Genomic DNA, 57,671 nt, shown 5'->3' with positions numbered 1-57,671 from the left:
AGGTGAACTCGAACCCAAAAACCTTGAAGGGGCCGTCAAGCTTGGCCCAAGCCTACTGGTGTTTTTGGATTCAATGAAGCGGCTCGACTTCGTGAGCGGTTGGGTTAATTCAATGAGAATAAACTGAGGAATGCGGTGATGCCTGCAGGCTCTGTTCAATCAGGCAACAAGCTCATTTCCGCCAATTGAGACCATCGTTATTACTAAGTGTCAGCGTCATTCAATTCAAAGGCCAAACCGTTTTCCGGCTTCCCGGCGCTCCGGCCTTCGCTTTTTTCCAATTTCCGTTTACGCCCGTCACTACGCAAAAGCCCCCTGCTCTCTTACTGTTCTGATGATGATCTCGATCATTTCGAACTGAGATTCGGCAGCAACGTCTTCAAAATAGATATGGCTTGGCCACGGTTGATGCCGGAAGCGATCCAACGGCATGGTGACCTTTGACGCCACTTCCTTTTGTGCGGCGACGAACGTCTCGGCGACTTTCCGGATTTCAGCCTTGGCCTCTTCAAGATCGCCAATACTGTTGGCATCGATCTGCCGCGAACCAATCCCTGTCGTCAGAGGTACGCCACGTTGAATCGCCTGATCGACATAGAAGGGTACTTCGACCTTGTCCGCTTCCAGCCGCATAACAAACTTCGGACAAACGGCGTGTTTATGATCCATCAGCTCCAACAATCCCACGCCAGAGCCGTTGCTTACTCCGGCTGCACCACGGCGGCGCGATCCCCGATTCCGCTTTGTTGCCGTCGCAACATGGTCGCCACGATAGTTGCAATCGAACAGGCGATCGGCCCAAGGCTTCCCTTTGGTCATCCGCCGCATTGAGCGGATCGCCATGCTCTTGCAGTTCTCCGGTCCAATGAAGAAAGGCGATCCCGACGCATCCGAAAGCTCGATCCAGCCATTCGGAAACTCGTTGATGAAATGCTCGATCCATGGTGTCAGCACAGTGTCAGCGAGAAAGTCCAACAGTTCGTTCACGAAATCCGGATCGTGCACCACATCCGCCAGCAGCGGTTCCTGCCCGTAGATGTCCGCCGCGAAACTGTAAGGTGCCGAGATCTGCAGGAGCGGTTCCATCCCTGTCAAACGCTCGGTCTCACGCAGCATATCGGTGATGACCTTGGCCACTCCGCTGTTGAAATCCGGAGTCTTCAAGTCCTGCCAATTATCCTTGTTGATCAGTGGCTCATCCGGATCCGAGCCCGGTGGGAACCGATCGGGATACATCATCTTCTGACCCACCTGCTCGCAGGTAAAGCCGTACAGGGCCCAGACTGTATAAACTTTGTCCACACCCAGAAGGCGACTGGTTATCAGGTTCGTACGTGCGTAACGAACCGGGTCGCCCTTGTAGTACGCCGCCGAGTCGATGCCATAAAGATCATGCAGAATGGCCAGTGCCAGCATATGGACGGACGCCGAAACATGAACACGGTCTGTCGTAGAAGGGCGTGCAAAATCCGCATCCATTTTACCAGCTATTGTATCGTCAAAGATCTGGCGCAATTCCTCTCGGGCGGCAAGATCGCCGGCCTTCCACCGGGAAATCAGGCTTAAGCCTTCCGGGAATTTCGGATAATCCGACATTTCTCGATCCTTGTATCTTTCGACCCGATTATTGCGAGGTTTTGCGTGCAACCACGTTCGCCACAAGCTCTGCGGTCGAACGTGGTTACTTTGCACGGATAAATGGGTATGCTAAAATACCCATTCAGGAAAAACTACTATATCCACTTTTGAAACAGGTCGCCAAAAAATGAAGAAAACCGGTGGTGCCCTTCTTTCGATGATCAGTTTGGACCGCCAGAGTAAAACGTCGCTCATGCGCCAGCTTGAGAACAAGATTCGCAAAGCCGTGCTTGATGGAACCCTGGTGCAGGCGGCCCGAATGCCTTCCACCCGACAGCTTGCGTCAGATCTGAGGGTTTCGCGCCTGACAGTAAAAAACGCGTACGAGCAACTTACCAGCGAAGGCTTTCTGGAAACCCGCCACGGATCAGGGACCTATGTGGCGCAACTGTCATCAGGCGACTTTCCGATCACACCGGTACGCAGGCGGCGGCGCATACACAAGACTGGAACCGGGCCTGTTTCGCCTCGTGTAAGCCAAATAGAAAGCTCATTGGCAACAACGCGGCTTTCACACGTGCGGGCCTTCCGCCCCGGCATTCCGGCGCTTGACCTTTTTCCGCGAAAAGCCTGGGCCGAGGCCCAGTCTCGTGCGATCCGGATCAGCGACAACTCACTTTTTGGGTACGGTCCATCCAGTGGTCTGGACGAGCTTAAGTTGGCAATTGCCGCTCACGTCCGTGACAGCCGCGGCATAGAATGCGCGCCCGACCAGATCATTGTGACATCAGGGGCCCAACAGGCGTTTTCGATTGTGCTACTGACGCTATCCAGTCCGGGCGCAACGATCTGGATGGAAGATCCCGGACATATCGCCTTTCGCGATGCAGCTAGGCTTCACGGGATGGATATTAGGTCCGTTCTTCTGGATACTGAAGGTTTTTCAATGTCTTATGCGCTGAAAAACTATGATCGCTGCGATCTTGTTTTTGTCACGCCCTCTCATCAACACCCACTTGGGATTACAATGAGCCTGACCCGCCGGCTTGAACTTTTGGACGTTGCCAACGCTCAAGGTGCCTGGATCATTGAAGACGACTACGACAGCGAGTTTCATTACGAGGAACGTCCACAACCCGCCCTGAAGGCTTTGGACAAACATGGGCGGGTCCTTTATGTCGGCAGTTTTTCCAAGACCATGTTCCCGGCCATTCGGCTTGGCTATTTGATTTGTCCGCCGGGCCTGAATTCGGCTTTCTCCGCCGCAGAAACATTGTTGAGTCAGAATGTCTCGCTGCTGCAGCAAAAGGCGATGGCCTGTTTCATGGAAGACGGAAGCTTCAACGCCCATGTTCGCAAGATGAAACAAGCCTATCAGTCCCGGCGCGACGTTCTTGTTACAGCCTTGCAAAACCACGCTTCTTCAAAGCTTGTTGCCGAGCCCTGTCGCGCTGGAATGCATCTGGTGACCCGTTTTGTTGATTCTGAAGTTTCGGATCAGGTGGCGGCTCGGCGGCTATGGGACGCCGGCGTCGACTGTCTGCCGCTCTCGATCTTTCGGGATCAGGCCAGTGTCAGGCCCGGCCTGCTTCTTGGATTTGCGTGTGCCCCAGAAGCACAGATCAATGGAACAGTGCTTCAGGTTGTTCAGTGTCTCGATGACGACGCGTCTTGAGAGGCATTTGCCAATAGATGTCGGATGGTGGGTGTCGCTTGCACAATGCCAATCCTGCGGGAAGCGAAAGAAAACGGCAAAGGCGCGCATACCGGGATCGATCTGACCATTGCGCGAATGCCAAGCTAGATGTTTACGCAGCAGTATTTCAGCTCAAGGTAATCCTCGATCCCGTATTTTGAGCCTTCCCGCCCCGCACCACTTTCCTTGATGCCACCGAATGGGGCGACTTCGGTGGAAATCAGGCCCGTGTTCACGCCGACCATTCCATACTCAAGTTCTTCCATGAAACGCCAGACCTGCGAGATGTTCTGCGTGTAAACATAAGACGCCAGTCCAAATTCGGTGTCGTTCGCGGAAGCGATTGCCTCTCCGACTTCCGAGAATCGGAAAACCGGGGCCAGCGGACCGAATGTTTCTTCACGCGCAACCTTCATCTTTTTAGTTGCTCCCTTGATTACGGTTGGTTCAAAGAATGTCCCGCCCAATTCGTGCGCCGCTCCACCTGTGGCGATTTCTCCGCCGTTCTCAACTGCATCTGCGATGTGCTCCCGGATTTTGGAAACCGCCGCAGGTGTGATAAGGGGGCCGATTGCCGTTCCTGCGGCAAAGCCATCTCCGACCGGTAAGGCAGCAACGGCAGCGGACAGCTTTTCAACGAATGCGTCATGGATACCGTCCTGCACATAAAACCGGTTCGTGCAAACGCAGGTTTGACCGGCATTCCGGAATTTCGAGATCATCGCGCCTTCCACGGCCTTATCCAGATCAGCATCGTCGCACACGATGAAGGGCGCGTTGCCGCCCAGTTCCAGCGAGAGCTTCTTGATCTGGTCCGCCCCCTGTTGCGCCAGGATTTTGCCGACACGGGTCGAACCGGTGAAGCTGATCTTGCGCATCACCGGGTTGTCGCTGAATGCCTTGCCGATCCCGACACTATCGGTAGAAGTAACCACAGACAGAAGCCCTGGTGGAATACCGGCCTCCTCTCCCAACCTGGCCATCGCCAGTGCCGACAATGGCGTCTCGGCGGCAGGTTTCACGACCATGGCGCACCCGGCCGCAAGCGCCGGTGCGACTTTGCGAGCGATCATCGCATTCGGGAAATTCCAAGGCGTAATGGCACCAACCACTCCAATCGGTTGCTTCATAACTATGATACGCTTGTCGCGCTGATGGCCCGGAATTGTATCGCCATAGACACGCTTGGCTTCTTCACCGAACCATTCGACAAAGCTGGCCCCGTACATGACTTCTCCTTTGGCCTCGGCCAGTGGCTTGCCCATCTCGGCAGTCAGGATCGCGCCCAAATCATCCACGTTGGCGACCATCAGATCGAACCATTTGCGCAGAATTGCGGCACGCTCCTTGCCGGTCATTGTCGCCCAGTCCTTTTGAGCAATCCGCGCAGTTTCGATGGCGCTATGAGCATCGACTGCGGAGCAATCTGCAACGTGCGCCAAAACCTCTCCGGTCGAGGGGTTCGAGACATGGAACCTATTGTCGCGCGCCACCCATTCTCCGTTCAGGTAGGCCGCTTCAATCAAAAGATCGGCACGCTTCAAAGTCAGCATTGGTGTCTCCTGTTTGATTGCAAACGGGCGAGGATATCCCCGCCCGTTCAAGTTTGTCGGTGATGCCGGTTCAGGCGTGCAGATCGCCGTCAAGTGCGGTTCCATCCGGTGCCAATCCCGATGATACCGCCGTGGCGGAACTGTCTTCGATCAGCGACTTGATGACACCCCAGGCCATCAGAACGACGAGGATCGAAATCGGAAGCGCAGCGGCGATGGCGGCAGTTTGCAGAGCCGACAGGCCACCGGCAATCAGCAATACGGCCGCCACCAAACCCTGTGCCGCGCCCCAAACCACACGATGCAGTTTCGGTGGGTGCGCGTTGCCCATGGACAATATGGTAGTCACGACCAGAGTGCCCGAGTCCGAGCTGGTGATGAACCAGGTTGCCAACAGGAACGTAGCCAAGGCCGACACGATCCAGGACAACGTGCCATTGACCGCCAGCAATTCGATTGTGCCATAAAGAGTCCCGCCAAGGTTCCAGCTGTTGACCATGTCGACCAGACCTGCCGTTCCCACACCACCGGCTGCATTCAGTTCCAGGAACAGCGCATTGCCGCCGAAGATCGAGATCCAGATGAAGGCCATTGTTGTGGGAACAAACATCGCGCCCAGCATGAATTCCCGGATCGTGCGCCCTTTGGAAATACGCGCCACGAACATACCGACAAACGGTGCCCAGCTCAGCCACCAGCCCCAGTAGAAGATGGTCCAACCGCCCTGCCACGACACGTCACCGGGTTCGGATGCCGTCCAGAAACCCATCGACCACAGGCCAGTGGCGTAGTCGCCGATGGCATTCATGAAGAACCCGATAAGCCATTGGGTCGGGCCGGCGAACAGAAAGAACAGCACCAGCAGGATCGACAGGATGATGTTCCATTCGGACAGGATGCGAATACCTTTGCCGATGCCCGAAACGGCCGACATCGTCGCGACGATCGAGATACCGACAACCAGTGCAACCTTCAGCGTCGTTCCGGTGCCGGTGTTGAACAATACATTCAGGCCTTCGGCCATTTGCGTGACGCCCAGACCCATGGAAGTGGCAATGCCAAATACCGTGCCGAAAACAGCCAGCAAATCAACTGCATGGCCGGCCGGGCCATAAATGCGATCTCCCAGGATCGGGTACAGCGCCGAGCGAAAGGTCAGCGGCAGTTTCTTGCGAAACGCAAAGTACCCAAGGGCCAGGCCCGTCATTGTATAGATTGCCCAGCCGTGCAGGCCCCAATGAAAGTTGGTGACAACAACGGCGTCCACAGCGCGTTGGACATTCATTTCTGTATGCCCTGCCGCATCGGCGAACGGGTTGTTCGGATATCCCCATCCCGCTGCGTTGTCGAAATAGAACAGCGGCTCGGCGATGCCGAAGAACAGGATGCCGATCGAAACCCCGGCCGAGAACAGCATCGCAAACCAGGAGAAGTTGCTGAATTCGGGTCGGCTGTCATCATCGCCCAGACGGATCGAGCCGAAGCGGCTGAACATCAGGAACAGGCAGACAAAAAACAGCACGAGGACCGAGCTGATATAGTACCAGCTCAGCGCACCTTCGACCCAGGACCGGACGCCTTTGTAGACGCTGCCGGCGAAGTCTACGTTGAGAATTGTGAACAGCACAAAGGCCGCGACCATCGCTTTGGAGGCGATGCTCATCCCATTGTGCAACCCTTTGAAAATCCCCTTGTCAGAGACCAGATGGTCACCACTATTTGGGGGCTGGAATTCAGCCATGTTCGTAGTCCTCCCATTGATTGACGAACACACCGCTATCCCTTGCTTGCGGTGAAGGATGTTGAGATCAGCGCATGATGAACGGATCCGGGATCGGGTCGTCGCTGGTGCGCAGCCAGACCGATTTGATCTTGGTGTAATCCAGCGCCGCCTGCAGACCGCCTTCGCGCCCGTGACCCGAAAGGCCATGGCCTCCGAAAGGTGCGATGGGACTGACGGCACGATAGGTGTTGACCCAGACAATGCCCGCCCGAATGGCACGGATCATGCGATGTGCGCGGGTCAGGTTCTGGGTGAATAGGCCCGAGGCCAGCCCGAATTTCGTGTCATTTGCGATTGCGATGGCCTCTGCTTCGGTCTCAAACGAGGTCACTGACAGAACAGGTCCAAAGAACTCGTTGGTCAGGCTGTCCGCGTCCGGCACATCCGAGCAATCCAGAATAGTTGGCGGGAAATAGAACCCATCCCGGTCAATGGGATTGCCGCCGGTCACCAGCTTGGCGCCCTGCGCAACCGACCGTTCGATCAGATCAACTGCCACGTCCCGCTGACGCTTTGTGCAAAGCGGACCAACTTCGGTCGCCATGTCATCGGGCGCACCGATAATAACGGCCTCGGCCTTTTCCTTCAGACGCGCCAGAAACGCGTCCTTGATCGAAGTCTGCACCACGAGGCGTGAGCCAGCCACGCAGCTTTGCCCGGTTGCGGCAAAGATGCCGGACACCTGCGCATTCACAGCGCTTTCGATGTCGGCATCCTCAAAGACGATGAACGGGGACTTGCCACCCAGTTCCAGCGAGGTCGAAGCCAGATTTTCGGCCGAGTTACGCACGATATGACGTGCCGTTTCCGGTCCGCCCGTAAAGGCCACATGGGCCACTTTCGGATGACTGGTCAGCGTGGCCCCAGCAACGGGACCACCAGTGATTATGTTCAACACACCCTTGGGGAACCCGGCCTGATCAAAAATGCGCGCGAATTCCAGCATCGGCGCGGGCCCTTCTTCCGAAGCCTTCAGGACAACCGTACAACCCGCCGCCAGAGCCGGGCCAATTTTGACTGCTGACAGGAACAACTGAGAATTCCACGGGACAACAGCGGCAACAACACCAATTGGCTCGCGGCGCAGCCAGACCTCCATATCCGGCTTGTCGATCGGCAGATGCGCGCCTTCGATCTTGTCGGCCAGCCCAGCATAATAGCGGTAGTAATCGGCGACATAGGCTATCTGGGCCGATGTCTCGCGGATGATCTTTCCTGTATCCCGGGTCTCCAGCTCGGCCAGACGCGGCGCGTTTTCCGCGACCAGATCAGCAAGCCGGTGCAGCAGTTTACCGCGCGCCGTTGCCGTCATCCCTGCCCATTCGGGCGAGTAGAAAGCTTGGTCAGCAGCTTCAACAGCCTGATTGACGTCCTCGGGCCCCGCGTCGGGCATCCGGGCCCAGACCGCGCCCGAGGCCGGGTCCAGACTGTCGAACTGCCCTGCACCATCCGAGAATGCGCCGCCGATATACTGTTGAAACTGCTGCATTTTACGCCAATCCCTTACTGAAACGCCGGCATGACGTCTTTGATGAACCGCTCGAGCGAGGCTTTCTTGCGCTCGAACGGCATGCTTGAATCGATCCAGAACGAGTATTCGTCGTATCCAAGCGCTTCGTACCCACGTAGGCGATCAATGACGGTGTCGGCGGTTCCAACAACCAGATCACGCTCCATGTTTTCCGGCGTGTAGAACGGATGCGCTGCGATTTCTTCATCGCTGAGCGGTTCTATCAAGCCCTGCGTGATGTCCCGCTTGTTCATGAACCAGGCGCCGAAGTAGTTGTAGAACCGGTTCAGTTCGACAGCAGCGTGTTTCACATCTGTATCATCCGAAGCCACGTAAGTGTGCATCAGCAGCATGATCTTGGGTCGCGACACGTCCGGGAATTTCTCGCAGGCTGCGTTAAACTTGGACATGAGGTTCTCGACCTCGCCATCGCCGTTCCAAAGCGGAGTCACCTGTACGTTGCAGCCGTTCAGCACTGCAAACTCGTGGCTGTTTGGGTCACGCGCCGCCACCCAGATGGGTGGACCATCCGTTTGCAGGGGCTGTGGAGCTGAGGTGGTTTTGGGAAACTGGTGGAATTCACCTTCATGCGCATAATCACCCTGCCAAAGCTTCTGCACGGCGGGCACAAGCTCGCGCATGCGCTGGCCGGCTTCCCACGCGTCCATGCCGGGCATGATGCGCTCGTACTCAAAACTGTAGGCGCCGCGCGCGATGCCAAGATCCAGGCGCCCGTCGGTGATGATATCGGCCATCGCGGCTTCACCTGCCAGACGGATCGGGTGCCAGAACGGCGCAATGACCGTGCCGGTTCCCAGTCGCACATTCTTGGTGTGGCGCGCGACATCAACCAGATTCAGAAACGGGTTTGGCGCGATGGTAAAGTTCATCCCGTGATGTTCACCGGTCCAGACCGCGTGCATCCCGCCTTCGTCGGCGATTTTGCATAGCTGGATGAACTCGTCATACAGCTGCTTCTGGTCCTGATCCGGAGAGATCCGCTCCATATGCGCAAAGAGTGAAAATTTCATGCCAAGTTAACTCCCAGCGGAGAGTGGTTTGACTTCGCCACTCACCTCATTTCCGTAATACACCCCGAAGTTCCCCATACGGCTTTCTTTGGCGAACCGCTCGAGCATGGTGCAGATGGCCGGATCGGCGATATCCATAAGAGTGGACTCGCTGATCTCGGTAAAAACACCATTCTCCGGTTCGCCATCGGCGGCCTGACACAGGAACGAGATATGTTGAAGTTTGCGCGCTTCATCCTGATAAACTGAGTAGATAAACCCCGGCTCCGCCTGCACGCCGCTCTCGCCGATCAGGCGGGTCAGGGCCGCGTTGGCACCATCGGCCACGTCGTCAGTTGCCGGAATGGTCAGGCGGCCATAGCCGTCACCCTGCAGCAGGATTTTCCCATCCCGTTCGATCAGGGCGGATACGACCAATCCGGTGCGTTTGCTCAGGGCCTTGGCTTCCGCGGCGGGGGTTACATAGGCACCCCGGGCATAGCCCAGCCCGGGTGCAATATTGTGATCAAAGGCTTTGACTACACCGATCAGGATCAGGTGGTCGCCTGCATCAACGGTTCGGGACATGTCGCAGTCGAACCAGGCCGAGACGTCATCAAGGATCGGTGATCCGTTGGGGCCAGGCTGCCAGTCAACTGTCGCAAACCGATCCTCGACCGGGCGGGCAAAGGTGTTCGACACTTCGATCTGGCCTTCGGACAGAATGTTGATCGCGAATTTCGATGTGTTCGCAAAGGTTTCATAGTTGCTTGAGGTGTTGGCAAGACACACCAGTACCAGAGGCGGCTCGAGAGAAACGGAGGCAAAAGAATTTGCGGTAAAGCCCAGCGGGTTTCCACCCTCATCATGTGCGGTCACGACAGTGACGCCGGTCATGTAGGTGCCAAATGCATTGCGCAGGGCGCGCGGGTTGCTCAGCATGCGCGGGTCGAATTCGATCATTTTGGGTCAACCTCTTCCGATGGGGTTTGCAACCAGGCTTCCAAAGCTGCATTCACGGTTTCCGGCGCGGTCAGATTCACCATGTGCCGGTGATTTTCGATCACGATGGCCGTCCCATTCGGCGCGGCTTCTGCCATCGCGTAAGACATGGCCGGGGTCGAATTCGGGTCGCCATCTCCGGTCAGGGCCAGCAGCGGGCAGGTGATCGTACCGAACCCTTTCGCATAAAGGGCGTCTCCGCGTGCAAAAGCGTTGTAGGCGGTGGCGTAGCCTTCGATATTAACGGCTGAAAGCCACGCCGCAACATCGTCACGCGCGGCCTGTTCGACGGGCGTGTCACCAAACCACCGCCGCAGCGGAGTTTCTACATCGAAAGTTCCGGTGCCGATCAGCTTGGCCCGCTCGATCACGGATTTGCTTGAGGCCGCGTCCCTGCAAAATACTCCGTTCAGCAGCGCGACCCGCTCAACCAGACCGGGGTTGCGTACTGCAAATCCACCCGCAATCAACGCGCCCATCGAATGGCCTGCTAGGTTGACGCGCTGCAGCTTCAGCTCATCCAGAACCGCCAACAACCAATCAAGAAACACCGGCAGATCAGAACCTGCTGGGATCTGTTCGCTGCCGCCGTGTCCGGGCATATCCAGCGCGATCACGTAGTGCGATCCCGCGAGGAACTCAATCTGGGGGCCCCAAGCCGCCGATTGCATGCCCACGCCGTGGATCAGCACGACGGGGGCCGCTTTCCCAGCATGGGAAAGCCCGGCCTCGCGATAGGCGACTGTGCCGAAGGGCTCAGACAGCTGCAGGGTTGTCGACGTCATGGCCCAGTTCCTTGAGATCTTGATAGCGGTCACCGATGCGGTGATGCGGACGGCCACCGATCGAGGCGCCAAGCGCGATCATGATCTCATCCGGCGCGGGCGCGTCTGCCACCTGCAACTGGATGGTCAGGTAATGGCTGCGCCGACCACCGTCATTCTTGTCCATCAGCGGGATTTGCATCGCAGCATTTGCCGGGCCGCGCGTGTTGGTGAACGCGAGATACGACTTTGCGCCAACCGCCTCGCGATAAAAGTTGCCAAAGCGCAGGGTGTGGATCAGGGCCGAACCATGCTCGACCTCACCGTTGACACCGACGATCGCAGCCTTGCCGTACCCTTCGACCTTGTCCCCGCCACCGGCAGCGTCGAGCACCATGTCGGTCAGCAGGCTGCCAAGGCCCGGCGCGCAATCATGAATCTCGGGCTTCAGGTCGTCAACAAAACCGCGGCCAGCCCACGGGTTCCGGATCACCGCAATCGCTGCAATCATCTTCAATGGCTGCTCGGCGACCTTCCCTCCTTCGATCAGGGTGTTTTCAACGTGCAGCAGTGTTTTGCGGATTTCGGCGGGCATGTCGTTATTCCTTGCGATTCGTTGCGCTGTAAGATGGTATACCATCATACCACCTGTCAATCATACCTTGTGCAAAAAAGGCCAAACCGATAGCGTCGCGGCCATGAGCACACCGAAACTAACGAAGATAGATCACCCGCCTGCCACCCTGCGCGACATGGTTCAGGAACGCATGCGCGAGGCGATCATCGAAGGATTGTTCGAGCCCGGTCAAAGACTTGTCGAACGCCCGCTTTGCGACCAGCTGGGCGTCAGCAGAACGGTGATCCGCGAAACCATCCGCTATCTCGAAGCCGAGGGGCTAGTGGAAATTCTACCCGGTCGCGGGCCCATCGTGGCCACTATGAGCCGCGAAGACGCGCGCCAAATCTATGATATCCGCCGCATGCTCGAGACAGCGGCGGCCGAAAACTGCGCCCGCAAGATCACACCTGAACGCGCGCGATCCCTCAAGGAAGCACTGAAACGTCTGAAGCAGGGCTTTGCTGACCGGACCCCGGGCGCGTTGTTTCGCGCCACAGCCGATTTCTACTCCGAGATCTTTGACGGGGCGGGTCACTACATCGCTTGGGATATCGTTCAGCGTCTGAACGGCCGGATCAGTCGGCTGCGCATGATGACCCTGTCGACAGCGGACCGGGACCGCCCCGGCATCGCGCATATGGAGCTGATTTGCGAGGCCATAATCTCCGGCAACCCGGATGCCGCGCGGGTCGCAGTTGAAAGACATCTGGATGACACGACGGCCATCGCCGACCGACTGCTCGCTGCAGAAGAAAAGAACGAAAATGACTGACACACCCAAAGGCTATTGGATTGCCAACGTTACCATTACCGACCCTGAGGCTTACCTGGATTATCAAGCTCTCGCCCCCGAAGCCTTTCGCAAGTTTGGCGCCCGGTTTCTGGCCCGCGGCGATGCTGAAACTCTTGAAGGACAGAAATGGCAGCGACGGGTTATCATTGAGTTTGACAGTATAGAGCTGGCGCGCGCCTGTTACGCATCTGACGAATACCGCAGCGCGAGAGAAAAAAGAGCCAATGCATGCCATGCAGACATCGCCCTGATTGAAGGTGTGGAGTAGCTTTCCTGTCGCTTCGGCAACTTCACGAACAATCAGCGTTCGGAAAACTCAGTATATCAGGTTGAGCATCAACAACGACACGACCAGGAACAGCACGGTCATAACTCCACCTGAACGCACAAAATCCATAACTTTATAACCCGCAGGACCCATTATGAGAGCGTTGACCTGATGAGTGGGAATAATGAAGCTGTTCGAGGTCGATATCGCCACTGTCAGCGCAAATACGGCCGGGTTGCCGCCAGCCGCCACCGCGATCGATACGGCCAGGGGTACAAGTAAAACAGTCGCACCGACGTTTGACATTACAAGCGAAAAGACTGTGGCCAGAATTGCGACGCCGGCCTGAAGTGCCCAAATTGGCCAGCCGTTCAGGATGACCAGAATCTGCTGCGCGATCCAGGCTGCAGTGCCCGTGTTCTGCACGGCCTGCCCCAGCGGTATCAGGCACGCAAGCAGAAAAACGGTATTCCATCCGACGGCACGGTACGCCTCGTCCACGCTGAGCACACGGGTTAGCATCATTCCGGCCGCTCCGGTCAACAGGCACAACGACAACCGCACATCGGTGAACAATATCAGCGACAGCGAAATCGCAAAGAACAGCAGAGCCCAACCAACTTTCTGAGGGCGCAGTTCGTCTTGTGGGAAATCTGTGGTCACGACAACAAAATCGGGATCCCGCTTGATCCGCATCAGGTTGTCCCATCTGGTATGCGCAACAAGCATGTCGCCTGCGTGAAACTTCTCCAGCCCGATCTGGGTGGATTCGTGCGTTTCAGTTTCTACGTGGCTAAGCGTTTCTTCGCCCCGGTGAATAGCCAGCAACGACATGCCATATGTCTTGCGAAACAAAAGCTCGCGTGGGCATTTCCCAATCAACTTACTGTCGGGCGTGACGACAACTTCGGCTATGCCCGCGTTTGTCGCCGCAAATTCTTCGACGAAAATGTCCAGTTCCGGAAGGACAGTCAGTCCGAATTTCTCGGCAAACTCCTCGACGACCCAGCGGCGACCGATGATCGCAAGCCTACAAGGCGCGGCGATTTCGGCTGTCAGGACCTGAACCATCGAGGTTTTCCCGCGATAGAAAGTAGAGATTATATAGAGGTGGTTTTCGTGGTTGATATCCGCCAGCACCTGCCCAACCAGTGGACTGTCAGCAGGCACGATCACCTCAAAAACATCGGCTTTCAGACCGTAGACTCGTTGCAGATATTCCTGTGTGCCCTGTCCCGTTCCAGTGTTTTCAGAACCTGCGTCGCCCGGCAGCACCCAGCGGCCCAGCAGCAAGAAATACACGATCCCGGTCAGGATCAGGACGGCACCAATAGGTGTGACGGAAAAGAGCCCGAACGGCGGCATTTTCTGCCCTTCGGGCAGGCCTTCGTTGGCCGTCAGGATCAGATCGTTCAGCAGGATCAGTGGCGAGGACCCAACCATCGTCATCGTACCGCCCAAGATGGCGCAGAATCCCATTGGCATCAGCAGGCGTGACAGCGGAATTCCTGACCTTGAAGAAATGCGGCTGACGACCGGCAGGAACAGCGCGGCTGCCCCCACATTCTGCATGAACGATGATATCACGCCAACGGTACCGGACACGATGGGCAATACACGGTTCTCGGATGTGCCACCGTATTTCAGAATAACGGCGGCGACCTTGTTCATGATGCCCGTTTTGTCCAAACCGGCACCGACGATCATGACCGCGATAATCGAGATTACGGCGTTTGATGCAAATCCGTCGAACAGGTGCGGAACATTCGCAAGGTTATCCAACCCGGGCGCATAGCTGAGGAGACCGATAATAACCAGCACAAGTATTGCCGAGAGATCAATTCTGACAATTTCGGAAACAAACAGAAAGACGGTAAAGGCCAAAAGGGCGCAAACCACACCCATCTCGAAACTGAAGGCCACTTGTTCCACAAACATCACCTGGAGTTTGAACTGTTTTTCTTAAACACCTAGACCATCGTCACCCAATTGTCATGAAATTACAATTTGCACCTGTGGTGCGATGCTAAATGACGCGCGCAAACGCTATCCGCGCACTAATATTTCGCGCGCCGTTTTTTCAGGAGGGGAATTGGAATCATACTTCCATTAAAAGGCCACGGGTGGTCTCAAGTAATTTCTGGAGTCGTATTCGACTAAGACTTAGCAGCCTCATGATACTTTTTGCGTATGTCTTCAATGTCGACTGTCGGTGGCGGAAACTGCATATCGAGTGACTCCATGTACTCGGCGACGATCCGGGAGACTGCCAGATTCCGAAACCACTTGTGGTTTGCCGGAATAACGAACCATGGCGCATGTTCTGTGCTGCATTTGCTCAACGCGGCCTCGAAGGCTTTGGTGTAGTCATCCCAAAATGGCCGTTCCGCGTAATCGCCTTCGCTGATTTTCCAGTGACGCGCCGGATCGTCGATCCTTTCTTTGAAGCGGCTCAGTTCTTCTTCGGGACTGATATGCAAATAGAACTTCAAAACGTGTGTTTCGCTGTCGCGCAGCAACGCCTCGAACGCATTAATATGATCGTATCGTTTTTCCCAAACCTCCTTCGGGACCAGGTCGTGCACCCGAACGACAAGAACGTCCTCGTAATGGGATCGATTGAAGATCGAGACCTGCCCCTTTTCGGGGGTTTCCTTGTGATAGCGCCAGAGAAAATCGTGACCAGCCTCTTCGGGCGTGGGCACTTTGAACCCACTTACCTTGCAACCCTGCGGGTTCATGGCCGCCAACACATGGTTGATCGTTCCATCCTTGCCTGCGGCATCCCTGCCTTGAAGGCAAATCAGCAGGGACCGTTTCTTTTCCGCGTACATCAAATACTGGAGTTCGCTCAGCTTTTGCGAATAAGCCTGTATCTCAGGAAGCGCGTGTTCATGGCTTTCGTGTTTGTCCTTGAAATTCGGATCGATGCTGTCGAGCTCCACCGAGCTTCCGGGTTTGACGCGGAACTTATTGAAATAGTGCATTCCAACTCCTTTCCGTTGCAAATTGCGCTGTGTCTCAGGCTGTCCTTGAATGAAGGTGACGGTTCTGCCGCTGCAACCTGCGATACATGGCAAGTTTCACCTGATCCAATATGACCATCCAGACGAGCATATAGATCCAGACCATCAGTATGATCGTCCACGGGATTTGTTCGACGAATACCCCGAAGCCACACAGCAAGACTGCAAGAATCTGAGTGCCTACAACCGCGATGAACAACGGGCGCGCTGGCCAGGGGTGCGCAAAGAACGCTCCACGTGACCGAATGACCAGCAGCAGAAGATGTCCACCTGCCGCCAACTGCAGAAACAGCACGGTCTGAAGCTGCTCTTGCGTCAGCGAAATCCATGCCTGCAGGCTTTGGTTGTTGATCCATTCCATGCCGATCAAGAGCAGCCCGAAGGTCTGTACCACCGACAGGACTCCCATCAGGCTTGCGCCGAATAATATGCGCCGCATATCCCAACGAACCGGTGCTTTGGGCAGGTTTGTGTTGTCATACGCGATCGTCATGATCGGCACATCGTCGAGCAGCGCAAGCATGATGATCATGATCGGGGTCAAGGGCGAAAACCCAAGCAGGACCGTCGCCAGCACCACCACAAACATGATGTCGAGTGTCATTGCGACGCGGTACACAATGTAGTTTACGATCCGTTCGAATATTTGCCGGGCTTCCTCAATGGCGTCGATGATCGTGGACAAGCCAGGGGCCGTCAGGATCAGTGCGGCGGCAGCTCGGGCTGCATCGGTGGCACCGCTGACGGCAACGCCGCAATCTGCCTGCTTCAGAGCCGGGGCATCGTTTACGCCGTCGCCTGTCATCGCAACAACATGACCGCGATCCTGAAGCGCTTTGACAATGGCGTATTTGTGCTCCGGGAAAACGCGGGCGAACCCATCGGCCTTCTCTACGCAGGCAGTCACCGGCTCGGGCAGATGGCTCAGATCCATGCCATCCTTGAACAGATCCGACGCCGCCTGAAGATGCGACCCCATTCCCAACTGCCCGGCAATCTCGTTTCCAATGGCCACGTCGTCTCCGGTCACCATTTTGACCTGCAGACCATGCGCCATGGCCCTTTGAATGGTTTCCTTGGAGTCATCGCGCGGCGGATCGTATAGCGACAATATTCCCAGGAACCGCCACGTTTTCCCTTGATCGTCCGACCGCGCAATCCCAAGCGCACGCATCCCCTTCGAGGCAAGATCATCAACGGATTTCTGCGCCTTGGCCTTTGAAGCCGCGTCAATATCGCTCAGATCCAATATGACCTGCGGCGCTCCTTTCGTGTACGAGGCCGCCTTTCCCTGCGCGTCCGTGACCTGTGCCTCGGTCCGTTTGGACACCGGATCAAACGGTACGAAGTTTGATTGCTTGTAACCCGACAATTCATCGCGGTTTGCCAGTCCGGCAATCACGGCGGCGTCGATCGGATCATCTCCGTCAAAGTGGGACGCGAGGGAACCCGCCAGTATCAGTTCGTCTGCGTCCTTGGCAGCAAACAGGACGGGATCGCCCAGGCTCAGCTGGTTTTTGGTCAACGTTCCAGTCTTGTCCGAACACAGTACATCAACACCTGCCAGTTCCTCGATCGCCTCCAACCGCGACACGATTGCCTTTTTCTTGGACAGGTTCATCGCGCCCAACGCGTTGGTGACGGTCATCACCGTGGGCATGGCCACGGGGATCGAGGCGATGAGGAGGGCCAGCACTGTTCTCAGGATGTCAGCGGCAGCAGTCCAGTGCCAAGAGTGTTCGACTACAATGTCGCGGTAGAGTTCCGCGCCAACCAGAATGAACGCAAGAATAAGCGAAAGAATGATGAGAAAATCACCAATATGGGTGACGGCCTTTTGAGAATGCGACGCCCCAGATCCGGCCCCGGCGACCAGGCTGGCCGTGCGCCCAAAGAAGGTGTTGTTGCCCGTTTCTATGACAACCGCGGTCATTTCGCCTTTTTTGGCGATACTGCCAGAGTAGCCGACGTCCCCGACTTTCTTGGCGACCGGCAGAGATTCCCCGGTCAGCGCGGCCTGATCGATACTGATATATTCCCCATCTGTGAAACGTACGTCCGCCGGGACAACATCGCCCAGCTTAACCCGCACGATGTCGCCCGGAACGATATCTGCTGCGTCAATCTGAGAGAACGTGCCATCGCGCTTTGCGTCGGCTTTGGGCGCCATCCCGGCCTTGAGCGCGGCCAGCGCGTCTGCTGCTTTGCGTTCTTGCCAGAAGCCTGACACGGCATTGTAGACCAGCAGGACAAGGATAATGCAGAAATCGGACCAGTGCCCGATCAAAGCAGACAGAACAGCCGCTATTTCGATCATCCAGGGGATCGGACCCCAGAGATATTTGAACAGCCGCTGAAGATTGCTCACTTTCTCTTCGGCTAATTCGTTGCGACCAAACTTTTGAAGGCGTGCGTTTACTTCGGTGGAAGTCAGGCCATCGCTCGACGTATGCAGTTCACTCAGGACTGACGAAAGATCGGCTTTTTCGAGGTTCAGCTTGTTGCCTTGGGATTTCGCTTTGACTTCTTTGACCATCGCTCTGTCACCTATCGCTGAATTCCGCAGGGCTTAGTTCAAACAAAAAAATGAATACTAAACACAAGCGCGGTGCATTTGTCACGCCTGTTGCAACTTCAACAGGCAGCGATCCTGTTGAAGATGAAAATTTTTTGTCGCCAGACTCTGGTAGTGTTTCAGATGAAAGACGGAACGCAACCGGTGGTTCAAACGGTGAAAGTCACCGCCGTCGTGTTTGAAAAACGCAGGATCAATATGGCTGCGAAACGGCCTGACACCCTTGTGGCTTCACCTTGAATTCACCCCCAGGGCATTATCCCTGAATATGGTGCACGCGCCGCAACGTTATGAGCCATTTGGGCCAGAGTCGTGAGGTCAAATACCGGCAGTTTCAGCTCTTCCTGAATTCGGGCGGCGTAGGGCGGCAGATCGGTGCATTCCAGTACCAATGAACGAATGCCGGGTGTTTCGTCTTTCAAGCTGTGGGCGGCTTGCAGAACTTCAGCCTCGATGAGGTCCGTATTCATACTTGTCCGTGTGTTCCGCAAGATCACCTCAGCAAACTCACTGGTTTCTTCCAGTCCTTTCACGGCCACCGGAATACCCGCCGCACCAACGCCTTCGAAATGCCGAGCGGTCAGGGCCGATGCGTCAGCGGTCAAAACCCCTACAGGCGCGCTGGCACCAGTCATGTGATAAGCCAAGGGCACCTGAATCAGGCTCGAGGCGAATACAGGCACGGAAACGGCGGCGGCCAGTTCCTTCTGAAACAAAGCCAGAAAACCGCAACTGCCCGTGATGGCTCGCACGCCTTCTGCCTCAAGCCGTTGTGCACCTTTGATGAAGGGCGCCAGCAAATCAGGTGTCGGGTTGTTCAGCAAAGTCGGTACGGTTACGCCATCGATCATCTCGTAGAGAACCGGAAACGACAGGCTCGATGGGTTTTTGATGTGCCCGGGAGGTTTCGGGAAATAGCTTTCCAGGCACAGAACACCAATCGAAACCCCACATATGTTCTGTCCACCTCTGTAAACCGGCATTATGGGTACGTCCTTCTGATGAGATTGTGCGTGTTGGTTTGTGTCGCTCAGAACCGGGTCAGGGAAAACGGAGCAAGATCAATGTTATGGCGGCGCCCGGATACCAAATCCGCAACAAGCTCTCCCGTTTTCGGCGCCATCATGAGCCCGTAATGAGAATGCCCGAAGGCCGTGTAGAGCCCCGAATTTCCATTAAGCTGTCCGATAGCGGGAAGGCTGTCCGGAAAAGACGGGCGTCGTCCCATCCAGAATTGCGTTTGGCTGGTATCGAGGTCTGGCACCATTGCCTTGGCCTGATCTGTCAGAACCGCCTGTTTGCGTGGGTCGACAGGGGCGTCGATGCTCGCAAATTCGGCTGTCCCGGCAACCCGCAGACCGTCCTGCATCGAACTTGCCACCACCTTTGCATCCACATCCATCACCGAGTTGTTCAAAAATATGGACGGGTTGGGAAATTCAACATGGTATCCGCGCTCGGCCACCAACGGAACGGCTAATCCAAGCGATTTCAGAAGGTCAGCGGACCAGACACCAGCGGCGAGCACAACATGCTTGGTGTGCAAAGTTCCATCTGGCGTTGCCAGGTTCCAGCCCCCGTCCTCTGCCCGCGCCAGACCCGTTATCTCGGTCCGCGCGATCTCGGCTCCCTGACCGCGGGCTTTGTCCGCCAGAACCGCTCCGACGCGGCCCGGCGAAATAACCCGCGCTTGCCCTTTGATAAGAACTGCCGCTTTGAAGTCGCGCGACAATGCCGGTTCGAGGCGGTGCAACTCATCACCGTCAATACGCTCCAGCTGTCCGCCTTTTTCCGTGCGGATCCGATAATCCAGACCATTCAGGTTGGCCTGTTCCGGGTGGCGAAATGCGTGAACGTAAAAACTGTCCGTGATCAGGTCCTCATGGCCTGTTCCCAGAAGATGCCGGCGGTACAGCTCGATCGACGGGCGGCACAGTAATTCCATGGCGTCCGCGACGTCGCGAACGGTTTTTTCGCCGGAGTTTCCGAGAAACCGCAGGCCCCACGGCACCATCTTTGGCCAGAATGAGAACCGAACGGACAAAGCGCTTTTCGGGTCCAGCAACATTTGGGGAAGCTTCTTCCAGATGCCCGGCACGGATTGCGGGATAATCGACCAGGGCGACACTACACCCGCGTTCCCGAACGAGGTTTCCTGACCCGGCTCGCCCCTGTCGACAAGCCGAACCGGGATACCGCGTTCCTGCAGCGACAAGGCGCAGCAGATGCCGACGATCCCAGCGCCGATGATGGTTACTTGTTCTGTCATCTTTCAGGCCGGAGAGTGGCTGCGCGTGCGGGCGATCAGTTGTGCAACAATAACGGGCGACGCCACCGCGAGTGCGATCAGATCAGCGGTCAGCGTTGGCGCGACGAAGATGATGCCAGCAATCGCCATCAGTATCCGCGACACCATGTTCAACGGTTGCAGCCAATAGCCGACCACCGCGGCCGACAAGGCGATGACACCGGCGATGCAACTGGTTGCGGTATATGTGAACTCCCAAAGATCAAACCCGGTCGAGGATACGAACAGCAAAACGGGGGCATAGACAAAAGCCATGGGCGCGATGACTTTCCCCAACCCCAGAGTAAATGCGGATAAACCGGTTCGGAACGGGTTTGAGTTGGCAATGGCCGCCGCCGCATAGGCTGACGTGCATACCGGAGGTGTGATCTCGGACACCACACCGTAGTAGAGCACGAACAGGTGGCTCGCGATCGGCGGAACGCCCAACTGCGCCAGCGCGGGCTGCGCGACGGATACCAGCATGATGTAAAGCGCCGTGGTCGGGATGCCTGCGCCCATCAGGATGCAGACGATGGCGATGAAGACCAGCGAGATGAACAGTTGGAGGTCTTCCATCGCAAACAGTTGGAAGCTGCCGAATGAGATCATGTTGTACAGGTCCGACGCCAGATTGCCTGCGCCCTGAGTCACCATGAACCCGATACGGAAACCGATACCAGTCGTGTTGATCACGCCAACCACGATGCCCACGGCTGCAGCCGCCGCGCCGACCGCCAGCGAGTATTTCACGCCCAGTTCAACGGCCTGCAGCATCTCGGGTACTTCGATCCGTTTCTGCGGGTTCAGTGTGGCGATCACCGACAGCCCACAAAGGATCAAAGTCATGTTCAGATCGAACCCGCCATCAGAGAACTTCCACAGCACAAAGGCCAGAAATGCGGCCGCGTAGATCAATGTCGGAGGTTGCCTCAGTCGCGACATACCGGCGATAACCGCAAGGGAGATGCCACAAAAAGCCGACATGAAGGGCGTGTAGCCGGTGAACAGAACCACCAGAAGGCCGATCAGGGGGACGATATTGGCCCAGCCTTCTGCCCAGACAGCCTTAAGCTGCGGCAGTTGTTCTTTCGCCAGACCCTGCAAGTTCAGTTTGCGCGCCATCAGGTGCACCACAGCGAAGACGCCAACATAGTGCAGGATCGCCGGGAAGATCGCGGCGATGACGATTGTGGTGTAAGGCACCTCAAGAAACTCGGCCATGATAAAGGCTGCGGCTCCCATGATCGGTGGCGTGATCTGGCCACCGGCCGAGGACGCGGCCTCGACGCCGCCTGCAAAATGGCCGGGGTATCCCAGGCGCTTCATGTTGGGAATTGTCAGCGCGCCGGTCGAAACGGTGTTGGCCACCGAAGAGCCCGAGATCGTGCCGAAAAAGGCCGAGGATACCACCGACACTTTTGCCGGACCACCAGTATAACGGCCCGCCAAAATCGTTGCGTTGTCGATGAAAAGCTGTCCCAACCCGGTGCGCTGAGCGATCACACCGAACAGGACAAAGTGAAAGACGATGGTCGAAACGACCCAAAGGGTAACGCCGTAGATGCCCTCTTGCGGGAAATACATCGACGACACGAAAGTTTTGAAGTTCACGCCGGGGTGTTGCAGCAGGCCAGGGAAGTACGGCCCGAGCAGGGCGTATGAGATAAAGACGCAGATGATCAGCGGCAGCACCCAACCCAAAGTGCGGCGCGCGATGTCCAGCACCAGCAGGATGATGATCACGCCCAAAATCACGTCGTACGTGTTGGGGTTGCCCATACGGAACGTCTGTTCCTCGATCCCCAGAAACGGAATGCCGCGCCAAGCGACACCCACATACAGCGCCGCAATGATCCCAAGGGCCATGAAGACCAGATCGTAAAGAGGGATGTTGCCGATGCGAAACCGGCTGACCTTGAGCGCATAGAGGCTTTTGGCCCCGATAATCGGGATAGTCGCGTAGACCAGAATGAACAGCAGGGCCAGATAGATGCCCATGTGCCAGTGATCGGCTGGCAGGCCAAACCCGGCGGTGAAGAATTCGTAAAACGCAAAGATCAGGGCGACAACGCGCAGAACCTTGCCCGTCGCCGGCGTAACCTGCCGGACGGCAGCGCCTTCGTCGAACTGTTCTTCGATGGCAGCCAGTTCCTCGGCTGTTAGCTCGTGGTCATCAAGTTTCTGTATCCCGGACATGATGGCCCCCCTGAATGCGCGTGCTTTGAAGGTGCGGTGCCCCGCTCAGGGGCACCGGACGATTGATTGCGCCGAATTTCGGCTATTAGAGAAGCCCGGCTTCCTTGTAGAACTTCTCGGCACCCGGATGCAGCGGAACACCCAAGGCTTCGACACCATCCAACGCGGTATCCGGCGTGATCTGCTTGCCTTTGGCATGGCCGTTATCCAGCAGCTTGCGGGTGTTGTCGTTCCACAGGGCTTTGGTCAGCTGATAAACCAGATCCTCCGACAGATCCGACGACACAACCAGCATTGCGCTGACCGCCGGTGTCTTGGTCTCGGCGTCGATCCCTTCATAAACGCCACCCGGAATGGCCGAGGGGATGTAGGCCGGGATGATCTCGTTGATCTTCGCCAGATCCTCGTCCGAGAAGGAATGCAGATTCATACCCTTCGTCGAGGATAGCTGCACCATCGCGGCAACCGGCCAGCCTGCTGCATAGAAATAGGCGTCCAACTGACCGTCGGCCAGACGCTCGGCGCTCTGACTGTTGTTCAGTTCGGCTTCGTCCATGTTGTCGCGGTTGACGCCCCACGCCTCAAGCATCTGCAACACGGCAACCTGCGTTCCTGAACCGGCCTGTGCAATGCCGACGCGCTTCCCTTCCAGATCGCTCAGGTCGTTGATGGTCTCACCAGCGGGTAAAACCAGATGGAGGTCTTCGGGAAAAAGGTTGGCCACGATGCGCAGTTTCGGATGAGGCTTGCCTTCGAATTTACCCTCACCCAGATACATCGAGCGTGTGACGTCGGCGGCGGCCAGACCGGCCTCAAGCTCTCCGTTCTGAACTGCGGCATTGTTGAAGACCGATGCGGTCGTTGATTGCGCAATGGCGATCAGACCGGGCACACCACACTGGCCGCCCTCCTCACAGGGGCGCGAACCCGGAGGGGCCGAGATACCGTTTGCAATGGTGCCGCCGATCGGGAAGTAGGTCCCGCCCGCGCCCCCGGTGCCGATGCGGAAGAATGTCGGGTCCTGCGCCAATGCGGGCGCAGCAAGCGCTCCTGCCAATGCGAGACCTGTCAGGCATTTCATGAGTTTCATTGTCATCTCCCAGTTTTGGATCCTTGGATTCGGTTCACCCGAACTTCGATCCTGAAAGCCTAAAAGTAATTCTCATAAATACAAATTTGTTATATTTCACAAAACTAAAGTTTAGCTTATGTGTTTAGGGATGAACCTCACGCAGCTCACAGTGTTTCGCGAAGTGATGGAAACAGGCTCCATCTCTCAGACAGCGAAGAAACTGAACCGCACACAACCGGCGATCAGCCTGGCGTTGAAGAACCTTGAAAAAAGTCTTGGACTGGCCTTGTTCGAACGCAAGGGGCGGCGCCTCGTTCCAGTTCCGGAAGCTCATTATTTGCTGGCCGAAACGACGGACATTCTGGACCGGCTTTCAACGATTTCCAATACGATGGACGGATTGATCAAAGGTCATTCGGGCAGCTTGAATATTGCCACCATGCCCGGCCCCTCGGCCTTTTTGTTTCCTCGCTTCATCAGCCAGTCGGTTGGTGAAAACCCCGAGATCCGCATCACGCTGTCGACACGCAGTTCGCCGCAAATCATGGAGCTTGCGGGTACTCAGAATATCGATTTCGGATTTGCGGACTTTGAGTTTTCCGTCGGCAAGCACCGTCAATTTTCGGCTGAAATCATCAGCGGCGATTGTTTTTGCGCTATGGATCGGGGCAACCCTCTGGCAGCCAAAAACAGCATCAACATCTCCGATTTGGACGGCGTTCCGATGGGTGGATTGCATACAACCCATCCTTTTCAGGGAAAGATAAAACAGGAATTTCAGGCGATATCTGCCCGGTACAATCCGACCGTGACGTGTCAGTATTTTCTGCCGCTTATTCCTTTTGTCAGTTCAGGCCAGTGTTGCACGATTGTCGATCCATTGACGGTTGCAACCGAGCGGGAGCTCAACCTCTCAAATGACCGCGTCGTTTTCCTCCCTTTTGATGACCCGCTCAGGTATGAGTACGCGATCCTGAAACCTGAACATCGACCAACTTCGCGTCTGGCCTTGAAGATAAGAGAAGGTTGGAAGATCGAGGTGCAGAAAATGCTTGCTGAAGTTGGTGCAAATCCCCAAACGCGGAAGATTTCAGACGAGACTGGAAGGCACAGTTAGGACTTTGCGGAAAATATCGCTGCGTTTTCCGGCAATCCGAGCAGCCCGGGAACGTGCAATATCATGACCCTACCCGCCTCGTGGTGCCGCCAAGCATGGAAGGCTCGCAATGAAATCCCCGAAGACCTGAGGGCGTGTAGGTCACTGGTTGCTACCAAAGCGATCACTGGCGTCTCGCGCCGCGCATCTTGGGTTCTGAGCAATAACAAAAACTGGGCTTGAGTCAGAAAATTCACTATCGTTCAAAACCAACCATCGGTCGTGTGATCATTTGGCTCTTTGCCGCCGTCAACGGGTATAAGTTCTTGATGGATTATGACGAAACGAATTTTGGACCGCAGACCAATCCTGCAAATGAAGCCAAGGCTCTGAGGCGGAGACTGGCAAATGAAAAGGCGCGTTTTGCCGCCACATCCGAAATTCTCAAAGTCATTGGCCGCTCACTAAACGACGCTCAACCCGTTTTCGACACCATCGTCACCAGCGCAACCGAGCTTTGCGATGCTCGGTTTTGTATCCTGTGGCGTCACGCGAATGAGATGATCCACTATTGCGCGAGCCATGGTTTCACCCAGTCGTTCATGGAGGCCTATCTCGCCAGTTTCCCCGCTGTTCCCACAGAGAATTCGATCACCTTTCCGGCAATTCGCGACCGCCGCACCGTCCATCTGCTGAATGCTCAATCTCCGGAATATTCGGATTACAAGACGGCACAGCAGTTCGACTATAAGGAAATGGTGGCGGTTCCCGTTCACCGTGAAGAGGAAATATGGGGTGTTCTGGTTCTGGGCTGGCCGACGGGGAGCGGCCCCCAGCAGGCCGACTTCGAACTTCTGGAAACATTTGCGGACCAAGCCGGCATCGCGATTGAAAACGCACGACTGTTTGCTGACACGCAGGAAGCATTGCAACACCAGACAGCGACATCCGAAGTGCTTGGAGTTATCTCCCGCTCGCCCAACGAGTTAAAGCCGGTACTGGAAACGATCCTGGGGGTCGCTTCGCGCATCTGCCTGCCGCAGACCGCTTACGCCACGCTTTTGAATGCTGAAGACAACACGTTCCGTGTCGCGGCAACACACGGGATGACGACCGAGTTCCGCAAATTCCTTTCGGAAGTAGCTTTTGAAATCGATGCTGGAAGTTGCACCGGGCGAACGGCACTTCTGAAGAAAACGGTCTACATCAAAGACACCGAGCTGGACGCGGAATTTGAATGGAAAGACGCTGCAAAACAAGGGAATTTCCGCTCGGCGCTTGGGGTGCCTTTGCTGGACAAAAATGCTGTTGTGGGCGTCATAACACTCGGCCACGAGCGGCCTTCGGCCTTTTCTGACACTCAAATCGCGCTGCTGGAAACTTTTGCATCCCAAGCCGTGATTGCGATCAACAATACTCGCCTATTCGAGGAAGTGCAGACGCGCACGGCAGAACTGACAGAAGCTCTGGAGTACCAGACTGCGACGTCGGATGTGCTGAGTGTGATTTCCCGTTCACCGAACGAAGTACAACCGGTTCTGGAGGAAATTCTGAAGGTTTCGGTCCGGATTTGCAGACCCGAGGTCGCCTATGTTGCACTGCTCAACGAGCAGACCGGGATTTATGACGTTGTAGCCACACACAACGTTAACGACATGTTCGAAGAGATCCTGGCGCAACAGGTTTTCTCTCCGGGTCGCGAAACGGTAACCGGGCGCGTCGGGTTGACTGGCAAGACGACGTATATTCCCGACATTGAAGCGGACACCGATTACGGCTGGCATGAACAGGCCCGAAAGGGCGGTTTCCTTTCGGGTCTGGGTGTGCCTTTGAACAAGGCCGGAAAAACCATTGGGGTGATCACGCTTGCCCACGTCAAGAAAAACGCGTTCACCGCGAAGCAGATTGCCCTGTTCGAAACCTTTGCTGCGCAGGCGGTGATCGCGCTCAGCAACGCGCGCCTGTTTACCGAGTTGCAGGACCGTACGGCTGAGGTGACACAAGCGTTGGAGTATCAGACGGCCACGTCCGAAGTGCTGAGCGTCATCTCGCAATCGCCAAACGAGGTGCAACCGGTATTGCGAGCGATACTGGAAGTCGCAGAGCGATTGTGTGCCCCGCAATATGGCTACATTGCGCTGTTGGATCGCGATATCGGCGCCTACCGCGTTGTTGAATTTGTCGGCGTGGACAGCGAGTTTCGCACGTTCATGGCCGACAATCCGGTGCGACCGGTCAGCGGCAGCAGCACAGGGCGCGCCGCACTGCTAAAGCAAACCGTTTACATTGAAGATACGGAAACTGACGAATCCTATACCTGGAAAGAGGCTTCGCGCCGCGGCGGTTTCCGCTCTTCTCTTGCTGTTCCGCTCATCAAGGATGACGAAGCTATTGGCGTCATTGCGTTGGCGGACGAAAAGGTGTCTGCGTTTTCGCCAAGGCAAATCTCGCTGCTGGAGACTTTTGCGTCCCAGGCCGTGATAGCGCTGAACAATGCACGCCTGTTCTCGGAATTGCAGACTTCGCTTGTGCGTCAGACAGCAAGCGCCGACATTTTGCGTGTGATCAGCGGCGCGCAGGAGGATGCAAAACCGGTGTTCGAGGCGATTGCCAGTGCCGGGCTGCAACTGCTTGATTGCGACGGTGCGGCAGTTCTGATCCGGGACGGCGAGTATTTTTCGCCCGCCGCGGGCATGACCATTGATGGTCCAATGGATAGTCTGAATGCCGAGCCGGTGCGGATCGAGCCCGAGCTGAACTATCCGAGCCAGGTCTTTCGGACCGGCAAGCTGGTCCATATCGCGGATTTTTCTAAAGAAGAACTGCCTATGCACGAAGTTGAGACCGTCAGGAAATTTGGTTTGACAGAGTGCCTCTACCTGCCGCTGCTGCGGGAAGATACCTGCGTGGGCGTTCTTATCTTTGCCCGATCCGCAGCCCGGCGCGCCTTTACCGCAGAGCAGATCGAATTAGCCGAAAGTTTTGCGGATCAGGCGGTGATTGCGATCCTGAACACGCGCTTGTTCAACGAGACAAAGGCGGCACTGGCAAGACAGACGGCAAGCGCTGATGTTTTGCGGGTAATCAGCGAGTCACCGACAGATACCAAACCCGTCTTCGATGAAATCGTTCGTCTTGCCACCTCTCTTATTTCCTGTGACCTGGCGGTTGTCATGGAAAGCGACGGCGAACAATTCTGGCAGGAAGCGGTTGCAACGCCGGACGGTGTGCAGGCTGTCATAACCCAAACTCCTTATCCTATCGATCCAACGAGCAATCTGCCGTCACGCTGTCTTGTCAGCAAGTCCCGGCTTCATATCCCGGACTGGTCCACAGCCGAAATGCCCCAACAGGATCGCGACATCCGCGACGCGCAAGGCTTCAAATCCTCGTTGATGCTACCGTTGCTTCGCGGCGAAGAATGCATTGGCGGGTTGGCATTTGTTCGCAAGGTTCAGCGCGCCTTCACAGAGGACGAAATTGCCGTGGCAGAATCCTTTGCAGATCAAGCGGTTATTGCCATCGAAAACGTCCGTCTGTTTCAGGAAGCACAGGACGCGCGCGCCGCTGCGGAAAAGGCCAATGAAGCCAAAAGCGCGTTCCTGGCTACGATGAGCCACGAAATCCGCACCCCGATGAATGCCGTGATCGGAATGAGTGGCCTGTTGATGGATACCGATTTGAACTCTGAACAGGCAGACTATGCCCGGACAATTCGAGACAGCGGCGACGCATTATTGGCGATCATCAACGAGATCCTCGACTTTTCCAAAATCGAAGCGGGTCAGATGGCTATCGAGGAGCATCCCTTCGATCTGCGTGAATGCATTGAATCCGCGCTGGAATTGATTGGCGGGCGCGCGGCGGAAAAACAGCTGGATGTGGCCTATATCTTGGATGACGACGTTCCACCCGCAATCAGCGCCGATCTGACCCGGTTGCGGCAGATCCTTCTGAATCTCTTGTCAAACGCGGTCAAGTTCACCGACAGAGGAGAGGTCGTTTTGACGGTTTCGGTCGGGTCAGCGTCCGACGGTGCAACCAACCTGCGATTTGAAGTGCGCGACACTGGCATTGGTCTGACGGATGAAGGCATGAGCCGCCTATTTCAGTCATTCAGTCAGGCCGACTCCTCAACTACACGGAAATACGGTGGCACCGGGTTGGGGCTGGCGATTTCGAAACGGCTGGCCGAATTGATGGGTGGCACGATGTGGGCGACGAGCGATGGCGAAGGAAAAGGTTCGACATTCCACTTTTCGATCCGGACAAGGGCCGCCGATTTGCCCAAAACAGTGGCTCGCAACCTTGTGGGTGAGCAATCCGAGTTAGCTGGCAAACGCCTTCTTATGGTGGATGACAATGAAACCAACCGGAAGATCCTGTCATTGCAGACCGAAAAATGGGGTACGCGGACAAGGGCGGTTGCCTCTGCGCATGAGGTTCTGGACGTTTTGAAGTCAGATGCAGCGTTCGACCTTGCCATTATTGACATGCACATGCCCGAAATGGATGGGGTAATGCTGGCTCGGACTATCAGGGAAACCCATCCAAACATCCCGCTGGTCCTGTTCAGTAGCCTCGGTTTGCGCGATGTCGAAGCCGAAAGGGGATTGTTTGACGCCTACCTCGCCAAGCCGTTGCGTCAATCGAACCTGTTTGACACTTTGGTTTCGCTTCTCGCGCCAAATCCCAAACCCGACGTGAACGCAAAAGATACGGGCAAGTCGCAAACCGATCCCGAACTGGCCAAGCGGCATCCATTGCGGATTTTGCTGGCCGAGGACAATCTGGTGAACCAGAAGCTGGCAATACGTTTGTTGGGACAAATGGGATATCGTGCCGATCTGGCCAGCAACGGAATCGAAGCGCTGGAAAGTGTGGCCCGACAGACCTACGATGTCGTGCTGATGGACGTTCAGATGCCTGAAATGGACGGTCTGGAAGCATCTCGGCAGATCAACAGCAATCATCCCGATGGCGACCGACCGCAGATCGTGGCGATGACTGCCAACGCCATGCAGGGAGACCGCGAAATGTGCCTTGGTGCCGGCATGGACGATTACATCGCGAAACCTATCCGAGTTGAGGAATTGGTCGCAGCTTTGACAAGGGTCAAGCAGCGCGGCGGGGAGGCATCATGAGCGACAGTGCAATCGATCACCAGATATTCGCCGAGTTGCAGGAAACGACAGGCCCTGAATTTACGGCCGATCTGGTAAACACGTTCCTTGATGAAGCGCCCGGCATGATTGCGGATCTCAAAAAAGCGGCGGTGGCAATGGATGCTGATGCGTTCCGGCGCGCGGCGCATTCAATCAAGTCCAACGCCAACATCTTTGGCGCGGCCGGGCTGGCCAAACTGTCCCGCGAAATGGAATTATTGGACATTAGCAATTCGCATCCGCGTTTCACCGAGTTGGATGCGGAATATGCACGTACATCCACAGCTTTGCGGGACATTGTGGATGGCTGATCAACAGGGACATTTGCTGATCGTTGACGACAACAAGGTCAACCGGCTTCTGCTGGCCCGCAATGTCGAGTTGTTGGGTCATCGCGCCGACGTCGCGGAAAACGGACGCATTGCGATGCAAAAGCTGGCTGAGGACGACTTTGATCTGGTGTTGCTGGATATCGAAATGCCCGAAATGGATGGGTTCGAAGTGCTGGAGGCGATCAAGGGCACCTCCGATCTTCGCGATGTGCCGGTTATTGTCACCTCGTCTGTTGAGGGTCTGGACAACGTAGTGCGCTGTATCGAACTGGGTGCCGAAGATTATCTGGCCAAACCGGTAAACAAGGTACTCCTGGGCGCGCGCTTGTCGTCAAGCCTTGAAAAAAAGCGCCTCCGGGATGAGCAAAAGCGTCTGTTGGAAAGATTTGCGACCAATGAGGTTGCACAGGATTTGCAGAAATCCGGTTTTGCGATCGGTGGTCGGCGGGTGTCAGCGTCCGTGCTGTTCTGCGACATCTGCGATTTCACCGCATTGTCCGAAGACCTGCCACCTGAGGCGGCGATCGAACTCCTGAACACCTACTATGCCCTGATGTTCGAAGCCGTTTCCAGCAACGGCGGAATTGTCAGCCTGATGATCGGTGACGGATTGATGGCACTATTCGGTGCGCCACAGTCGCTGGAAAATTCAGCGCAAAGCGCGGTTTCCGCTGCTCAAGAGATGTTGAGCATGATCAATGTGCTAAATGCGGATCGGGCAGTTGAGGGCACGCCCGAGCTTCGGCTGGGTATTGGCATCGCCACCGGCGATGTTGTTGCAGGCTATGCCGGAACGGACGAACGGGCGACCTACACATGCATCGGCAACACTGTGAACCTGGCTGCTCGGCTGGAGGCCCATACCCGCGAAGCGGATCAGAGCATTCTTTTTGATGAACGGACGATGGCTTGTCTGAACAATGCTGCGAACGTCCAAAGGATCCGGGAAGTTGAATTCAAAGGGTTTTCCGGTCCACAGGACATTTTCACGCTATGACCTGTTTTGGTGACCGGTTGCCAATTCATCGCGCTAATTCGAAGGAAGAACACCTAACATTCAGTGCAAGATATTTGCCCGCAGTTGCCCCAGAACGAAGTTCGGATAATAGTTACCGGACGCGCAGAGCCAAACAGGTGATCTAGTTGCGAATGAAAGAGGGATATCATTGAAAGTAGCGGTCGTTACCGGCGCCGCGGGCGGAATGGGACGCGCCATCTGCACCAAACTCGTTGCCAATGGCATGCATGTGTTTGGTTTCGATATCAGCGCTGACGGCCTGAAAAAGGTGTCCGAAGAATTGGATGCGGGTTTCTCACCAGTATGCGTTGACCTGACGCAACCCGATCGCGTGGCGGCGGCGTTTCAAGGTATCAAAGCCGGGCACGGCCGCCTGAACGCACTGGTGAACAATGCGGGCACGTGCTTCATGTCGGATTTTCCGGACATCCCGAGCGATGAATTCGACAAACAGATGTCAATCAATTTTTCTTCGGCCTTTCATTGCTGTCAGCAGGCCATACCGTTGATGCTGGGGCAAGAAGGGGTAAAGAAGATCGTCAATATCTCTTCAAACGGCGCTTACAATTTCGACGTGTTTGATCCACCGCACTACCGGGCATCGAAGGCGGCGATGGATACGTTGACTAAGGACCTCGCGCGCCGCTATGCCCGAGAAAAAATCTGCGTGAACTCAATTGCGCCCGCCATGACCGAGACACCATTGTTCGGAGTTCTGACGGAGGACGTATTGCAAAACGCGATCAGCGCGATGCCGCACGGACAGGCAATGCAGCCCGAACAGGTTGCAGATTGGGTCGGCTTTCTGATTTCGCCGGCGGGTGACATCTGCAGCGGGAACGTCATCATTCTCAATCAGGGGCGTGACGTGCGTTAGCGCCTTGATGAAGCGCCTGCCACTCAAAAAGGTCATTTGTACACGTCTGGGGCTTTCCGAAGGTTCGGCCATTGTTCCGGGCAATGGCCGTAAATTATGAATGCGTCCTTCTCAGCGGCCAGATTCATCAATCGGTTTGCGCTGGCGATCGCCATAGTTTCGTCCCAGGATCCTGCAAACTTTTCCTCGATCTCTGCCGGTCGGGAAATGGCGTCGCTGGTCAGCAGGACCGGGCCCGACGGCAGCTCGACCAACAACGCTATCTGACCCGGTGCGTGCCCCGGCGCCTCCAAGACTGTCAGCCCTGGCCCAACCGTTACATCGCCTTCAACTTCAAGATAATTGCGATCCGGCCAGTCCAGCGGTTGCATTCCGCCCCAATACAATGGTCGGGGCAACGCGCGTTCTTTGGCCGAAATCAGTATTGGCGTTTTGGGAAAGGCATGCAGGCCGCCAATATGGTCGATATGTGTATGAGTGCAGATGTACAGAGTTACCGCTTCGGGAGCCAACCCAAGCTTTGCAAGCTGTGCTTTTGGAAGATTATCCGACGTACATACAAGAACTTCTCCAAATTCAAACAACCGGTCCTCCTGAGATGCAGTATCCGTATTGGTTGCGTATTTTTCAGGGAAACCAGAGTCGACAAGGATCGTCTCGTCGGCGTCTGTCCGGATCGCAAACCCGCTGATCCCGATAACACGACCATTTGAGTGAACTTTGAACAGCCCGTAATCCAACACAGCCAGATTCACGGGCCGCCCTTTGACAAATCCTTCGGCTTGCACACACTTTCCTCCTGTATCCGACAAGAATTTTGGGGCTGAGCATGAAAGTCAAGATACACACGTTGTTTCAGTATCTGCTCGACACGACCGAAGCCGAGCCGGAAGCTTTCATTGGGTTCTCGCTCTCCGAGCCACCTCGATTGGGCGATTTTCTGGATGCGCTTGATCCCGATTTACCCCTGGACTGGAACCAGAAAAGCTTTCGGGGTCTGCCTGCCTTGCGCGAACATGTGTTGGACCACGCTGGTTTGACTGATCAGTGCCACCCGGACGACGTTTTGATCACGGCGGGGACGGCCGAGGCGAATTACCTTGCCTTCATGCAACTGGTGCAACCCGGCGACGAAGTCGTGACGGATCGACCGGGGTGGCCACAGGCCGGGGTTCTGGCCGATGCAGTCGGAGCCAGATTGAAACTGGTAGACCGGGACGAAACGTCCGGCTGGATATTACCGCTGGACGCGGTGGAAGCGGCGGTAACCGATCACACGCGGATGATTTTTCTGACCAACCCGAACAATCCCACCGGCCGACTAATGACACGGCAGGAATTGGACCGTCTGGTGCAGATTGCAGACCGCGTCGGTGCTTGGCTTTTGGTCGATGAGGTCTATGCCGGCCTGGAATGGCAAGGTCAGCGGGCACCGTCGATTGCCGGTATGTATGATCGCGGCATAACCACCGGAAGTGTGTCCAAGGCACTTGGAATGCAGGGGTTGCGCACCGGGTGGATGGTTTGCCGTGACCAGAGTTTGGTTTGGGACGCAATTATCCTGCGTGAAAACTCGAGTGAGATCATGAACATTCTTGGCGAGGTGCTAGCGGAAATCGCCCTGCGGCCAGAACGTTACGACGCAACACTTCAATCCGCTCGTGTTGCCGGGCGCAAGACGCTGAAAAAGCTGGACAAGTATGTTTCCGGTCAACCACGTTTGAGCTGGGTAAAACCTCAGGCCGGTTTGATCGGACTGGCCAGATTGGAGGGGATTGACGGGGATACATTTGCAAAACGCCTGTTGGCCGATCCGTACCGCACCTTTCTTCTACCAGGGTCATCATACGATATGCCCAACCATATTCGGCTGGGTGTTGGAGGTGGCACTGCCGCCAATCTGGAATTGGGATTGAAGCGGATGTCACTACTCTTGTCAGAACTGGATTAACGAGCGTTACAGCCACTTTCAGTTACGTTCGGCAAAAGTGCAACTTTCGCATGCCAAAGCGATGCAAGGTTCGAGCGAAGGATCCAATTTTTCTTAATCGGCCGCTGAATCAGGTTGCAGACCCACTGCACTAACCCGCTTTCCCGGTCAGGAAATATACGTTTGTAGTTCCAATTCCCTTGATCTCGACCTGCCCCCTCAGTTCAAATGTAAATTTACCTGCAAGTGCGCGACGTGTTGCGTCACTGACCTGTATCCGCCCGGGCAATCCGTGCGCCTCTAACCGGGAAGCAAGATTCACGGTGTCCCCCCAAACGTCGTAGAAGAACTTGCGTGTCCCAATAACGCCGGCGACCGCAGGGCCTGTGTGAATACCGATCCGGACGGTTACATCATCGCCAATTTCCTTGCCGAACTCGTCCAATGTTTCAAGCATCCTTAGCGCCATTTCCGCCACGTCTGAAGCGTGACTATTGCTGGGTTCGGGCAACCCGCCGGCAACCATATAAGCGTCGCCAACTGTCTTGATCTTTTCCAACCCGAACTCATCCGCCAGCTTGTCGAACCTGGAGAAGACCGCATTGAGAAAGGTGACTGTCTGCGTTGCGGACATCTTTGAAGCGCGCGGCGTGAAGCCAACGATATCCGCAAATAGGACAGTGACTTGAAGCAGGTCATCCGCAATAATCTGGTCCGGTTCCTGCTTTAGCCGCTCTGCAACGGATCGTGGCAGGATGTTTTCCAGCAGCCGCTCGGCGCGCGCGTGCTCATGTTCAATCTGTTCTTTCTGTACGAGGATCAGCGCATTGGCATTCTGGAGCTGTTTGTAGCCGGAATAAGTGAGAAAATAGATGAAGAAAACGCCGATGGCCATTGCAAGACCTTCACCCACCTCGACCGGTCGACGGTAAGCAGAATCGAAAAGCGAACCCGATGGGTTTGTTACGGTCTGATGCGCGACCGATGAAACCTCGGGAAGTGCAAGCTCGATGAATGGCAGGAAAAGCATGACACCAAGTGAAACTGCAAACCAGATCTTCGAGCGTTCCGGTCCAAGGACAACGACAGCAGCCGCAGGAATAACGATAAACGGAAGAATGTCGCCTTCGCGGTTTCCATTTAACAAAGTGAACCCGAACTGGATGACCATAAGCAATGGGCAGAAAAAGTAGAAAAGCGTCTTAACGTCACGACTGACATGCAAAATCACAAGTGCGGTTACCTCGGTGACCAGGGCCGCAACGTCAAAGGCCCGCAGGAGTACTGACCGGTTCGGTTCGAACAGGAAGAACGACAAAGACATTGCCATTGTAATGAAAATGATAATGGCCAGAACAGACTTCAGTCGCCGCGTGGCGAGATCGTCTTCAGGCCTGTGGCCGATGCGGATGAAGTCCATGGTCATCGTATCTATTCGTTTTCTCAAAACGACGTGTGAAATCGTATGGGGACGTTGACCTTGGGTCAAACTCGTCAGGTGCCGGGACATCACTGACACTGATGTTGCACATGATCCTGAAGCAAACGCTGAGAAGCAGCATTAATTGATACTCTGGGTCCGATCAGTACCTCGGGGTCCATTGGACACATTGGCTTCGACACTCCGGCGTTTCTTGCTTGAGGTCTCGGATGGACCTGACATAGGAACCTGCGACCCAAAAACAGCAAATGTGGAATCTTCAATGCCCTCCAAGAAACGCCTGACCTTTTCTTTCTTCGCCTCGCTCTTTTGCGCCTGCATCATGTTGTTCGAAGACATAGGCGAAGCCATGGGCGTGGCATGGATTGACGAATGGGATGATATTCATGTCTGGGAAGTTCTGATCATGCTCTCCCTGTTCGGTGCAATCATGGTACTTGGCATCGAAGTTCTCAAAATGCAGCGCTATCAGGAGACACTTGAGGATAAGGTGGCCAGAGCCTCCAGCGCCTTTGAAGATCTGTTGAGCGCATATTTCGAGAAATGGTCGTTCTCGGAGGCCGAGCGTGAAATCACCCGCCTGCTAATCAAAGGATGCTCGATCGCTGAAATGGCGGAAATTCGTGACGCCAAGGAAGGCACCATCAAGGCGCAAACAAATTCAATCTACAGAAAATCCGGATACGCAGGCAAAACCCAACTTCTCAGCGCCCTTTTGGAGGACCTGACTGACGGTGGATCGGTGGCTTGATGTCAACCGTTTTGGAAGGGGCGCGTCATCTGGAAAGAGTGCCCCTACCATCAATTGCCGCGTGAAGTCTCATAGTAGGATAAACCTCGGTTCATATTGCATAAACTAAAGTTTTATACCGCCGTTTTGGCCACATTTCCGCCCCCATCGCGCATTTAACGCCGATCTTGAGTGTGCAAACACATTGCGCATTGAGCGGGTGACGCCGGGGAAACAACCTTCGAACCCGGGGACCGGAAATTTAGCCAGATGGGGCAGAGTTACATGCAGATCGAGCAAAGAGTTCGTGCTTTCGGGCGCGGGGGGCGTTTGACCAAGTGGAAGGGTAGAGTAGCAAGTATCGCCCCTTCTGTGTTTCTGTGTTCCGCCTCGGTTCTGGCAGTATCAGCGGGATCTGGATTTGGTGAGGTTGTGAATGGGCCGCGAACCACACCTCTGGTCAGTAACGTCGACGAAGACCACACCGTCACGGCCACCGGATCGATTGACATAGTCCGGTTGCCCGGGCCAGCTCTGGTGCAGATCAACGTTGCTGATTATTCCAGTACGCTGACAAACGCCGGACGACTGACTGCCCCCGAAGCGAACGTCCGAACGCGAGCGGCGATTGACATCAACGGCGGTTTGTCCGGCACCGTCCTGAATTCCGGCACAATCTCAATGGGCGCAGCACTTGGTGACAGCGCAGTAATTCACGGCATTGATATTTCGGGCAGCACGACGGGATCGATACAGAACACCGGCGTCATCGACATCGCGAACTCAGCCCTGACCTTCGCAACGTCGGTGGGAATCCTGGCCAATCAGGTCGGTGGTACGCTGTCAAACACCGGCACGATCCGGTTGCGGGGCAGTAACTCCAGCCGGGCTGAAGCAAATGGGCTGCAAGTAGGGACGGTAAACGGGGCCGTTCGCAACAGTGGCGCCATAAGCATTGATATCTCCAGCACGGGTTCCGGCAGTCAGGCAACTGCGGATGGCATTTTCATTAGCACAATCAACGGGACCGTCGAAAATTCCGGCCCTATTGACGTTTCAGTGGCAGGGCAACTCAACGGCGGTGCGGATGGGATCGGCATCGGCGATCTGCTGGGCGATCTGAACAACACCGGCACCATCAATGTAGTGGCAAATGCAAGAAACAACGCGAACGGTGACGCAATCGAGATCGCGAATGTTTCGGGCCGGCTGCAAAACAGCGGTGCCCTGTCTGTTGCGATGACGGCGAGCAATGCGGGCTCGGCAAGCTTGGATGTCATCGAAGTTTCCAACCTGAGTGGAACGCTGATCAATACGGGTGCGGTAAACGGCCGGGCGTTGGGCGGCAGCGCCTCTGCCGACGGTTTTGATATACCGACAGTGGCGGCCAGTGCCCGTTTCGACAATTCCGGCGCAGTGAATGTTCAGGCACTGGCGACCGTTATGGCAGCCAATGCCGATGGGTTGGACTTCGGCGATATCGCCGGCAGCGCATCGAACAATGGGGTGGTAAATGTTATTGCTGCAGGTATCACCTCTGCAACGGCTCGCGGCGCTAGAGGAAGCAACATTTCCGGTGCCTTGTACAACAGCGGGAGGATTTTCGCGGATGCGCGGGCGGGAAATGGCTCGGCCACGGCATTTGGCTTCGAAGTTGGAGAAATTCGCAGCCAGTTGACCAATGACGGGCCTGTGGTGGTTGCCGCGACCGGAACAAACAGTGGGACCGCAACCGGGATTTCGGCCAGCATGGTGCAAGGTACCCTGAGGAACAACGGCGACATCCTTGCAACTGGCCAGGGCAACAGTGCCAATGCGATGGGGATAAAGACCGGGAATGTGGACGGGACCGTGATCAACACCGGCGAGATTACGTTGAATGCAGCCGCGTCAACCTTTTCTGCCCTGGCCGCGGGTATCGACCTCGGACGGCTGAACGGGACGGTCTCGAATTCGGGCAACATTTCCGTTCAGGCAGACGCCGCCAATCACGCGTCGGCCTATGGTATCGACCTGAGCGAGATCGGCGGCACGCTGAACAACTCGGGCACGATTTCGGTTAATGTTGTCGACGGGTCCAGTGTAGAGGCCATCGGCATCCGGTCCTCGACCGTGAGGGGCGCATTGGCGAACAGCGGCAGCATCACGGTTGTGTCTCAGGGCTCGAATGTTTCAGCCGAGGGGATCCGCACAAGCGGCATCACCGCCGGTGGGTCCGTGACCAACACCGGCACCGTATCTGTTCTGGCCAACGCGCAGGGGTCGCAGGCAGACGCCAGCGGGTTACAGATCGGCGGCTTGATGTCCGGCACTTTGACCAACAGCGGCAACCTGACGGTTCAGGCCATTTCCGACGCATCCACCGCCAGCGCGTATGGCATCTTTACCTCGAATATTGATGGTCAGTTTAACAACAGCGGTTCAATTGACGCGATGGCGCAGGGTAACACCGCCGCAGCCGTGGGTATTCGCAGCAGAAACATCGATGGCACGTTCAGCAATAGCGGAGCCATTACCGCCCGTGCACAGGGCAGATCCTCGGCCTATGCACGAGGTATCGAAACGGGTGAAATCCAAGGTTCCTTCGTCAACACCGGCACCATAACCGTTGCAGCGTCCGGAGCAACAAGCGCCGGAGCGGTTGGCATCACATCCAACAGTTTCAGAGGTATCAGCGGGACATTTGAAAACTCGGGCAATATCATTGCCACGGCTGCGGCAGCGAATGGTTCAAGCATCAGTGCTACGGGTATCATTGCGCGGACCGTAGAACAAACCGGAAGCTACGCGAATTCGGGCAGCATCTCGATTGCCGCGACAGGCGACAATGTTTCTTATGCGTATGCGCAGGGCATCCAAGCCTCAAGGATCGGCGGGCGCATGTCCAACACCGGCGATATCTCGGTATTGGTCGAAAATACCCAAGGATCTTCCGCCTACGCTGCTGGGATGTTTGCCGGCGGAGTTTTGGACACGGCTCACATTTCCAATTCCGGGTCCGTGCAGGTGACGGTCAACAGCGGGAATGTGGCGACTGCAGCCGCAATTGGATTGGGGTTCGGCGTTATCGGCGGTACCGTTGAAAACTCCGGGTCGATTTCCGTCGCGGCCCATGGTGACACAATGGTTCGTGCCCATGGTCTGACCAGCGGCGCCCTGAGCACCAAGGGCGTTCTGAACCACAGTGGCTCGATCTCGGTATCTGCCACCGGGAGCTCGGATGCAGAGGCATATGGTCTGTATCTGCAGACGGCGCAGGGTGTGGTTAACGTGACCGGCGACATTGACGTCCGGTCATCCGGCAAGAGTTTCGCAGTTTTCCTCGGTGACGGTGGCGGCACACTCAATATCGAAACCAGTGCCGACATCGACGGAACCCTTCGGGTCAGCGATCACAACGTAAATCTCAAGAATGTCGGTGGCAAAACTGTTTATCGCTTTCAGGACGATGACACCTCTGCCGGTGTGTTCTCCACATCGGTATCCTCAGCCACTCAGGGCTGGTTCGTTACTGACGAAGGGGGCACGGCACCCATCTATGCCTCGGTCGATGCTGCCGAAATGGAACCGAACACAAACCAGGCTTTCGAGATTGCAGGCCTGACATATGATTTGGCGCGCCAGCTGGATAGCGCCGACAGCGGTACTGTCAGCCGGGATCGCCTTGTGCTCAGCACCCGTGGGAGTGGGGCCATCGAAGGGTTTCGACCGTATTTCCTTGTCAGCGGCAGCCAAAGCGATGGCACCGCAAGCGGCAGTTCTTCCGCGCTTTCGTCGAATATGTGGAGCGCCAGCGCAGGCCTGACCCGCGACCTGGGAACGGGGCTGCGATACGGGTTTGGCGCCAGTTATCTTGAGAGTGACGGAACCTTCGGTTCCGCCTCCTTCGATACGTCAGGGGTGTTTGTCAGCGGCATTGTTGCTCAGGATTTCGGGTTTGCTGATCTGAGTTTCGGCCTGGGCTACGGCAATCTGGATCACAGCGAAACCCGCGCCAGCGGAAACACCAGTTCGGTGGCTGACTACTCAAGCGACATGATCACTGGCTTGTTGGCGGCAGAGCGGGAATTCGCCATGGAGAACGGCGCAATCCTGACACCCCGGGCCAGTTTTCTGTACGGCAGACAGAACCTGGACGGCTACACCGAGACTGGTAGCAGCGCCAATGCGACAGTGGGCGAAAGGGACGTCACGTTCAACGAGACCCGGATTGGCGGCGTCTACTCGACGCCCGTGGGGGGAGGAAGCCTCTCTGCCTCACTGGCAGCGGTTCACCGCGACGCAGACACGCCGTCGGTCATTGATGTTGCCATCTTTGGCAACACGCTGACATTGGCTTCGGGCGGCAGCGGAACCGACACATTCGGCGAAGTGGGGTTGAGTTATGAGAAAGCGTTTGATCACGGCGGCACCCTTCGCGTTGAGGCAAAATCAACCGTCGCGGCCGACGTGTCGACGCAAGCATTGTGGGCCTCCTACGAGTGGAGGTTCTGATCTCTGATCTCTGAAAGCTTCGACTGTAAAAAATCAATCAAAATGGTCGATCCAAGGATCGGCCATTTTTTGTTATCACAATGCCACAATCCTTCTGAACCAAGGGGTTAGTCGCAAAACTGGTTTCGCGTTGCGTCGGGGGATCCGGTGTAGCGCGTCTGCATTCCGTCACAGACCAGTCGCACCAAGCCTGCGGCAAGCATCAAGCACCACCGCCTCAGATACTCATTGGCCAATTGGAAGGACGGACGACCCATCGCATCGCGTCATGACAAATGCGGAGAACTGTCCCTGCCAGTCATTTGCGTTGCCTCTGCGGCCATTCCCTGGCCGCCTGAGAGTGTCCTCACCCTCATTCAGATAGCCAACCGGCCCGTAGCCCTGACAACCGGCCCTTGAAAGAAATAGCGCCGCCCCAAAGGGCGGCGCTTGCTGAGTTTTTTTAGTGAGTGGTTTACTCAGCGGCTTGTGTCTCGGTCACCCGATGCTTGTCGCGCAGGCTGTCCCGGTACAGGGCCTTGGTCAGAGACACCACCATAAGTCCCATGACCATGGTAAAGGGCAAGGCGCCGATGATCATTGCATTGCGCAGTGCATCCAGTGGATTGCTCTCGCCCGCTGCAAGGATCAACGCACCGATCACGGCGGTCAGGATGACACCCCAGATGATGCGGTGCTTGACACCGGTTTCCTGGCTGCCACCGGACATGATGGTGTTCATCACGAGGATACCCGAGTCCGCCGAGGTGACGAGGAAGGTCATGATCAACACTACGCACATCACGTTCAGCATCGCCAGCAGACCACCATCGATCATGTAGGACAGCGTCACGAACAGCTTGTTGGTGTTCGATGCACCGATGATCGCACCTCCGGCCTCGCCGGCCAGTTCCAGATCAATCGCGGTGCCGCCCAGAACCGTCATCCAAGCGAAGCAGACCAGCGCCGGTGCGAACACGCAGCCCAGGATGAACTCGCGCACCGTGCGGCCTTTGGAAATGCGGGCCAGGAACAGGCCAACAAACGGCGAGAACGCGATCCACCAAGCCCAGTAGAACGTTGTCCAGCCCGACTGCCAGCCGAACTGACGACCCTGTTCACCTGCGGCATACGCGGCGGCCAGCGTTTCTTCACCCAGTTCGGCGGCTGCGCCCTCGAGACCGCTCTTGAACCCGTCGAAGCTACCCCATGCGTTGGTTGCACCGCCCACAAGGTCACCTGCCAGCGGCTTGGCCGCTTCCGGCAGTGCTGCTGCAAATTCTTCGACCGACAGCGGGCCATAAGCGTTAAAGCTGAGCGAGATGAAGTGCAGGATGTAGTCGACCATCGCCGTGCCGTAGGTCGTCATGGCGAAGACGAATGAGCCGAACACAATGAAAGTTCCCAACAGAATGATCGACAGCACAAGGTTCAGGTTCGACAGGTATTTGACGCCGCGCCCAACACCCGAAACCGCCGAAATGATCGACAGTGCCATGATTACGACCAGACCGGTTATCAGGCCCACTTTGCTAGGGGTCGGCACCTCGCCGCCCAGATCCATGACCCAACCCATGCCGGTGATCGCGTAAACTCCGTCGATAAACTGGCTGACGCCGTAACCGATCGTGACCGAAACACCAAGGATCGTTGCAACCACGCCCAGCACGTCGACGACGTGCCCCAGGAACCCGTTCATCAGCTTGCCGAACAAGGGCGTCAGTGCCGACCGGATCGTCAGAGGCATGCCCCGTGTGTAGGCGTAATAGGCCAGGCTCAGCCCCGTCACAACGTAGATAGCCCAGGCGTGGAAGCCGTAGTGCAGATAGGTATAGCGATAGGCCGACTGCAGCGCCTCGGGCTCGTTACCTGCGACGGAACCGGACACCACTTCGGGGTTCGATCCCCATAGGCCCAGCGGTTCAGCCGTGGCAAAGACCATAAGCCCGACACCCAGACCGGCGCCGAACATCATCGAAAACCACGAAAAGTTCGAAAACTCGGGTTTTTCACCGGGTGTACCCATGATCCGCTTCCCGGTTGCCGGGATCAAGGCAACAACCGCCAGGAAGAAAAAGAACAGCCCGACAATGATGATGTAGAAGCTGTTGAAGCTTTCCAGAAGCCTGCCATTCCAGCTGCCCAAAGTGCTGTTGGCATTGGCCGGGAAGACCAAAGCCCACAACACCAGCGCGACCATGATGCCCTTACTGATAAGCGCAATCGGGACACTGTAGTTCTCATAGAATCCGGCATCAGCCGTTTCTATCTCTAGCTCTGTGAACGGATCTTTTATTGACATTAGGTTCCTCCCTGTAAGTCGTTCTTGGTAAATTCCAAACGCAGTCCTTTGCCGCATTCGGTGGTTTTGTCTTCCTTCTTGCTTTCTGGCCTACAACGCCAGAACCAATCGATCAGAAGATGCGCGCGATACGCAGGTACACATGAAACTGTTGGATGCTTGTTCATCGGGCGTAAGAATCCCGTCGCGGTGGTCCACTTCTCCATCGACAACGTCGACGATGCAGGACCCGCACAGCCCTTCCGAACAGCCGATGTCAACATGAACGCCATTGGCCCTGAGCACGTCCAGAACGGATAACTCGGCTGGAACGGAGAATATGGCCCCGGTGGATTGCACCTCGACTTCGAAACTGTCGTTTGGCGCGTGCTCGATGTCCGATACGGCTGCGAACCGCTCGAAATGTATCGAGCCACCGCGCAGGGTGCGGCCCGCTTCAAGGACCGCATTCAACAGAGGTTCGGGACCGCAGGTGTAAACGTCGCTGCCCATCGGCATCGACTGCATGACGGTATTCAGGTCGAATTGGCCATCCGTGTCGTCACAGTGCAGGTGATACCATTCATTCAGGCCGAGGTTGCGAAATTGAGCATCCATCGCGGCATAGTCCTTGGAGCGGACCAGGTAGTACACCCGAAAGTCCTGGCCGGTGTTCAGCAGCTGCCGCGCCATCGCGACCAGGGGCGTCGCGCCAATCCCGCCGGCGATCAGGGTGACATGGCGGTCGTGGGTTTCCAGTCTGAAGTGGTTGCGCGGCCCGCCAATTTCGACGACCGCTCCTTCCCTAAGCGCATGCATCGCGATCGAGCCACCGCGGCCTTCATCTTCACGTTTCACCGCGACGTTCAGAATGCGTCCGTCTTGGCTCCAGTCCCAGATCGAGTACTGACGGACCAACTCGTCACTTAGATGCACATCCACATGCGCGCCTGGTTCCAGACCCGTAAAGCGATCCTCTTCGATCTCGAAACAGAAATCGCTTGTATCGGGGCTGAGCGCAGTTTTTTGGATCAGACGGGCGGGCTTTATATCCATCAAATTTCCTCTTTGCTTTCCCACGCGGCCAGCTTCAGACGCGCCCGCACCCCAAGCCCCAGAAGCGGATCAGGTGGATTGAGTGATGGTGTATTGGAGACCGCATACATCTGTGTCAGCAGATCGCTTTTGCGACCCGAGGCCGCTTCGGCCAGCAGCCGACCCGAAATGCTGCCGCGCGCGACGCCGACGCCATTGTGGCAAGATGAATTCCAGACGTTTTCGGCAACTTCACCAAAAAAGCTGACATGGTTGCGCGACAGGCCGCACACGCCGCCCCAGCTGCTTGCGAACGGGACCTTGTCCAGCATGGGGTAGCGTTTCACAAAGGCCTCGCGATGTTTTTGGCGCATTCGATCCAGGCTGGTATCGGCGACCCCATAGTGGCCGGCATAGTCGTATTGATTTCTTACCAGCAACCGCCTGTCGCGGGTCATGCGCAATGTGGTGCCACCTGGATCCGCCGGTGTCAGACCCCAATCCAGCTGACCGCCATAGGCCTTTAACTCTGCGTCACCGAGGGGGCGGGTCATGGACGCAAAAGTAATGACCGGGACGATCCGGTTTCTCAGAACACCGAACTCGGACGTGAATGCATTGGTGCAAAGAAGTGTGGATGCCGTCGCAATTTCAACCTGTGTTCCCTGGCAACGCAATGTCAGGCCGAACCCGCGCCCTTCGCGTTCGAACCGAATGACGGGACAGCCGTCCATGAGCGTCACGTTTTCAGGCAGAGATTTCGCCAGGCCACGCGTCAGACGCACGGGATTCATCAAAACACAACCGGGCGTGTGAATCGCCCCCGCATAATAGTCAGTGCCCGTTACTTCCGCGACATCGTTCCGGTCCAGCAGAGAATACGGTTCGCCGATAGTGTCGAGCGCCTCGGCGAAGGCGCGCATCTTGCCTGTGCCGCGTTTCTGAACCGCAACCTGCAACTTGCCAACCTGCGACCAGTCACACTGAATTTCGAACTGATTGACAAGGTGCCGAAGATCCTCAATTGCCTGCGTGTTCAACCTGAGTATTGACGCCAGCCGGCTCGAATCCGCACTGTCCAGGTCGAATTTGTGAGGTAAATCAATGATAAAGCCCGAGTTTCGCCCGGATGCCCCCCAACCAACAGGCTTTGCATCAATGAGGGCGATCCGGTCACTCGGGTTCAGTTCGGCCAGCCGACGCGCAGCAGCCAGGCCGGTAAAGCCGGCGCCAACAACGGTCCAGTCAAACCAGTTCAGCCGATCATGTTGCCGCACATTGCCAATGACATTCAATTCGCCGGGTTCGACCCACCCAGACGGCGTGTCATTCGGCGGAAGCCGATCGATGGCGCCGAAAGTATGAGGCATTTTCACCCTCCTGGTCTTGGCGCCGCACCTGATAGGAAAGGCTACTGGTCTTCAATGTCAAAAAAACTCATACTTGCGTGAAACGACCTAAACCGTAGCCATAATCGAAGCCTCCCCACCATGTCCCGACGCCATTACAATCTGCCGCCGCTGACGACTTTGTCTGCATTTGAAGCCGCGGCACGCCATCTGAGTTTCAAGAACGCGGCCATTGAACTGTCTGTAACACCCGGTGCCGTCAGCCATCAGATCAAAGCCTTGGAAGGCGACCTGGAGACGCCGTTGTTTCAACGAAAGCATCGCGGCGTTAATCTGACCGAGGAGGGGCAGGCTCTGTACGAATCGCTGGCAACTTCGTTCGCGCGCATCTCGAAAACGCTTGAAACGATCCGCGATCGTACATCCGGCGAAAAAGTAACCGTTGGGTCCACCACAGCCGTCGCCGCGCTTTGGCTGTCCCCTGCCATAATCCGCTTCTGGCGTGAAATGCCCGACGTGAACGTCAATCAGTTGTCGCAGGACCGTCCATTCAAAGACAGGCCCGATATCGACTTTTTCATTCGCTATGGTCGCGACGGAGATTCCACGCTGACTCATACACCGATCTATCGCGACTACCTGGTCCCGGTTGCAAGTCCGGAATTGGCGGAAAAGCTGGACGGAGCAGAGTTGGAGGATCTTGCGAAACAGCGGCTCATCCATCTGGAAACAGACGACAGAACCTGGACCACTTGGGCTGATTGGTTTCAGCAGTTTGGCTATCGCGGCACAATCCCGGTTGAAAACCGCGTGAACAGTTATTCGGTGGCGTTGCAGCTTGCGCAAAAAGGCGCGGGGCTTGCGCTTGGCTGGCAAAGATTGATCCGACCGATGCTGGAAACGGGAAAACTCGTTCCCGTCGGGCAGCACCAGCTGAGTGCTCCCAATCAGTTTTATCTGGTTGGTCGCCCCGACGAAGAGCTGTCAGAAAGTGCCCGTGCCCTGAAAAAATGGATCCTTGACGAGGCCCACGCGGCGTCGGTTTAGATCAGGTCACCCGGCGATTAGCTTTTCTGATATTGAGGCCTGCCCGTTCCTTCCGCCAATAGGGGCAAAACGCGCATGATTCAATTTCAGGAGATATTGATGAACAAGCATAGCCCGCTTTCGTCCGTCCTGACCGATGTCAACACCGCGAACGGTCTGCCGAACGAACACTATGTTGATCCGGCAGTCTTCGCCGAAGAAAAGCAGTCGGTCCTGTATGCAAACTGGTCCGGGATCGGCTTTGGCAAGGATGTCCCCGAGACCGGCGATGCCAAACCCGTAGATTTCCTGGGCATGCCCCTGCTGATCGTCCGCGACCGCGACGGTTCGATCGGTGTGTTCCAGAACACTTGCCGTCACCGCGGGATGATCCTGGTCGACAAGCCGCAGAAAATCCGCGGTGCTATCCGGTGCCCCTACCACAGCTGGTGCTACGGGCTGAACGGCGAACTGCGCACCACGCCCCATGTCGGCGGCCCCGGTCAGAACACCCATGAAGACGTCAAGCTGGACGAACTGGGCCTGATCCGTATCCGCTCATATGTCTGGCGCGATGTGATCTTTGTGAATGTGGACGCCAATGCCCCGGCGTTCGAGGAGGTTCATGGCGCGCTGATGGCGCGGTGGAAAGAATTCGAACAGCCGATCTTTCACGGTGGCGAGACGTCGAGCTTTAAGCTGGAGGTCAAAACCAACTGGAAGCTGGCGGTCGAAAACTACTGCGAAAGCTATCACCTGCCCTGGGTTCACCCCGGCCTGAACAGCTATTCTCGCCTGGAAGATCACTACAACATCGAAAAGCGCGATCACTATTCCGGTCAGGGTACATTGGTCTATCGCCAACTGACCGATCAGGACGGCGCAACGCTGCCAGATTTCGAAGGCCTGAGCGACAAATGGGATGAAGGCGCGGAATATGTCGCGTTGTATCCCAACGTACTGTTGGGTGTTCAGCGCGATCACAGCTTTGCCATCGTGCTGGAACCTGTCGATCAGGAGAACACGATCGAACATATCGAGCTGTACTACGCGAAAAGCGAACGCGAAACGCCCGAGCATGACGGGCTGCGCGCCTCGAACGCCCAGCTTTGGAAAACCGTGTTCGAGGAAGACGTGTTCGTGGTCGAAGGCATGCAGAAAGGCCGCCATGGCGCGCTGTTCGACGGCGGCCGGTTCTCGCCAGCGATGGACGGCCCTACCCACAACTTCCACCACTGGGTCGCAAGCCAGATCGGAAAGGGCAGAACTGCGTAATCGATTTCGTCAGGACGGGCTGGCCAGAAGCATTCTGGCCAGTGGCGTTTCTGTGACAACCCGCATTTCGATTTCTGCGAAAGGCTAGTCATGGACCATGAGGCTCTGGACCGCAATCTGCTGGCCGCCCATGAAAAATACGATCATGCGGCGCTGGTTCACCTGTATACGGTTGCTGCCGATGAACGGGAACTTGCGCAGGACGTTGACGCGGCCTGCTTTTACCTGACGCATGCTTTTGTCTATGCGCTGGAATCCGGTGCACCGGAAGCGGACGACCTGAACCGGCGGCTTGCCGAGCGCGGCCGCGCGCATCGATTGGAGTTTTGAGCATTGACCGCAAAACTGATCCGAGGCGCTGACATTGAAATGACGTATCGTGGTGGATCGCCCGGTATCGGACGGGTTGGTCGCGCGATTTCTTCGGACCTGAGTTCAACAATGGCGGCAGGATTTGCTGAGTTTGACGAATGCGCGATCGCATGGACCGTCCACTATGACGAAATCGTCTACGTTATCGAAGGAGAGTTTCGTCTGACGACGGACGATGGAACGATTGATGCGTGCGCCGGTGACATCGTCTGGATTCCAAAGGGCACGAAGCTGACCTATGGCGGTAAACGCGCCCGGATTTTCTATGCGGTGCAACCGGGCAACTGGCGTGAAACCGTGGAGACACAGCATCGCCAGAACGGTTGATGGCAGTGGGTACGATGGAAATCAGCCAAGAAAGCAGAGGCTGATCTGTGTCAAACGCCGTTCCGAAAAACCGATTTGCGTGGCGCTGCGGCTCCATTTTGACCCGGTCGTTTAATTCATGTGGCGCCGCGCCAGGTGAATCTTGTAGCGGGCCCGAATCCGATCATCTGCCGCGCTGCTGACATGGGACGGATAGTGCGAGCCCAGCAGCGATTTGGCCCGCTCTCGTGCCCTTTCCTGCATGTCCGCCTTACCGGCCTCTGACCAGGCGTCGGGGCTGTCGCGGTCGCTGAGGGGCGGGTAGAAATAGTCGCGCTGCATCGCTGCCAGTGTCTGATCGCCGCCCAGGAAATGTCCTGCGCCGCGGATAGTTTGTTCAATTGCATCCAGATCCAGGGTATTGCTGTTGACCTCGACCCCGCGAATGATGCGGTGGACAGACCCCAATATGTCGTTGTCGATCACGAAACCTTCGAAAGACACGCCAAGAAGGCTGCCAAACATGCCGGCGGATTCGTAGATCAGATTTCCTCCGGCCAGCCCAGCCGCCAATACAGTGAGTCCCTTTTCGTACCCGGCCTGCGCGTCCGGAAGTTTGGAATCCGTCATCGAAGCCGCCACGCCGGAAACAAGGCCTAGGGCATTCGTCAATTGGGCCGACGCGGCATTCAGAACAGCCATCTCGGCACTGCCGCCGGAAAACGCACCGGTACGCAAATCCACCACGAAGGGCCAGTTCGAGAAGATCACCGGATGCCCCGGCTTCAACAGATCGATCAAAACCAGTGCGGCCAGTGTTTCCGCAAGCGACTGGGCCAGCATACCGGCAAGCGGAGCCGGAGCTGTTGCTCCGGATTGCGCTGCGATGATGGTGTTCACCGGCATATTATGGCGCAGCGCTGCGATGGCCACGTCCACGGCATCTTCGCCATAGCGCATGGGCGAGATGATCGGTGAAATATGTGCCTTGCAAAACGGCCGGCGGGCAAATGCACCCGGTTCGCCGAGGATCATGTCGAACATCTCGACACATGCATCCACATGGCTTCCAAAGCTGAAGCTGTTCCCGATCGGCTTTGAGGTGCCGCTGGCGATGGCGTAGGCCGTATTGATGTCCAGGTCAAAGATATCGGTCACATCCGTGGCGACGCAGCAACGCGTAAACCAGCAGATATTGTCCAACTGGTCGGCCAAGCGCGCGAAATCATACAGGTCTCGCAGGGTCGATGGCCGATAATTGCCGCTGTTCAGATCCAGCGTCTGCACCGCCGCGCCTCCGGTGCCAAAGCGAACATCCTGTTGTTTTACCTCGAAGTCATGGCGCGGGTCCTGTCCGTACAGAGTGACCGATTTTGGTGTCGCCGCAATGATGTCCTCGACGAAATCCCGCGAGTAGAGCACACGCCCCTCGTCATCGATCCGGCATCCACGCGCTTTGGCGAGCCGTTTGACCGGACCGGGAACGTCGCCAATGCCGACCGTGGCCAACAAAGCGAACGCTGCATCGGTGATTTGTCGGCATTGGCTATCCGTCAGCGGGCGGTACTGGCCGCCGGGCAAGCCGGACGGTGCCGCATTCGGCACCTCGTCGCCCGGATTCAGACGCGAGGCGATCCGTGCCGCGCGCCCGCCCGAGCGACTTCTGCGCGCCTCCTTACTCGTCATGACAGCCCCCTCGGAATCCTGTTATCTGGGTCATAAAGACACGGAACGCACACAACAGCCTGAGCAGGTTTGCCGATTAGCAAAACCTCCAGTTCCGAGTCTTTGCCGGCATGTTCGGGCTCGACATAGGCCATGGCAAGGTTCTTTCCTACGCGATGCCCCCATCCGGCAGAGGTTATCGAGCCCACGGGGCGGCCTTGAACAAAGACCCCTTCGCCGGGCTGTGCCGGCGCGTCCGCGCTGCTGAGTTCAAGTAGAACCCGCTCTTTCCTGTTTCCGGCATCCATTTGCGCCCCCAGCCCGGTCTTTCCCGGAAAGTCCTTTTTCATATCCACAAAACGACCCAAACCAGCTTCGACCGGGTTGAACTCGGTGATGAAGTCGCCTTTCCAGTGACCATATCCCTTTTCCAACCGCATCGAGTCTATCGCGTACATGCCAAAGTGGGAAAGGTTCAATTCCGCACCCGCACGTGTCAGAATCTCGTAGGCCGCGTAAAGCTGATTGTTGGGTATATGCAGCTCGAAAGCCTGCTCGCCGGAATAGCTGATGGCGATTGCCAGCGCTTCAATGTGGCCGATGAATATGTTCTGCGCCGTCAGCCACGGGAAATCCTGCTGGCCGAAGCGGCTGCGCGGAGACACCGACGCCAATAGCTGGCGGGTCTTCGGCCCGGCAATGACCAGCATGGTATGCGTGTTGGTTCGGCTTTCAATGCGAATGTCTGAACCTTCGGGCAGATTCTCGGTGAGCCAATCCAGGTCGTGATATTCTGCCGTGGCGGCAGAACCATAAAAGATATCGCCGTTTTGCAACGGGACGATGGTGGCCTCACCCGCGATGTTTCCTTTCGGCGTCAGAAAATAACAAAGACTGGCTTTTCCGGTCCTGCCTGATACGGGCGAACATGTCAGGCTGCTCAGCCATTCAAGAGCGCCATTGCCACTGATCCGGTAATGATTGAAGCCGGAAAGCTCGGCCAACCCAACACCGTTTCGCAGCATCTCAATTTCCGATGCCACAACATCGTGCCAGTTCTGAAAGCCATAGCCGTGGCTTTCCTTGAAATCAGCTTCCGGCTTGTAGAAATTCGTGCGTTCCCAACCGTTGACTACGCCAAATTCCGCCCCTTGCGCCTTCAGTACCGGATAGAGCGGAGAAGTCTTTGCGGGGCGTCCGGCCGGGCGATGTTCATGCGGCAGATGCCATCGGAACTCGTTCTGGTAATCCTCAATGGATTTCAGCGCGGTGTACTCTGTATTGGCAAAGCTTGTGATCCGGCGCGGGTCCAGTTGCCAACTGTCCCATTCAGTTTCGCCATGAACCATCATCTGCGCGATCATTTTGCCATAGCCGCCCCCTTCGCCGATGCCGACCCGCAATCCATTCATCGACCAGCAGTTTCGCAACCCCGGTTGTTTGCCAACCAGGGGTCCTGCGTCCGAGGCATAGGATATCGGCCCGTTCACCACCGATTTGATGCCGACTTCCTTTAGACATGGCAGGCGGTCAAAGATCGGTTCCATTTTGGGCAAGAGCCGATCCAGATCATCCGGGCAAAGCGCGTTGACGAAGTCCGGGTCGATCCCATCCATGCCGAACGTCTTGCAATCGTGCTCGTAGATGCCGACCAACAGCCCTTTTTTCTCCTGACGCATGTAGAAGGTATCGCGCGGGCACCGCACCATCGGAACCCGGTCCGGGCGGTCGACAAGGTCCGGAATATCCTCGGTCACGAAGTACATGTGCTCCATGGCGATGACCGGGTATTCAATGCCCATCAGTGCGCCGACCTCATTCACCCGATACCCAGCCGCGATCACGATGTGTTCGGCGGTGATAGACCCCTTGTCCGTTGTCACGCACCATTCACCGGTCGGAAGCTGCCGCAACCCCGTCACCGGAGTGTTGCGGTAAATGCTGGCCCCGGCCTTGCGTGATCGGGCCGCCAACGCCTGACACAGTTGTGCTGGGTCGATGTCGCCGTCCTTTTCGTCCCACATCGCCGCAAGCACGCCGTCTACGTTCAAAAGCGGATTGCGGCGCTGTGCTTCGGCTGCGTCGAGCAAATCGAACTCTAGTCCCAGCCCCTTGGCCACGGAAATGATGTGGTGCACCTCGTCCAGATGCGTTTGGTTCGTCAAAAGGCGCATGCCACCTGTGGCATAGTGGTAGTTGATCGGATAGGCGGGATCATCGGCCAGTTCCTTGTAGAGCTTGATCGTGTAGTCACGCAGCAAGAGCAGCAACTGGTTGAACGCCACACTTGGACACTGCGCCGCCGAATGCCAGGTGGTGCCAGAGGTCAGTTCGTTGCGTTCCAGCAGGACGGCATCCGTCCAACCTTCCTGCGTCAAATGGTACAGCGCCGACAATCCCCCGACACCGCCACCGACGATGACAACCCGTGCGTGGCTTTGCATCCCAACCTCCCTGGGCTTTGTAAACGGCACGACTATTGGCTCAATTCTATTTTTTGAGAATCTGAAAAATTGAAATTCTAAAATCGAAAAAACTGAATTGAGAGACGTGGTGGATACCAGCCTCAATGCCCTTCGCTACTTCATGGCTGCTGTGACATGCGGCAGCATCACCGATACGACACCGAGTCGACCCATTCGCCGTTGATATTGAACTTGTCGGTTTTCGCATAGGACATCAGTCTTCTCCACTGAAAGGAACCAACGGGGCGCGATCCACCCAATGCGTTGGAATTACTTGCTTTTGTAAGTGATCTAGGCTTTGCAGGCGTGGTCCTTGATCTCCCAAACACCAAGGCTCATGGCCAAAAAATAGACCATGTCGCCGGCGTCGATCTCGGTTACATTGCCCTGTTCGTCCGTATACGTGCACGAGCCTGGAGTGAAATAGCACATCTCGGCATCCTTGATTTTCGGCGCCATTTGCCGGGAGTGCAGGACCAGACGCCAACCTCGGATCCGTCGTCGTTTTCCGCCAGGGTCAGTCCACCCAGCAACGACGGTTCGCTGTCGATGGGTTCCGGCACGGGGCCCCAGTCTTCCAGTTGATTGTCGGGGATATCAGGCAGGTTTTGCAGGTTCAGAACGCCCATAGCGCTCCTTTGGCAAGGTCAGAGGTTGTCTTTCAGGTTGTACCAGGTGAAGGCCAGCGGCAGAGAAGCGCGCCGCCATGGTCCCAGCTCGAACCGGCGCATCGACCGCTTCATCAGATCAGGATGTGGCAGGCGTGTTCGACCAAGCGCCATATCGGCAATCAAGGCGCCCGCATACGGCGCCATGGTCACACCGCCACCGTGATATCCCAGCGCCGCCCACGCGTTGCCCAGCCCCGGAACCGCACCGGCGAAGGGCACCAGATTGCGGGTCATACAGATCAGGCCCGACCAGAAATGCGCCGTTTCCACATGCCGCCATTCCGGGAACATCCGTTCGAAATCCGCACGTGCATTGGCCTCGGTTGCCTTGATGTTGGTCTCGGTCACACGCACCGAGCCGCGCAGGCCCAGCAGCATCCGTTTGTCCGGCAGCAGCCGGAAGTAGTGCAGCAACGTGCGCGAGTCGCAGACCATCTGCTTGCTCCACCACCCCTGCGCCTGGATTTCATCATCGCTCATCGGACGGGTGACCAGAATGTTGGACTGCACCGGCAGGTAACGGCCTGCAAACGCGCGGGGCAGATCGTCCGAGGAATAGCCGTTTGTTGCAATCAGCAGCTTTTTCGCGCGCACGATCCCTTTGGGCGTATGCAACACGTGGCCGTTGTCCTGGGCAATTCGGGTGACGGCGGAATGCGCGAACATACGCACCCCGGCGGCCTCGGCCTGCCGGGTCAAACCCAGCACAAATTTCATCGGGTTCAGCGCGAAACCTATGGGCAGATGTACCGCACCGTAGAAATCGGGGCTGTTCAGGCCATGATCGACCATCTCTTCCTTGGGCACGAATTCGTAGGGCAGCCCGTATCGGCTCGTGTATTCCTGCCCGTATTCCCTCAACCCTTCGACCGCATCCGCGCGATGGGCCACATAGGTATAGCCTTTGGAGTGGCGGTCCACATCCAGTTCGAAACGATCCAGATATTCCTCGACAAGATCAACCGAAGCGCGTTCCGCATCGAAAAACACCCGCGCGTCCGCTGCGCCATATTTCCTGACGATGTCGTCATCTTCCAGCTTGGCACTACCGACGGATACCAGCCCGCCATTGCGCCCGGACGCGCCCCAACCTGGCCCCTGTGCATCCAGCAGCACTACATCAGCCCCGGCCTCGGCCAGTGTCAGGGCGGCAGACAATCCGGTATAACCGCCACCGATGATGGCAAATTCACATTCGGTCTCGCCGGTCTGGGCCGGATAGTCCGGCGGGGGCGTATCAACAGTGCTGTCCCAATACCGGTCGCGGATCGGGCGGTCGCCATAGGCCAGCGGTTCGTAGAGTCTTTTCATCGGACATCACCCGCGTCTGATTCGGGCACGGGCACCGCCCCATCCGAAGCGTAAGGTTTCAGAAGCTGACAGATCGCCGACAACACGCGATCAGGTGGCGGGGTTGTCGTACCTACGTGCACCATCGACAGATATCCCCACAGAATCGACGACACGCCACAGTAGATTGTCTCGATCTGTTCGGCCGGCCTGCCCGCGCAAACCTCGCCGACCAATCGTCGCAATGTCTGCGTGTGGGTCAGGTCGTCCGGCCCCATGATTTCCCCATAAATCTCAGTGCCCTCGCGCAATCCCCAGAAGGCAAACCAGACTGCGATGGCACGGGGGTTTTCGGAAGCGTGCTGCAACTCCATTTCGGCCATCCGCAACAGCCGTTCCAGCGGGTCGCCCCGCTCATCCTTGCACAGCGCCTGCCATTCCTCCTCGTAAGGTTCGCAAAGCTGTCTGAGGACTGCGGCAAACAGGTTCTTCTTGGACTTGAAATGTACGATGACAAGTGACTGGGACACGCCGCAACGCTCGGCCACACGCCCGACTGTTGTGCCGCCAAGACCGAATTCCGCGATGCAATCAATGGCGGCGTCCAGAATACGAGAGCGTGTTTCCTCGCCTCGTTTGATCCGCCCATCTGGTTTCGTAACTGCCGCACACATTTTATAACTAACCGTCCATTTAGTTTTCTACCAAAACCCGGCGCGGAAGGCACCGGGCACCCTTGTCAGAGTTTGTCGCGCAGGCTGAACCACAACATAGCCAGAATCAGCAAAGGAGTTCGAAGCATTGGTCCGCCCGGGAAGGTCTTGGTCGGAACTTTCGCCATGATGTCAAAGCGTTCCGCCTGACCGGCGATCGTTTCCGCAGCAATCTGACCCGACAGAGTGGCCAGCGCCACCCCCGCGCCTGAAAAGCCGGAAAGCGTCAGGATATTGCCTGACATCCGCTCGTAATGCGGCATTCGGTTCATAGTGATGCCCAGAGTTCCCCCCCAGGCGTGCTCGATCTCGATGTCCTTGAGCTGTGGGAAAATCTCCGCCATCGGCTTGCGCACGGCCGACGCAATATCTGCCGGAAACTTGTAGCCATAGCTTTCCGTACCGCCAAACAGAAGGCGATGGTCGTCCGAGAACCGGAAATAGTTGATCACGAATTTGCTGTCCGCAACCGCATAGTTGTTGCGAATGATCTCTTCCTGTGCCGCCGCGCTCATCGGTGCGGTCGAGACAATGAAGTTGTTGATAGGCATCACCCGCTGCGCCACATGCTTGTGCATCGTACCCAAATAGCCGTTACAGCCCAGTACAACATAACGTGCCTTGACGCTGGCGTTACCGGTCTTGACGATAGCGGGATCGCCTTCGATGATCCCGGTGACTTTCGACTGTTCAAAAATCCGGACACCGGAAATTACCGCCAGACGCGCCAGACCGAGCACCAGTTCGAACGGGTTTACATGCCCGGCCCCCATATCCAACGTACCGCCATAATAGGCCGGCGAGTTGACCAGATGCCTGCACTCGTCCTTGTCCAAAAGACGAACCTTGTCATATCCGTACTTCTTGGACATGTGTTCGACATAGTGAACATTGTGCTTGTGATACCGTTCCTTGTGAACAGTGTGAATCACGCCGTCGTGAAACTCGGTCCGGACTTCCGGCTTCTGCGTGAGCGTGCGCACCAGTTCGACGGCCTGCGCGCCGATGTCCCACAACTGGCGCGCATGCTCGTCACCGACCATGTCCTCAAGGTCTTCCTGATCGACCCGCTGGCCCATGCTGACCTGACCGCCATTCCGACCCGATGCGCCAAAGCCGACTCGCTGCGCGTCCAGCACGATCACGTCATAACCGCGCTGCGCCAGGTGATAAGCGGCTGAAAGCCCGGTGAAGCCAGCCCCAACAACGCACACGTCGCATTCCAGCGAACCTTGCGCTTTTGGAAACGGGTCCAGGGTTTCGGCAATATTTGCATAGTACGAGTCCGGGTATTCGCCCGGGCGGTCGTTGGCAGTCAGCAGGTCCATATTTTACTCTTTTGTCAGGCTGCTTCGAACATGCCTTCAGAGCGGATCTGCTCCAGGCATTCATCAAGCGATTTTCGGGCGCGTTCGATCAGGATATCGATTTCGGCCGGCGTTATGGTCAGCGGCGGCGAAATGATCATCCGGTCTCCGACATGGCGCATGATTACATTGTTGGCAAAGCAGTGCTCGCGGCAAATGTAGCCGACGGTACCCGCATCCGAAGCAAACGTCGCGCGCGCCGCCTTGTCCGGTGTCAGCGCGATCGAGGCCATCATGCCGACGATCTTCGCTTCGCCCACAAGCGGATGATCCGCCAGCGCTTCCCATTTTTCCTTGAGATACGGCGCGGCCACGTTTTGAACGTGATCGATGATACCGTCCTCTTCGAGAATACGCAGGTTTTCCAGCGCCACGGCACAAGCAACCGGATGGCCCGAGTAGGTGTAACCGTGATTGAACTCGGTCCCGTCCAGAACCTTCGCCACTTCATCTGAAACGATCGACGCACCGATCGGCGCGTAACCCGAACTGAGGCCCTTGGCCACGGTCATGATGTCTGGCTGAATGCCCAGGGTCTGCGATCCAAACCAGTTGCCGGTCCGGCCAAAGCCGCAGATCACCTCATCCGCAATCAGCAGAATGTCGTATTTCTTGCAGATCCGCTGAATTTCCGGCCAGTAGGTCGCGGGCGGAACGATCACGCCGCCGGCACCCTGAATCGGCTCGCCGATGAAGGCCGCAACCCTGTCGGGGCCCACTTCCTTGATCTTCTCCTCAAGCTGAAGCGCACGTTCCAGCCCGAATTCTTCAGGACTCGTATCGCCGCCTTCGGCCCACCAGTGCGGCTGATCAATGAACTCGATACCCGGAATCGGCAGCGAACCCTGCCCGTGCATGCCCTTCATTCCACCCAGCGAAGTGCCGCCGATGGTCGAACCGTGATAGGCGTTCCAGCGCGAGATGATAACGTCGCGTTCGGGTTGCCCTTTTTCGGCCCAGTAAGTGCGCACAAGACGGATGTTCGTGTCGTTGGCGTCCGAGCCGCCATTGGCAAAAAACACGTGGTTCAGATCACCGGGCGCCAGTTCGGCAAGCTTT

The 57,671-nt window shown here is 56.6% G+C and carries 44 protein-coding genes (2 of these 44 cut by a window edge); 17 read left to right on the top strand and 27 right to left on the bottom strand.

The window, feature by feature from the left end; translation table 11 throughout:
• A protein-coding gene (locus tag AC2TEL_RS15870) for an ABC transporter substrate-binding protein (RefSeq protein ID WP_480905219.1) crosses the window boundary here: on the top strand, window positions 1–127 show its 3' portion. It extends 905 nt beyond the left edge of the window; the window shows 127 of its 1,032 coding nt (coding positions 906–1,032); its start codon lies off the left edge, out of view; the stop codon is at window positions 125–127.
• Window positions 128–300: 173 nt separating this feature from the next.
• Here AC2TEL_RS15870 and AC2TEL_RS15865 read toward each other — a convergent pair whose 3' ends face one another.
• Window positions 301–1,596 carry a uroporphyrinogen decarboxylase family protein gene (locus AC2TEL_RS15865; RefSeq protein ID WP_480905218.1) on the bottom strand — a complete coding sequence of 432 codons (1,296 nt, stop codon included), beginning with the start codon at window positions 1,594–1,596 and terminating at the stop codon, window positions 301–303.
• A 169-nt stretch (window positions 1,597–1,765) separates the two neighbouring features.
• Here AC2TEL_RS15865 and pdxR point away from each other — a divergent pair, with 169 nt between their 5' ends.
• On the top strand, window positions 1,766–3,253 hold the full coding sequence (pdxR, locus tag AC2TEL_RS15860; RefSeq protein ID WP_480905215.1) for a MocR-like pyridoxine biosynthesis transcription factor PdxR: 1,488 nt from the start codon (window positions 1,766–1,768) through the stop codon (window positions 3,251–3,253).
• A 125-nt stretch (window positions 3,254–3,378) separates the two neighbouring features.
• Here pdxR and AC2TEL_RS15855 read toward each other — a convergent pair whose 3' ends face one another.
• The 7 genes from AC2TEL_RS15855 to AC2TEL_RS15825 all read right to left on the bottom strand — a co-directional run bounded on the left by AC2TEL_RS15855 (window position 3,379) and on the right by AC2TEL_RS15825 (window position 11,491).
• Window positions 3,379–4,827, bottom strand: a complete 1,449-nt coding sequence (locus AC2TEL_RS15855) for an NAD-dependent succinate-semialdehyde dehydrogenase (RefSeq protein WP_480861741.1) — start codon at window positions 4,825–4,827, stop codon at window positions 3,379–3,381.
• Window positions 4,828–4,897: 70 nt separating this feature from the next.
• Window positions 4,898–6,568 carry a BCCT family transporter gene (locus tag AC2TEL_RS15850; protein ID WP_480841655.1) on the bottom strand — a complete coding sequence of 557 codons (1,671 nt, stop codon included), beginning with the start codon at window positions 6,566–6,568 and terminating at the stop codon, window positions 4,898–4,900.
• A 67-nt stretch (window positions 6,569–6,635) separates the two neighbouring features.
• Window positions 6,636–8,099 (bottom strand): aldehyde dehydrogenase, encoded by a 1,464-nt coding sequence (locus AC2TEL_RS15845; RefSeq protein ID WP_480861739.1) that lies wholly within the window; start codon window positions 8,097–8,099, stop codon window positions 6,636–6,638.
• A 14-nt stretch (window positions 8,100–8,113) separates the two neighbouring features.
• The gene (locus AC2TEL_RS15840; RefSeq protein ID WP_480861738.1) at window positions 8,114–9,151 is read right to left on the bottom strand and encodes an LLM class flavin-dependent oxidoreductase; all 1,038 of its coding nucleotides are present in this window, start codon (window positions 9,149–9,151) and stop codon (window positions 8,114–8,116) included.
• A gap of 6 nt (window positions 9,152–9,157) precedes the next feature.
• Complete coding sequence (locus AC2TEL_RS15835; RefSeq protein WP_480905212.1) at window positions 9,158–10,093, bottom strand: flavin reductase; 936 nt, start codon at window positions 10,091–10,093, stop codon at window positions 9,158–9,160.
• Entirely contained in the window at window positions 10,090–10,917 is an 828-nt protein-coding gene (locus AC2TEL_RS15830; protein ID WP_480905209.1) for an alpha/beta fold hydrolase, read from the bottom strand. The genes AC2TEL_RS15835 and AC2TEL_RS15830 overlap by 4 nt, the downstream gene beginning before the upstream one ends.
• Window positions 10,889–11,491 (bottom strand): amino acid synthesis family protein, encoded by a 603-nt coding sequence (locus tag AC2TEL_RS15825; RefSeq protein WP_480841646.1) that lies wholly within the window; start codon window positions 11,489–11,491, stop codon window positions 10,889–10,891. The genes AC2TEL_RS15830 and AC2TEL_RS15825 overlap by 29 nt, the downstream gene beginning before the upstream one ends.
• A gap of 103 nt (window positions 11,492–11,594) precedes the next feature.
• Here AC2TEL_RS15825 and AC2TEL_RS15820 point away from each other — a divergent pair, with 103 nt between their 5' ends.
• Both AC2TEL_RS15820 and AC2TEL_RS15815 read left to right on the top strand, forming a co-directional pair.
• A complete protein-coding gene (locus AC2TEL_RS15820; protein ID WP_480841644.1) occupies window positions 11,595–12,287 on the top strand; it encodes a GntR family transcriptional regulator in 693 nt (230 codons plus the stop codon).
• Window positions 12,280–12,576, top strand: coding sequence for a DUF1330 domain-containing protein (locus AC2TEL_RS15815; RefSeq protein ID WP_480861732.1), 297 nt, complete (start codon window positions 12,280–12,282; stop codon window positions 12,574–12,576). Before AC2TEL_RS15820 ends, AC2TEL_RS15815 begins: the two co-directional genes overlap by 8 nt.
• 48 nt (window positions 12,577–12,624) lie before the next feature.
• Here the strand turns inward: AC2TEL_RS15815 and AC2TEL_RS15810 are convergent, their stop codons facing one another.
• The 3 genes from AC2TEL_RS15810 to AC2TEL_RS15800 all read right to left on the bottom strand — a co-directional run bounded on the left by AC2TEL_RS15810 (window position 12,625) and on the right by AC2TEL_RS15800 (window position 18,138).
• A complete protein-coding gene (locus tag AC2TEL_RS15810; RefSeq protein WP_480905206.1) occupies window positions 12,625–14,514 on the bottom strand; it encodes an SLC13 family permease in 1,890 nt (629 codons plus the stop codon).
• A gap of 218 nt (window positions 14,515–14,732) precedes the next feature.
• Window positions 14,733–15,563, bottom strand: coding sequence for a polyphosphate kinase 2 family protein (locus AC2TEL_RS15805; RefSeq protein WP_480905203.1), 831 nt, complete (start codon window positions 15,561–15,563; stop codon window positions 14,733–14,735).
• Window positions 15,564–15,597: 34 nt separating this feature from the next.
• A complete protein-coding gene (locus AC2TEL_RS15800) occupies window positions 15,598–18,138 on the bottom strand; it encodes a plasma-membrane proton-efflux P-type ATPase (RefSeq protein ID WP_480905200.1) in 2,541 nt (846 codons plus the stop codon).
• A 50-nt stretch (window positions 18,139–18,188) separates the two neighbouring features.
• Here AC2TEL_RS15800 and AC2TEL_RS15795 point away from each other — a divergent pair, with 50 nt between their 5' ends.
• Window positions 18,189–18,359, top strand: coding sequence for a hypothetical protein (locus AC2TEL_RS15795; protein ID WP_480841636.1), 171 nt, complete (start codon window positions 18,189–18,191; stop codon window positions 18,357–18,359).
• Window positions 18,360–18,419: 60 nt separating this feature from the next.
• Here the strand turns inward: AC2TEL_RS15795 and AC2TEL_RS15790 are convergent, their stop codons facing one another.
• The 4 genes from AC2TEL_RS15790 to AC2TEL_RS15775 form a co-directional block, all read right to left on the bottom strand.
• Entirely contained in the window at window positions 18,420–19,160 is a 741-nt protein-coding gene (locus AC2TEL_RS15790; RefSeq protein ID WP_480905198.1) for an aspartate/glutamate racemase family protein, read from the bottom strand.
• A 47-nt stretch (window positions 19,161–19,207) separates the two neighbouring features.
• Window positions 19,208–20,446: an NAD(P)/FAD-dependent oxidoreductase gene (locus AC2TEL_RS15785; protein ID WP_480861724.1), complete on the bottom strand. Its 1,239-nt coding sequence runs from the start codon at window positions 20,444–20,446 to the stop codon at window positions 19,208–19,210.
• A 3-nt stretch (window positions 20,447–20,449) separates the two neighbouring features.
• A complete protein-coding gene (locus AC2TEL_RS15780; RefSeq protein WP_480861722.1) occupies window positions 20,450–22,663 on the bottom strand; it encodes a TRAP transporter permease in 2,214 nt (737 codons plus the stop codon).
• Window positions 22,664–22,748: 85 nt separating this feature from the next.
• Entirely contained in the window at window positions 22,749–23,753 is a 1,005-nt protein-coding gene (locus AC2TEL_RS15775) for a TAXI family TRAP transporter solute-binding subunit (protein ID WP_480861720.1), read from the bottom strand.
• Window positions 23,754–23,883: 130 nt separating this feature from the next.
• On the opposite strand from AC2TEL_RS15775, the gene AC2TEL_RS15770 reads away from it, so the two are divergent.
• From AC2TEL_RS15770 to AC2TEL_RS15750, 5 genes are all read left to right on the top strand, one after another.
• Window positions 23,884–24,852 (top strand): LysR family transcriptional regulator, encoded by a 969-nt coding sequence (locus AC2TEL_RS15770; RefSeq protein ID WP_480861718.1) that lies wholly within the window; start codon window positions 23,884–23,886, stop codon window positions 24,850–24,852.
• Window positions 24,853–25,160: 308 nt separating this feature from the next.
• Entirely contained in the window at window positions 25,161–29,975 is a 4,815-nt protein-coding gene (locus tag AC2TEL_RS15765; protein ID WP_480861716.1) for a GAF domain-containing protein, read from the top strand.
• Window positions 29,972–30,307: an Hpt domain-containing protein gene (locus AC2TEL_RS15760; RefSeq protein WP_480861714.1), complete on the top strand. Its 336-nt coding sequence runs from the start codon at window positions 29,972–29,974 to the stop codon at window positions 30,305–30,307. The genes AC2TEL_RS15765 and AC2TEL_RS15760 overlap by 4 nt, the downstream gene beginning before the upstream one ends.
• Window positions 30,300–31,325 carry an adenylate/guanylate cyclase domain-containing protein gene (locus tag AC2TEL_RS15755; RefSeq protein WP_480905196.1) on the top strand — a complete coding sequence of 342 codons (1,026 nt, stop codon included), beginning with the start codon at window positions 30,300–30,302 and terminating at the stop codon, window positions 31,323–31,325. Before AC2TEL_RS15760 ends, AC2TEL_RS15755 begins: the two co-directional genes overlap by 8 nt.
• Before the next feature lie 169 nt (window positions 31,326–31,494).
• Window positions 31,495–32,223, top strand: coding sequence for an SDR family NAD(P)-dependent oxidoreductase (locus AC2TEL_RS15750; RefSeq protein ID WP_480861710.1), 729 nt, complete (start codon window positions 31,495–31,497; stop codon window positions 32,221–32,223).
• A 32-nt stretch (window positions 32,224–32,255) separates the two neighbouring features.
• Here the strand turns inward: AC2TEL_RS15750 and AC2TEL_RS15745 are convergent, their stop codons facing one another.
• Entirely contained in the window at window positions 32,256–33,011 is a 756-nt protein-coding gene (locus tag AC2TEL_RS15745; RefSeq protein ID WP_480861708.1) for an N-acyl homoserine lactonase family protein, read from the bottom strand.
• Window positions 33,012–33,052: 41 nt separating this feature from the next.
• Here AC2TEL_RS15745 and AC2TEL_RS15740 point away from each other — a divergent pair, with 41 nt between their 5' ends.
• Complete coding sequence (locus AC2TEL_RS15740; RefSeq protein WP_480905193.1) at window positions 33,053–34,174, top strand: aminotransferase class I/II-fold pyridoxal phosphate-dependent enzyme; 1,122 nt, start codon at window positions 33,053–33,055, stop codon at window positions 34,172–34,174.
• Between the two features lie 130 nt (window positions 34,175–34,304).
• Here AC2TEL_RS15740 and AC2TEL_RS15735 read toward each other — a convergent pair whose 3' ends face one another.
• Complete coding sequence (locus tag AC2TEL_RS15735; RefSeq protein WP_480905190.1) at window positions 34,305–35,579, bottom strand: adenylate/guanylate cyclase domain-containing protein; 1,275 nt, start codon at window positions 35,577–35,579, stop codon at window positions 34,305–34,307.
• Between the two features lie 277 nt (window positions 35,580–35,856).
• Between AC2TEL_RS15735 and AC2TEL_RS15730 the strand changes: the two genes are divergently transcribed.
• Window positions 35,857–36,345, top strand: a complete 489-nt coding sequence (locus AC2TEL_RS15730) for a helix-turn-helix transcriptional regulator (RefSeq protein ID WP_480841610.1) — start codon at window positions 35,857–35,859, stop codon at window positions 36,343–36,345.
• A 411-nt stretch (window positions 36,346–36,756) separates the two neighbouring features.
• A complete protein-coding gene (locus AC2TEL_RS15725) occupies window positions 36,757–40,818 on the top strand; it encodes a beta strand repeat-containing protein (RefSeq protein ID WP_480905187.1) in 4,062 nt (1,353 codons plus the stop codon).
• A 454-nt stretch (window positions 40,819–41,272) separates the two neighbouring features.
• Here the strand turns inward: AC2TEL_RS15725 and AC2TEL_RS15720 are convergent, their stop codons facing one another.
• From AC2TEL_RS15720 to AC2TEL_RS15710, 3 genes are all read right to left on the bottom strand, one after another.
• Entirely contained in the window at window positions 41,273–43,099 is a 1,827-nt protein-coding gene (locus AC2TEL_RS15720) for a BCCT family transporter (RefSeq protein WP_480841606.1), read from the bottom strand.
• A gap of 90 nt (window positions 43,100–43,189) precedes the next feature.
• The gene (locus AC2TEL_RS15715; protein ID WP_480905185.1) at window positions 43,190–44,134 is read right to left on the bottom strand and encodes a PDR/VanB family oxidoreductase; all 945 of its coding nucleotides are present in this window, start codon (window positions 44,132–44,134) and stop codon (window positions 43,190–43,192) included.
• Window positions 44,134–45,483: an NAD(P)/FAD-dependent oxidoreductase gene (locus tag AC2TEL_RS15710; protein ID WP_480905182.1), complete on the bottom strand. Its 1,350-nt coding sequence runs from the start codon at window positions 45,481–45,483 to the stop codon at window positions 44,134–44,136. Before AC2TEL_RS15710 ends, AC2TEL_RS15715 begins: the two co-directional genes overlap by 1 nt.
• 120 nt (window positions 45,484–45,603) lie before the next feature.
• Between AC2TEL_RS15710 and AC2TEL_RS15705 the strand changes: the two genes are divergently transcribed.
• From AC2TEL_RS15705 to AC2TEL_RS15690, 4 genes are all read left to right on the top strand, one after another.
• A complete protein-coding gene (locus AC2TEL_RS15705) occupies window positions 45,604–46,509 on the top strand; it encodes a LysR substrate-binding domain-containing protein (protein WP_480905179.1) in 906 nt (301 codons plus the stop codon).
• A gap of 99 nt (window positions 46,510–46,608) precedes the next feature.
• Window positions 46,609–47,763 (top strand): aromatic ring-hydroxylating oxygenase subunit alpha, encoded by a 1,155-nt coding sequence (locus tag AC2TEL_RS15700; RefSeq protein ID WP_480905176.1) that lies wholly within the window; start codon window positions 46,609–46,611, stop codon window positions 47,761–47,763.
• Between the two features lie 90 nt (window positions 47,764–47,853).
• Window positions 47,854–48,093, top strand: a complete 240-nt coding sequence (locus tag AC2TEL_RS15695; RefSeq protein ID WP_480841597.1) for a hypothetical protein — start codon at window positions 47,854–47,856, stop codon at window positions 48,091–48,093.
• A gap of 39 nt (window positions 48,094–48,132) precedes the next feature.
• Entirely contained in the window at window positions 48,133–48,462 is a 330-nt protein-coding gene (locus AC2TEL_RS15690; RefSeq protein WP_480905173.1) for a cupin domain-containing protein, read from the top strand.
• Between the two features lie 111 nt (window positions 48,463–48,573).
• On the opposite strand, the gene AC2TEL_RS15685 is transcribed toward AC2TEL_RS15690, so the two are convergent.
• The 7 genes from AC2TEL_RS15685 to AC2TEL_RS15655 form a co-directional block, all read right to left on the bottom strand.
• Complete coding sequence (locus AC2TEL_RS15685; protein WP_480905170.1) at window positions 48,574–50,127, bottom strand: trimethylamine methyltransferase family protein; 1,554 nt, start codon at window positions 50,125–50,127, stop codon at window positions 48,574–48,576.
• Window positions 50,124–52,550: a GcvT family protein gene (locus tag AC2TEL_RS15680; RefSeq protein WP_480905168.1), complete on the bottom strand. Its 2,427-nt coding sequence runs from the start codon at window positions 52,548–52,550 to the stop codon at window positions 50,124–50,126. The genes AC2TEL_RS15685 and AC2TEL_RS15680 overlap by 4 nt, the downstream gene beginning before the upstream one ends.
• 312 nt (window positions 52,551–52,862) lie before the next feature.
• A complete protein-coding gene (locus tag AC2TEL_RS15675; protein ID WP_480841589.1) occupies window positions 52,863–53,030 on the bottom strand; it encodes a cupin domain-containing protein in 168 nt (55 codons plus the stop codon).
• Between the two features lie 188 nt (window positions 53,031–53,218).
• Window positions 53,219–54,553, bottom strand: a complete 1,335-nt coding sequence (locus tag AC2TEL_RS15670; RefSeq protein ID WP_480905165.1) for an NAD(P)/FAD-dependent oxidoreductase — start codon at window positions 54,551–54,553, stop codon at window positions 53,219–53,221.
• Window positions 54,550–55,206 carry a TetR/AcrR family transcriptional regulator gene (locus AC2TEL_RS15665; RefSeq protein WP_480905163.1) on the bottom strand — a complete coding sequence of 219 codons (657 nt, stop codon included), beginning with the start codon at window positions 55,204–55,206 and terminating at the stop codon, window positions 54,550–54,552. The genes AC2TEL_RS15670 and AC2TEL_RS15665 overlap by 4 nt, the downstream gene beginning before the upstream one ends.
• A 65-nt stretch (window positions 55,207–55,271) precedes the next feature.
• The gene (locus tag AC2TEL_RS15660; RefSeq protein ID WP_480905160.1) at window positions 55,272–56,573 is read right to left on the bottom strand and encodes an NAD(P)/FAD-dependent oxidoreductase; all 1,302 of its coding nucleotides are present in this window, start codon (window positions 56,571–56,573) and stop codon (window positions 55,272–55,274) included.
• Window positions 56,574–56,587: 14 nt separating this feature from the next.
• Window positions 56,588–57,671 carry the 3' portion of an aspartate aminotransferase family protein gene (locus AC2TEL_RS15655; RefSeq protein WP_480905157.1) on the bottom strand. The gene runs 311 nt beyond the window's last position, so 1,084 of the gene's 1,395 nt are visible here — the last part of the coding sequence; the start codon falls outside the window, past its right edge — the gene reads right to left on this strand; it ends in the stop codon at window positions 56,588–56,590.

The sequence above is a fragment of the Ruegeria sp. HKCCD9138 genome, assembly GCF_057220975.1.
Note: the sequence above shows the minus strand (reverse complement) of the source record. Positions and strands in the feature narration are given on the sequence as shown.

Excerpts from the sequence above, each read along its gene's own strand:
- AC2TEL_RS15865 (WP_480905218.1), bottom strand. The coding sequence starts at position 1,596 with ATGTCGGATTATCCGAAATTCCCGGAAGGCTTAAGCCTGATTTCCCGG.
- pdxR (WP_480905215.1), top strand. The coding sequence starts at position 1,766 with ATGAAGAAAACCGGTGGTGCCCTTCTTTCGATGATCAGTTTGGACCGC.
- AC2TEL_RS15855 (WP_480861741.1), bottom strand. The coding sequence starts at position 4,827 with ATGCTGACTTTGAAGCGTGCCGATCTTTTGATTGAAGCGGCCTACCTG.
- AC2TEL_RS15850 (WP_480841655.1), bottom strand. The coding sequence starts at position 6,568 with ATGGCTGAATTCCAGCCCCCAAATAGTGGTGACCATCTGGTCTCTGAC.
- AC2TEL_RS15845 (WP_480861739.1), bottom strand. The coding sequence starts at position 8,099 with ATGCAGCAGTTTCAACAGTATATCGGCGGCGCATTCTCGGATGGTGCA.
- AC2TEL_RS15840 (WP_480861738.1), bottom strand. The coding sequence starts at position 9,151 with ATGAAATTTTCACTCTTTGCGCATATGGAGCGGATCTCTCCGGATCAG.
- AC2TEL_RS15835 (WP_480905212.1), bottom strand. The coding sequence starts at position 10,093 with ATGATCGAATTCGACCCGCGCATGCTGAGCAACCCGCGCGCCCTGCGC.
- AC2TEL_RS15830 (WP_480905209.1), bottom strand. The coding sequence starts at position 10,917 with ATGACGTCGACAACCCTGCAGCTGTCTGAGCCCTTCGGCACAGTCGCC.
- AC2TEL_RS15825 (WP_480841646.1), bottom strand. The coding sequence starts at position 11,491 with ATGCCCGCCGAAATCCGCAAAACACTGCTGCACGTTGAAAACACCCTG.
- AC2TEL_RS15820 (WP_480841644.1), top strand. The coding sequence starts at position 11,595 with ATGAGCACACCGAAACTAACGAAGATAGATCACCCGCCTGCCACCCTG.
- AC2TEL_RS15815 (WP_480861732.1), top strand. The coding sequence starts at position 12,280 with ATGACTGACACACCCAAAGGCTATTGGATTGCCAACGTTACCATTACC.
- AC2TEL_RS15810 (WP_480905206.1), bottom strand. The coding sequence starts at position 14,514 with ATGTTTGTGGAACAAGTGGCCTTCAGTTTCGAGATGGGTGTGGTTTGC.
- AC2TEL_RS15805 (WP_480905203.1), bottom strand. The coding sequence starts at position 15,563 with ATGCACTATTTCAATAAGTTCCGCGTCAAACCCGGAAGCTCGGTGGAG.
- AC2TEL_RS15800 (WP_480905200.1), bottom strand. The coding sequence starts at position 18,138 with ATGGTCAAAGAAGTCAAAGCGAAATCCCAAGGCAACAAGCTGAACCTC.
- AC2TEL_RS15795 (WP_480841636.1), top strand. The coding sequence starts at position 18,189 with ATGAATACTAAACACAAGCGCGGTGCATTTGTCACGCCTGTTGCAACT.
- AC2TEL_RS15790 (WP_480905198.1), bottom strand. The coding sequence starts at position 19,160 with ATGCCGGTTTACAGAGGTGGACAGAACATATGTGGGGTTTCGATTGGT.
- AC2TEL_RS15785 (WP_480861724.1), bottom strand. The coding sequence starts at position 20,446 with ATGACAGAACAAGTAACCATCATCGGCGCTGGGATCGTCGGCATCTGC.
- AC2TEL_RS15780 (WP_480861722.1), bottom strand. The coding sequence starts at position 22,663 with ATGTCCGGGATACAGAAACTTGATGACCACGAGCTAACAGCCGAGGAA.
- AC2TEL_RS15775 (WP_480861720.1), bottom strand. The coding sequence starts at position 23,753 with ATGAAACTCATGAAATGCCTGACAGGTCTCGCATTGGCAGGAGCGCTT.
- AC2TEL_RS15770 (WP_480861718.1), top strand. The coding sequence starts at position 23,884 with ATGAACCTCACGCAGCTCACAGTGTTTCGCGAAGTGATGGAAACAGGC.
- AC2TEL_RS15765 (WP_480861716.1), top strand. The coding sequence starts at position 25,161 with ATGGATTATGACGAAACGAATTTTGGACCGCAGACCAATCCTGCAAAT.
- AC2TEL_RS15760 (WP_480861714.1), top strand. The coding sequence starts at position 29,972 with ATGAGCGACAGTGCAATCGATCACCAGATATTCGCCGAGTTGCAGGAA.
- AC2TEL_RS15755 (WP_480905196.1), top strand. The coding sequence starts at position 30,300 with ATGGCTGATCAACAGGGACATTTGCTGATCGTTGACGACAACAAGGTC.
- AC2TEL_RS15740 (WP_480905193.1), top strand. The coding sequence starts at position 33,053 with ATGAAAGTCAAGATACACACGTTGTTTCAGTATCTGCTCGACACGACC.
- AC2TEL_RS15735 (WP_480905190.1), bottom strand. The coding sequence starts at position 35,579 with ATGACCATGGACTTCATCCGCATCGGCCACAGGCCTGAAGACGATCTC.
- AC2TEL_RS15730 (WP_480841610.1), top strand. The coding sequence starts at position 35,857 with ATGCCCTCCAAGAAACGCCTGACCTTTTCTTTCTTCGCCTCGCTCTTT.
- AC2TEL_RS15720 (WP_480841606.1), bottom strand. The coding sequence starts at position 43,099 with ATGTCAATAAAAGATCCGTTCACAGAGCTAGAGATAGAAACGGCTGAT.
- AC2TEL_RS15715 (WP_480905185.1), bottom strand. The coding sequence starts at position 44,134 with ATGGATATAAAGCCCGCCCGTCTGATCCAAAAAACTGCGCTCAGCCCC.
- AC2TEL_RS15710 (WP_480905182.1), bottom strand. The coding sequence starts at position 45,483 with ATGCCTCATACTTTCGGCGCCATCGATCGGCTTCCGCCGAATGACACG.
- AC2TEL_RS15705 (WP_480905179.1), top strand. The coding sequence starts at position 45,604 with ATGTCCCGACGCCATTACAATCTGCCGCCGCTGACGACTTTGTCTGCA.
- AC2TEL_RS15700 (WP_480905176.1), top strand. The coding sequence starts at position 46,609 with ATGAACAAGCATAGCCCGCTTTCGTCCGTCCTGACCGATGTCAACACC.
- AC2TEL_RS15695 (WP_480841597.1), top strand. The coding sequence starts at position 47,854 with ATGGACCATGAGGCTCTGGACCGCAATCTGCTGGCCGCCCATGAAAAA.
- AC2TEL_RS15690 (WP_480905173.1), top strand. The coding sequence starts at position 48,133 with ATGACGTATCGTGGTGGATCGCCCGGTATCGGACGGGTTGGTCGCGCG.
- AC2TEL_RS15685 (WP_480905170.1), bottom strand. The coding sequence starts at position 50,127 with ATGACGAGTAAGGAGGCGCGCAGAAGTCGCTCGGGCGGGCGCGCGGCA.
- AC2TEL_RS15680 (WP_480905168.1), bottom strand. The coding sequence starts at position 52,550 with ATGCAAAGCCACGCACGGGTTGTCATCGTCGGTGGCGGTGTCGGGGGA.
- AC2TEL_RS15675 (WP_480841589.1), bottom strand. The coding sequence starts at position 53,030 with ATGGCGCCGAAAATCAAGGATGCCGAGATGTGCTATTTCACTCCAGGC.
- AC2TEL_RS15670 (WP_480905165.1), bottom strand. The coding sequence starts at position 54,553 with ATGAAAAGACTCTACGAACCGCTGGCCTATGGCGACCGCCCGATCCGC.
- AC2TEL_RS15665 (WP_480905163.1), bottom strand. The coding sequence starts at position 55,206 with ATGTGTGCGGCAGTTACGAAACCAGATGGGCGGATCAAACGAGGCGAG.
- AC2TEL_RS15660 (WP_480905160.1), bottom strand. The coding sequence starts at position 56,573 with ATGGACCTGCTGACTGCCAACGACCGCCCGGGCGAATACCCGGACTCG.